This is a genomic window from Tardiphaga sp. (assembly GCF_028290495.1).
GTDB lineage: Bacteria > Pseudomonadota > Alphaproteobacteria > Rhizobiales > Xanthobacteraceae > Tardiphaga.
In genome coordinates this window covers 1-57324 of sequence record NZ_JAQGJT010000069.1, presented here as the reverse complement: position 1 = coordinate 57324, position 57324 = coordinate 1, and the positions used below count along the sequence as shown (strand labels likewise).

The window sequence follows — 57324 nt, the reverse complement described above, 5'->3', positions numbered from 1 at the left end:
GGCGCCAGCGTCGATACCGACCCATCCATCAGACCCGCAAGCCCTGGCTGCACCCAGGTTAGAATGAACTGGCGTTTAGCCTTGTCATCCTCCTCATGCCCTGCTTCGCCGCCAAGCGTCGCTTCTTTTAATTCCTCTGCTCGATGTTCGTGTTTGCGTTCTGCAGCGGCAAGATCCCCGAGCAGCTTGCGTGTGTCGGGATCGCTGCTGGCTTGAGCTGCGCGAACGTAGAACTGTGCCGCGTCATCCTCCATACACTCCGCCTCAGCCCGGATGCGCGCGAGACCGAGGTTCTGGACCAGCCAGATGGGACGACGGGAGTAATAGCCGGCCACATGCTCGCGTCGTATCAGCGGGATGACCTTGCCGAAGCGGCGCTGGAACATATCGATCAGCAATTGGCGATGGCCGTCTTCTTCGGCTGCCATCTCGTCGAACATCGTGGATGTCGCGGGATATGCTTCGCGCAACTGCTCGGCATAGGTCGCGTAGATCCGCGCGTCATCCTCCTCGGACGAGATCGCGAGGGCCAAAACCTCCGCCTCTGAAAGGTCGGAAAAGCGTCGCCTGGACGGAAGGCCGAATAACATGGGCATCTCTTTAGAATAATTCTAAAGAGTTATTAGGGGCATCTTTCTCCGGTTGCAAGTGGCTCCCGGCTTTTCGAGCGATGGGACAGGTTATCGTGTCGCGCGGCCCCTCATTCGACGCGGATTTTGTCCGCGCCACCTTCTCCCACAAGGGGAGAAGGCGAGAGAGACTCGCGATCTTCCGTATTACTTCTTCCCCAATCCGCAGGCCGGGTCCGGCGGGCCGAACGCATCCTCGCCGGAAATCTTCGCCAGGATCTTGTAGTAGTCCCACGGATATTTCGACTCTTCCGGCGATTTGACCTGCACCAGCATCAGGTCGTGCACCATCAGCCCGTCCTCGCGCAGTTTTCCGTTGCGGGCGAAGAAATCATCGATCGGTTTCTCGCGCATCTTCGCGGCCACCTTCAGCGGCTCGTCGGTGCCGGCGTCGCGGACCGCGTTGAGATAGGCGATCACCGAGGAATACACCCCGGCCTGCCACATCGTCGGCATTCGCTTCATCTTCTCGAAATAGCGCTTCGACCATTGGCGGGTCCGGTCGTCCATGTCCCAGTAGAACGCGGTGGTCAGCAGCAGGCCCTGCGCGTTTTGCAGGCCGAGCGAATCGATATCGGTGATCAGTGCCAGCAGCGCCGCCATCTGCTGGCCGCCCTTCAGGATGCCGAATTCGCCGGCGGTCTTGATCTCGTTGATGTTGTTCGGCGGGCCGCCGGCGATGCCGATGATCTTGGCCTTCGAGGCCTGCGCCTGCAGCAAGAAGGACGACATGTCGGAGGTGCCGAACGGCGGCCGTGCTGCGCCCAGCACTTTGCCGCCGGCCCTGCTGATGACGGCGGAGGCATCGCGCTCCAGCGCATGGCCGAACGCGATATCGTCGGTGATGAAGTACCAGCTGTCGCCGCCGCGCTTCACCACCTCCTGCGCCGTGCCGACGGCCAGCGCGCGGGTGTCGAACACCCACTGCATCGCATAGGGCGAGCAGAATTTTCCGTGGAAGTCCGCGGCGCCCGTGGAATGGACGATGAGCAGTTTCTTGCGGTCGTTGGCGACGTTCTGCACAGCCAGGCCCACGGCCGAGACCGGCACGTCGACGATTAGGTCGACCTGGTCGATATCGTACCAGCGGCGCGCCAAAGCGGCGCCGACGTCCGGCTTGATCTGGTGATCGCCGACGATGATCGAGATCGGCTTGCCGAGCACGCTGCCGCCAAAATCCTCCACCGCCATCTGCGCCGCGGTGACCGAGCCCTGGCCCGACGGCGTCGAAGACGGACCGGTCATGTCGGTGAGCACGCCGATCCTGACGACGTCGTCGGAGAGCTGTGCGGAAGCGGCGGACGAAAACAATGCGAGTGCGAAGATGCTGACAACGGACAGTCTTGTGACGTACATGAAGTCGCCTCCCGAAACCGCGGCGCTTCGGCCGCTTGATGCAAGGGAGCTTAGGTCAGGCCCTGTCGTCGATCAACGCCAGCCGTTCGGCCTCGGCGATATCTTCCATCGTATTGGTATTGAAGAACGGATCGAGCGGCGCAGCCGGCCACTCCACCGTTGCCAATGGGTAGCGTCCGGTGAAGCGGCCGACCTTGCGGATGTCCTCGGCCACCAGCGCGTGGCGCAGTTCGTCGCGCAGGCGCACATCCCACAACCCGATCACCGGATGCGACTGTCCCGCGGAAGCAGCCACTGCGAGCTGCGCGCCTTCTTTGCAGCGGGCTTGATGCAGCTGTTTCACCAGATCGCGCGGCAGGAACGGGCAGTCGCCGGCGGCGCTCAGCATCCACTGAACGTCGGGCCGGTTCGTCGCCGTCCAGTCGAGCGCCGCCAGAATGCCGGCGAGGGGCCCTGGGAAATCTGCCACGCTGTCGGCGATCACCGGCAGTCCGAAGCCGTCGAAGCGCGCGGCGTCGCCATTGGCGTTGAGGATCAAGCCGTCGCATTGCGGCGCGAGGCGGTCGATGACGCGCTGCAACAGGCTGCGTCCGCCGATCTCGCGCATCGGCTTGTCGCCGCCGCCCATGCGGCGGGCGAGGCCGCCGGCAAGGATCACGGCGGGGGTAGGGATGTCACAGCGGGTCATGCAAACTGCATATGACATTCTACCGTGGGCGGCTATAACGCCACCGCACGGCGGCCCCCAAAACGACTGCGAGATGACCATCACGATCCTCGATCTCACCGGCCTGAAATGCCCGCTCCCGGCGCTGCTGACGCGCAAGGCGATGCAGCGGCTGTTGCCCGGCGATCGCCTTGAAGTGCACTGCACCGATCCGATGGCCGTGATCGATATTCCCGCGATGGTGCAGCAGAGCGGCGATCGTCTCGACAGTTCTACGCGTCGCGACGCGCTGATCATTTTTACGATCGAGAAGTGCAATGGGGCGATAGAAATTCAGAATTGAAATTGCTGCGATGCAGAGGAACCCGTTGAAAGAATTCACGGAGCCAGACTTTTTTACTATCGACTCGCGCGCACCGTTCTGGCCCTGTCCGGTTGGAATGGCGACGTAGCCGAATGCGTTTCGGAGCGTCGTCGGGGAATGCAATCACGATCAATGTAGATCGCAAGCTGCCAACAAAGGCGGCTGCATGGGGAGGTTTCATGACATCCATTGGTAGCATCGGCAATGTGCCCGGCACGCGGCCCGGCATCTTCGAACGCGAACGCATTATTGCGACCGCCGGTTTCAACCGCTGGCTGGTCCCGCCCGCCGCGCTCTGCATCCATCTGTGCATCGGCATGGCCTACGGCTTCAGCGTTTTCTGGCTTCCGCTGTCACGCGCCATCGGCGGCAACGCGCCGAAGGTCTGTGCCGATATGAGCCTGATGACCGAGTTGTTCACAACCACTTGCGATTGGCGGGTGGCGAGCCTCGGCTGGATGTTCACGCTGTTTTTCGTGCTGCTCGGCGTCTCCGCGGCGATCTGGGGCGGCTGGCTTGAGCGCGTAGGGCCGCGCAAGGCCGGCTTTGTTTCGGCACTGTGCTGGTGCGGTGGTCTCGTGCTCGGTGCCATCGGTATCTACACCCATCAATTGTGGCTGCTATGGATCGGGTCCGGTGTGATCGGCGGCATCGGGCTCGGCCTCGGCTATATCTCGCCGGTATCTACACTGGTGAAATGGTTCCCGGATCGCCGGGGCATGGCAACCGGCATGGCGATCATGGGCTTCGGCGGCGGCGCGATGATCGGTGCACCGCTCGCCAACATGCTGCTGACCTACTTCAAGACCCCGACCAGTGTCGGTGTCTGGCAGACCTTCCTCGCAATGGGCTTGATCTATTTCGTGTTCATGACCATCGGCGCGTTCTCCTACCGCATCACGCCGCCGAACTGGCGTCCTGAAGGCTGGACCCCGCCGGTGAAGGCCGATGCGATGATCACCACGGGCCATGTGCATCTCGACAATGCGCACAAGACCAAGCAGTTCTGGCTGATCTGGGGCGTGCTCTGCCTCAACGTTTCCGCCGGAATCGGCGTCATCGGCATGGCGTCGCCGATGCTGCAGGAGATTTTCGCCGGCAACCTGATCGGGCTGCCCGGCGTGCCGTTCGCCTCGCTGACGCCGGAGCAGAAGACCGCCATCGCGGCGATCGCCGCCGGCTTCACCGGCCTGATCTCACTGTTCAACATCGGCGGCCGGTTCTTCTGGGCCTCGCTGTCGGACAAGATCGGCCGCAAGAACACTTACTACACCTTCTTCCTTCTCGGCATCGTGCTGTACGCGTTCGCGCCGACCTTCGCCGCGATGGGCAGCAAGGCGCTGTTCGTCGCCGCGTTCTGCATCATCCTGTCGATGTATGGCGGCGGCTTTGCGACCATCCCGGCCTATCTCGCGGATATCTTCGGCACCCAGTTCGTCGGCGCGATCCACGGCCGGCTGCTGACGGCATGGGCGACCGCGGGCATCATCGGCCCGGTGGTCGTGAACTACATCCGTGAGTTCCAGATCGCCGCCGGCGTTCCGCAGGCACGGGTCTACGACTTCACGATGTACATCCTCGCCGGCATGCTGGTGGTCGGCCTGATCTGCAACTTCCTGGTTCGGCCGCTGGCGGCGCACTGGTTCATGAAGCCGGAAGAAGTCGCGGCCTTGCAGGCCAAGGGCGCGGCGGCCGCCAATGTCGGCGGCGGTTCGTACGGCATCGGCAAGGGCGGCCTCGACGCAAGGACCGCGGCCTTCTGGGCCTTCGTCGGCATCCCGCTGGCGTGGGGCATCTGGATCACGCTGCAGAACGCGGTCCGGATTTTCTGATTTCTGATGAATGGCCGGGAGGGACGCACGTCCCTCCCGGCTTTTTTATGCCGCGCCTATAAAACCGGTCCGACACTCCGTCTCGATTTCATATGCCGTTCTCCGCATCTTCCCTTCAACGTCGCGCGCTGGCCCGGCGGATATGGAAGACGGACAACGACCATGTTTTTTTCACGCGAAAACGAGCTTCATGATCTCGCAGGTGACGACGCCTACCGCTCCTGGCTGATCAGCCGCAACCAGGCGCCGATCGTCCATCATTCCGGCGAGATGCACTGGAAGCGGCTGCAGATTCTGGCGCGCCATGCCGTCCGCCACGTCAAGGGTTTCTTCGCCGCCATCCGCGTGGCTCTGGTGGCTGACAAGATGCGCCGCGCGCAGCGCCACCTTGAGCCCCACGGCATCCGTGTGCCGAAATCCCGCATCAACGATCGGAGGGCCACATGAGCCACGATCGCTCGGCCGCGATGTTCGCGCGGGTCAGTTCCTACGGCAAATACGCCGCGGTATTTCTGAAGCATCTGCGCGGCCTGTGGGATGCGCCGGTCAGCTATCGTCGCGAGGCGCATTACATGCGCGGGCCCGGCCCGAAATGGCGGGAGAAGCAGGCCGGCGCAAAGGCCGCGAGAAATGGCATGGCCGATCGCTAGGCCATCTGCACTAAGGCCCTAATGCCGCCGCCATCGCTTCCGCGATGGCGGTTTTTTCAGGTCTCGCCAATGCCACGATCGGCAGCCGCACACGGGGCAAGCACAGATCGCGCAGGCTGAGCGCGTATTTCAGCGACGCCGGCGTCGCATCCTGCGCCAGCACGGTGGCAAGTGGTGCGATCCTGTCCATCAGGTGGGTGGCGTAGACCGCTCCTTGCTGTCGGCCCGTCTGATACAGTTCGTGCATCAGGCCGGGCGTGATGCTGGCGATCGAGCAGATGCTGCCGTCGCCTGCGTAGAACAGGAACGCCATGGTCGTGGCGTTGTGGCCCGACAGCAGCCGAAAGCCGCGCGGCAGGCCACCGCGCAGCCGCAGCGGGCGGGTGATGTCGCCGCTGCCGTCGCACAGGCCGATGAATTGCGCGGACTCCGCAAGCTGCAACAACGTCTCGTCCGCGAGCGGCCGCATCGTGCGGCAGGGTGCATCGTGTACGATGATCGGCAGCGACGTGGCTGCCGCAACAGCGCGGAAATGCGCTGCGATGCCGGCCTGGGTCGGCCTGTTGTAATACGGCACGACGGAGAGGATGGCGTCGGCGCCCGCAGCTTCGACGTTTTGCGTCAGCGTGATGGCGTGAGCAGTGGCGTTCGAGCCGGCGCCGGCGATCACCTTGACGCGGCCGCGCGCCGTTGCCACGGCGGTCCGGACCAGGGCGTCGTGTTCGTCGATGGTCAGCGTGGGGAGTTCGCCCATGGTCTCGCCGACCAGCAGTGCGCTGACGTCGGCTTCCACCTGCTGTTCGCAGAGACGAGCGAAGGCGATGAGGTCGATGCCGTCGTGCTCGTCGAACGGTGTCGGCAGGTCGGCGATGACGCCGGCCAGCCACGGATAGTCCAATGCGGAGGTCATGGGAAATGGCTCAGGCCGCGTGCGCGGTGGTCTCGGCGGGCACCGCGGCGAGCGCCATGACAGCGGCTGATGGCTGTGCCGCCATATCCAGCTCAAGCAGGCAGCCGATGGCGATGATGGCTTCGGGATGTTGGCCGTTCTCGAACAAAGCGTAGCGCACGGCGGCGGCGCGGTGGGTGAACAGGCCGCCATAGAGGCCATTCTGCTCCTGCACGACCCACTGGCCGCGGCTGTTGCGGCCTATCAGAACAAGGGACGTGCGACATGAGGGAGGTTCGGCGATTTCCACTTGAAGTCTCCTGGGGAGGGTAGTCGGGGGATGAAGTCGCCGGTGCTCAGGCGAAGTTGTCGCACAGCACCGGCTGGAATTCGGCGTCACCGAGAGGCGACGCCGGGGCGGAGGTGAGGTGCGACGGCGCGAGGTCGGCGGTGGCCGCGAGCAAGGCGCTGACGATCGCCAGCGCCATGCACGGATGGTGCGCTTCGGTTGGCGTATCCAACCATTCCGGCATGGCGGAGCGGCTGGAGAGCGCGCAATACCATTCGCCGTCGTCATAAACGAGGCGGCGTACCCGCCAGTTCGGCAGTTGCAGCGCCACCAGCGCCAATGCGGCGTCGTTCCAGGCCCTTGCTGCGATCAGCACTTTCAACCTGGTCACGGCGACTACCTGATGCATCGGCTCACCGCCTTCACAGGCGGTCGCGAGCAATTCGGTGAACAATGCCGTAGTCGGGGTGGTGCTGGCGGCGAACGCCGGCTCGGCGGTGACGTCCTCTAAGGTGCGAAAGACTTGCATGGCCTGTCTCGTCTGTCAGCGGTCCCAACAGCGACCGCGCCCCACAAGATGGACCGGTGGCCATTTGAAAACGAGACGTGTCGGGGGGCCGAGATATAGGGACGGCATAAAGACCCGCGACGTCCAGACAGGAACGATCATCCGCTGCCAAGATTATTTCCGGTCAATCATGGAGGTATCATCAATGGCAAAGTATTCGAAAAAGGCCTCGGCGAACGTCGAGCGCTCGATGAAGAAGCGCAAGGCCGGCACGCTGAAGAGCGGGAAATCCGGCAAGACGGTGAAGAGCCGCAAGCAGGCGATCGCGATCGGCCTGTCGGAAGCCCGTGCCGAAGGCAAGAAGGTGCCAAAGAAGAAATCAGCCAGGAAGGTCGTGAAGAAAGCGGCCAAGATAATAGCCAAGAAAACAACCAGGAAAACCGCGGCAAGGAAAACCGCGGCGAAAAAGAAATCCAGTAAGAAATAACTGCGCTCGATCTCGCAACGGGTCGTCCCTGCACTCTCGCGGGGATGACTTCCCGGTTGGTATCAACGGCTTTCTAACGATCAGCCGGCCTTGCGCTGGCGCGCCGGCGAGCGGTGCACGGCCTTCTTGGCGGGACGACGCGCGGGGCGCGCTGCGGTTGCCCTCTTGGCCGTGGCCGAAGCTTTCGCCGGGGCTGCAGCCTTGCCACCCTTCAGGCTCTGCTTGAGCGCGTCCATCAGGCTGATCACATTGTCGGGGCGGTCTTCCTTCTCCGCCGTCTTCACCGGCTTGCCGGACACCTTGCTCGCGACCAGTTTCTTCAGCGCGGTCTCATAGTGGTCCTCGAATTTCGAGGGATCGAAATGCGCAGCCTTGCTGTCGAGGATGTGGACCGCAAGGTCGATCATGTCCTTTGAGATCTTCGGGTTCTTGATGTCGTCGAAATAGTCTTCCTCGTCGCGCACCTCGTAGGGGTAACGCAACGTGGTGCCGATCAGGCCCTGGCCCAGCGGCTCGATGGCAATGATGTGCTCGCGATTGGTCAGCACGATGCGCGCCAATGCCACGCGATCCTTGTCCTTCATGGCGTCGCGGATCACCGCGAAGGCTTCCATGCCGGCCTTGCCGTCGGGGGCGATGTAATAGGGATTGTTGAGATAGCGTTTATCGATCTCGTCCCGCGGCACGAAGCTGTCGATATCGATCGTGTGGTTGCTCTCGATCTGCACCTCGTCGAGGTCTTCCTTGGCGATCTCGATATATTCGCCCTTGGCTACCTCGTAGCCGCGGCCCTTTTGTTCTTTCTCGACGACGTCGCCGGTCTCGGCGTCGATCATCTGCTGCTTCAGGCGGTTGCCGGTTTGTGTGTTGATCATGTGGAAGCGGGTTTTCTCGACCGTGGTCGAGGCCGGATAGAGCGCGACGGGGCAAGTGACGAGCGAGAGTTTAAGGGAGCCTTTCCAGTAGGCGCGGGGCGGGGCCATGCTACGTCCTCCAACTCAGGTACTGAATGTGGCCCACGACGCAGCAAAGCCTTGCGCAGGCGGGATAGTCTGGGAACTTCAACGGCAATTGCTGGTTTTGGTTCCGGGCCGGAACACTTGGCCGGGTAGTGTCAGCGGGGTATTTCCGTGGTCGACAAACAGCTTTCTTTGTACCGCAAGAAGCGCGACTTCGGGCAGACGCAGGAGCCCTCCGGCGACGCCGCGGTGGCGCGCTCGAAGCGGCGGCGTTTTGTGATCCAGAAGCATGATGCGACCAGGCTGCATTACGACCTCCGGCTGGAATGGGGCGGCGTGTTCAAGTCCTGGGCGGTGACGCGCGGGCCGTCGCTCGATCCCGCCGACAAGCGGCTGGCCGTCGAGGTCGAAGACCATCCGCTGGATTACGGCGACTTCGAGGGCACCATCCCCCGGGGGCAATATGGCGGCGGCACGGTGCAGTTGTGGGACCGCGGCTACTGGGAATCCGACAATCCCGAACAGGGCTTCAAGAAGGGCGACCTGAAATTCACACTGGAAGGCGACAAGCTGCACGGCGGCTTCGTGCTGGTGCGGATGAAGCACGACCGCAATGGCGGCAAGCGCACCAACTGGCTGCTGATCAAGCACCGCGACGAGTTCGTCAAAGAGGGGAAGGACAACAAGGTCCTTGATGCGGATGCGTCCGTGGCTTCCGGGCGGTCGATGGCCGACATCGCCGCCGGTAGGGGGAAAGCGCCCAAGCCGTTCATGACCGGCAAGTCTGCCAGGACCAAAGCCGATGCCGTCTGGGATTCCAGCCAAGGCCCGGCGGCGGACGAGCGTGCCGGCAAGACGGTGAAAACCGCAGCGGTGAAAACCGTAGCGGAGAAGGCCAGCGCGAAGTCGCCAAAGCCGAAGAAGGTCACCGCGATGCCGGGCTTCGTCGCCCCGCAGCTTTGCATCTCCGTGGAGCGGCCGCCTTCCGCCGCCGGCTGGGTGCATGAGATCAAGTTCGACGGCTACCGCATGCAGCTCCGCACCGAAGACGGTGTGGCTACGCTGAAGACCCGCAAGGGGCTGGACTGGACCGCTAGATTCCAGGCCATCGCCGACGAGGCCGCCGGGCTGCCGGATGCGATCATCGACGGCGAGATCGTGGGGCTGGATTCCCGGGGCGCGCCGGATTTCGCGGCGCTCCAGGCGGCGCTGTCCGACGGCAGAACCGACACGCTGATCTTCTTCGTGTTCGACCTGTTGTTCGCCGATGGCGAGGATCTGCGCAAGTTGTCGCTCGATCAGCGCAAGGCGCGGTTGAAGAACTTGCTCGAGTCCAGCAGCGGCAAACGCAAGCAGGGCCTGATCCGCTACGTCGATCATTTCGAGACCGGCGGCGACGCCATCCTGCAATCAGCGTGCAGATTGTCGCTGGAAGGCATCGTCTCCAAGAAACTGTCATCGACCTACGTGTCCGGCCGATCCGATAACTGGTCCAAGGCGAAGTGCCGCGCCGGTCATGAGGTCGTGATCGGGGCGTGGAAGGGCAACGCCGGAAAATTCCGCTCGCTGATGGTGGGCGTGCACCGCGGCGATCACCTGGCCTATGTCGGCGTGGTCGGTACCGGCTTCGGCCAGGTCAAGGTGAAGGCGATCATGCCGGCGCTGAGGAAGGCGGCGGCCAACACCAGCCCGTTCGGTGGTAAGCAGACGCCGCCGGGCGGCCGCGAGGTGCACTGGCTCAAACCTGAACTGGTGGCGGAGATCGAGTTCGCCGGCTTCACCGGCGCCGGCCTGGTGCGGCAGGCCTCGTTCAAGGGGGTGCGGCAGGACAAGCCGGCCGCGGAGGTCGAGGCCGAAACGCCGAAGAAGACTGAACTCGCCGAGCCCAAGCCGCGCGCGAAAAAGGCCGCACCTTCGAAGAAAGCGCCGGCCAGGGCCACGCCCGCGAAACCATCGAGCAACTCGGCGACTGTGATGGGCGTGGCGATCTCCAAGCCCGACAAGGAGCTGTGGCCAGACGCCTTTGACGGCAAGCCGGTGACGAAGCGCGACCTCGCCGAATATTTCGAGGCGGTCGGCGGCTGGATGATCGGTCATCTCAAGGGGCGGCCGTGTTCGATCATACGCGCGCCGGATGGCATCAAGGGCCATCAGATGTTCTTCCAGCGCCACGCGATGCCGGGGACCTCGAACCTGCTGGAGCTCGTGAAAGTCTCCGGCGACCGCAAACCCTATCTGCAGATCGACCGCGTCGAAGGCCTGGCGGCGGTGGCGCAGATCGGCGGGCTGGAATTGCATCCGTGGAATTGCGCGCCGGACCTGCCTGAAGTGCCGGGCCGGCTGGTATTCGATCTCGATCCCGCCCCCGATGTTGAATTCTCAGTGGTGATGGACGCCGCGCGCGAAATGCGCGAGCGGCTGACGGCGCTTGGTCTGGAGTGCTTCTGCAAGACAACCGGCGGCAAGGGCCTGCATGTGGTGACGCCGCTGGCCTATGGCGCAAAAGACAGGGTGGACTGGAAGGTCGCAAAGGCCTTTGCGCAGGGCGTCTGCCAGCAGATGGTCGATGACGATCCGGATCGCTACCTGATCAACATGTCGAAGAAGCTGCGCGGTGGAAAAATCTTCCTCGATTATCTGCGCAACGACCGCATGTCGACCGCGGTCGCCGTGCTGTCGCCCCGCGCCCGCGACGGCGCCACGGTGTCGATGCCGCTGAGCTGGGCGCAGTTGCGTAGCGATCTCGACCCGCGGAAATTCACCATACGCAGCGTGCCGGCGTTGCTGAAGAAGACCAAAGCGTGGGGCGGCTATGACGAGGCCGCAAGGCCGTTGAAGCCGGCGATCAAGAAACCGGGGAAGTAGCTTCCACATAAACTGCTGTCATCGCCCGGCTTGACCGGGCGACCCAGTACACGTCGGCCTTTGCTTTGAACATTCGTCTTGCGTGTACTGGATCACCCGCCTGCGCGGGTGATGACACCGAGCGGGTGGACTGACTCGCGTCGCGAAGCCTGCTTGCACTCACCACATAAAACCGCGCGGCCCGTTTCCGGACCGCGCGGTGCAGACAAAGGATCAAAGCTTACAGTTTGCCGAGCAGCAACAGGATCAGCAAGATCACCACGATCAGGCCGAGACCGCCGCCGCCGTAATAGCCGGTGCCATAGAACGGACCGCCGCCGATGCCGGAAAAGCCGCCGAGCAAGGCGATGACGAGAATGATAAGAATGATTGTTCCGAGTGACATGGACTTCTCCTCAGCCTGGCAGGCGGCACGAACTCGTCTGCCTTCATGCGACAAAAACGCGCTGTTGCGACTAAAGTTCCATCGGCGAAACCTGAGCCGCGCCAAGGGCTTTTTTCGGCACCACGCGCGCTTACATGCGTTGCGTAGGATCGCGCTGTTTTCGAGGAATGTCCGATGTCCGCACCGCTTGTCGTTTCCATCCCGCACCGCCTTGGCCGCGAGGAAGCCTGCCGTCGCCTCAAGACCGGCCTGACCAAGGCCGCCACCAGCGTGCCGGTGCTCAAGGTCGATGAGGAACGTTGGGAAGGCGATCGCATGATCTTTCGCGTCCGCGCGATGGGGCAGGTCGCTTCCGGCCATGTCGATGTCGCCGAGGATCACGTCACTGTCGAAGTGACGCTGCCGTGGCTGCTGCAACGTTTTGCCGAAGTGGCGCAGGCCGCGATCAAGTCGCGCGGCAATCTATTGCTCACGAAGAAGGGCTGATTGCTGCTGTGCGTCATCGGTAACTGCACTGCGGAATGAGATTTTCGTGAGCCAACTATCAACCAGTTGCAAACAATTTGGTGCGAACTTTTTGACAGGTGCGGAAGAAGGGAACCGAACTTCGCGAGTCGGCACGACATCCGCCTGGCCGCCCGGCCGTCGATCCCGGGCGGCCTTTTTGTGGATCGTTGCAGTCGCGTTTAACGCCGGCGCGAAGCCGCGGCAGGCGCGCGGGCTTTCACGACCGCGACCGGCATGCCTTTCAACAACCCGGCGACGCTGAGGCCGGCGTCGCTGTTCTCCATTCCCTTGATCGCATAGCCCGGTGCCGGCACGTTGGCGTCGATGGCATCATTGGCGGGCCAGGTGCGGCCGCCTTGCGTCAACGCGCCGAACGAGCGGCCGACCACCACTATGGCGGCCTCGCGATGGCGGCGGCGCGCAAAGGCGATGACGTGGCCGGCATGCGGCCCCGTTACTTCCAGCGGCACGTAGTCACCAAGCGTGAACACGTCGGCCATCTCGGAGCGCAGCCGGATCAGTTCGCGCGTCCAGGCCAGCTTGATGTGGCCGTTGTCCCAATACTGCGCCAGTGCGGCCCAGTCGGGCTGCTGGAGCTTGGCCAGAATGGCGGCACGCTGCCTGAAGTTGACCGGGCGGCGGTTGTCGGGATCGACCAGCGAGAAATCCCAGAGCTCGGTGCCCTGGTAGAAGTCCGGCACGCCGGGCATTGTCGCCTTCAGCGTGATCTGGCTCAGCGAATTCAATGCGCCGAGCAGCGACGTGCGCTTCGCGAAGGTCTCCAGCGCTTCCAGGAATTCGCGGGATTGCGTGGGATCGAGGATGCGTTCGAGAAACAGCTGCAATCCCTTCTCGTAGGCGTCGTTGGGATTGAGCCAGCTGGTTTCCTGCTTGCCCTCGCGCGCCGCTTTCAGCGCGTAGGCCTGCATGCGCTCCAGGAACGTGCCGTCGCGCTTTTCCAGCGGCCACGCGCCGAGCAGTGTCTGATACAACATATATTCGAACGATGCCGAGGGCGCGCGCATCTCACCGTCAACAACCAGATGCGGCGCGTTCAGAACCTTCCAGCGGCTGACTGCACTGGCCCACTCGCCGGGCATTTCAGCCAGCGCCAGTTGTCGCGCGCGGGCGTCCTCGCCGCGCTTGGTGTCATGCGTCGCGGTCGCCGTCATGCCGTGCGGCCACTCTTTCGCGCGCGTCGCCATCATAGCGTGGAAATCGCCAAGCGGCATCGCCTTTGCCGCTGGATCGCTGCCGACTTCGTTGAGCGCCAGCAGGCGATGGTAGCGATAGAACGCGGTGTCTTCGAGCGATTTGGCCATCGTCGGCCCGGTGAACTGCTGCACCTTCAGTGCGAAGCGGCGCACCCGCGGCTTGCTGTGAGTGACGCGGCCGGGCTTTAACAGATCGAGCGTCAGCGCGTCGCGCAGGAAGTCGAACAGGCCCTCGTCAGCGCCGAACCAGTCGGCGCGCGCCTTCTCGATGGTGGTCGAGATCAGCTCGCGGTCGAGCGCCGAGGGGCCTGCGGCGGTGAGATAGGTGCGGTAGACCGGGAAGTGCAGCACGTAGAGCTCGAATGCCTGCCGCAGCGTGTCGGCGGAGAAGTCGCGGGTCGAATAATGCCCGCCGGCGATCCGCGCCAGCAGGCGCGTCAGCACGGTGAATTCGCTCAGCAGTAGCGTTTCCAGCACGCGCAGCTTGGATTCGCGCAGCAGCGGCGCAAATTTCGGCGAGGTATTGCTGACCTGTCGCCAGATCTCGTCGAGCGGCTCCAGCCCCTTCTCATCTACCAGCACCTGGGTGATGGCGTTGAGCCATTCGTAGCCGGTGGTGCCGTGCACGCCGGCGAGCTGCACCAGTTTTTCGTTCTCGCCGAGGATCTTCTCGATCAACACGTAGAGCGGCTTTGACTTGTCGACCTGTGCGTCGCGGATCAGCCGTCGCAGTCGCTGGAAATACTGCGCGGGGTCGCGCAGCCCGTCGATATGATCGAGCCGCAGGCCTTGCAACTTGTCTTCCGCGATCAGACGCTTCACCAGCGTGTGGATTGCATAGAAAGTACCGGCATCCTCTACGCGCAGCCCGGCCAGCGCGTTGACGTCGAAGAAGCGGCGATAGTTGATCTCGCTGGAGGCCAGTCGCCACTGGCCGAGCTTGTAGTGCTGGCGCTCCAGCAGATTGTGCAACGTCTGGATTTGCACGGGGCGGTCCGGGCCGGCAAGGTAGGCGTCGAGGCCGCGCTCGATCAGTTCGGCGCCGCCGGGAACGGCAGCGAGTTCCTGCTTGAAGCCCGGCGCTTCCGCGAGGTTCGGATGCCGCAACCCCTTGTAGCGTGAGGCGAGGTCGAGGATCGCCCGGCCGGCCGGCGTCTCCGCTGCATCGGCCTCCTTGATGACGGCACGCAGGATCTCGCTGTAGCGCTCCGGCGCGATCGGCAGGCGGTGCTCGAAATACCACGCCGAGAAGCTGCCTTCGGTCGCGTCGAATTTCAGTTCGATCTCGCCGCTGTCGAGTGCCTGTCCGTAGGAGCTGCCGATGATCGGCAGCAGTACGCCGCCGCGGGCGCGGTAGGGCAGGGTGTCCCAGTCGATGTCGAAAGAGACGGCATGCGGCGAGGCCTCGCCCCATTCCAGTACGCTCAGCCACCACGGATTATCGGCGAAATGCACGCCGACATGGTTCGGCACGAAATCCAGGATGAGTCCGATATCGTTCTTCTTCAGTTCGGCGCTGAGGCGCTCGAAGCCTTCCTCGCCGCCGAGTTCGGGATTGAACCGGGTGTGATCGACGATGTCATAGCCATGCGTGCTGCCGGCGCGCGCTTTCAGAAACGGTGAGGCGTAGAGATGCGTGATGCCCAGTGATTTCAGGTAAGGCACGATCGCCGCGGCGTGGTCGAAGGTGAACGCGCCGGTCAGCTGGATGCGGTAGGTGGCAATCGGGATAGCGGCACTCATGATGCCTCGTCTATTCGCCAGTGCACCGACCACGGTACCACGACGTTGGCGACGTCGCTGCCCCATAGCTTGGTGCCGGGCCAGGGCTGGTGCTCCCCGGCGATTGCGCGGTCGGAGAGATTGGCCAGCAGATGCAGCGTAGCGCCGTCCCCCATCCTCCAGTGTGCTTTCAGGATGCCGTTGTCGGCGGCCTGGGCATCGCCGAAGCGCGTGCCCTTGAGCCGCGGCATGATGTGATGCCGGCGCAAAGCCAGAAGTTCGCGCACCAGCGCCAGCCGTCGCTGGCCGGCGGCTTCGTCGAGGTCTCTCCAGTCGAGCACGGCAGAGCGGAACGTCGACTCGTCGAGCGGGTCGGGAATGTTGTTGCCGTATTTCTCGTAAGCGCCGGCGAATTCCCTCTTGCGGCCCTGACGAACCGCTTCGGCGAGGTCGCCCTTGAAGTCGCAGAAGAACGGGAACGGCGTCTTCGCGCCCCATTCATCACCTTGGAACAGCATCGGCACCATCGGCGCCAGCAGCGTGATCGCAAGCGCTGCCTCGATCGCCTTTGGCTTGGCGATAGCCTCGAGGCGGTCGCCAAGCGCGCGGTTGCCGATCTGGTCGTGGTTCTGCAGGAAGTTGACGAAACCGGACGGCTCCAGTTCTCCGCTCGGCTCGCCGCGCGGGGCGCCATCGCGATGCGCCGAAGGCTCGCCCTGATAGGCGAAGCCGGAGGACAGCGTGCGCACCACGTGGTCGATCGGGCGAGGCGCGTAGTCGCTGTAATAGCCGTTGTCTTCGTCGGTCAGCAGCACGTGCCAGGCGTGGTGATAGTCGTCGTTCCACTGCGCGCGAAACTTGCCACACGGCGGATTGGTGGCAGGGTCGAGCAGCGACGCTTTATTGTCGTCGTTCTCCAGCACCAGGTGAATCCAGCGGCCGGTCTCCGAGGCCAGCTTGCCGACCTCGCAGCTGAGTTCGTGCAGCATCGGGATTTCGCCCTGTTCGGGAATCGTGTGCACGGCATCGAGCCGCAGTCCGTCGAAGCGATAGTCGCGCAGCCACGACACCGCATTCTCGATCGCAAAAGCACGGACCTGCGGAAGCTGGTAGTTGATCGCCGCGCCCCACGGCGTATGGGCTTCGCCGAAGAACTCCGGCGCGTAGCTGCCGAGGTAATTCCCCTCCGGGCCGAAGTGGTTGTAGACGACATCGAGGAACACCATAAGGCCGCGCAGATGCGCCTCGTCGATCAGCGTCTTGAGATCCTCGGGGCGGCCGAACATGCCATCCGGCGCATACCACAGCACGCCGTCATAGCCCCAGTTGCGTCGGCCGGCAAAATCCGCCAGCGGCATCATTTCCAGCGCGGTGATCCCGGTGGCAACCAGATGGTCAAGCCTCTCGATCATCGCAAGGTAGGTGCCTTCCGGCGTGAAGCTGCCGACATGGGTCTCGATCAGCACGGTCTCTTCCCAGGGCCGGCCCCGCCAGCCGGTGGCCTTCCACGGAAAAGAAGAGTGGTCGATCACCTCGCTGGGGCCAGCGATGTCCTGTGGCTGGAACGAGGAGGCGGGGTCCGGCACGTTGTCGGCGCCGTCGATATGGAAACGGTAGGTGGCGCCGGCCGTGACGCCGGGCACTTCGGCCGAGAACCAGCCGTCGTCACTGCGCACAAGCGGATAAAATTTGTCGAGCAACACATCGACGCGCTTTGCAGCCGGCGCCCACAGCCGGAACACTGCGCCGGTCGGGGTGAGGCGCGGCCCGAACGCTCGCTCATTCATGAAACAGAACCGGCAAAGGCGAGAACAGAACGCGGCGGCGCGTCGACGTCGCTGCCGGAAGGCAGGATCGCGATCGACAGGCTGTCGTCGGCGGTGTTGAGCACCTGCCGCCAGTGCTTGTACTCGGCCACCTTCGGCAGTTTGAAGGGGATGCCCTCGGGCGCCGAATTCAGCACGATGAAGATCGGGTTCTGGGTGTCCTCGCAGGGGCTGAGCACATAAGCGAGGAAGCGGCCGTCGGGGAACGCCCAGTCCTGTTCGGACATCTCGTCGGCGGCGGGCGTCAGCCACAGCACGCCGTAGCTGCCGTCGGCGCGGCGGCCGTCGAGCCATTTTTGCGCGCGGATCTGCGGAAAGCGTTGCCGCAGTTGCGCCATGTAGCCGATGAAATCGGTGAGGTCATCTTCCTTGCGGCCGAGATTTTCCCAGCCGACCCAGCCGATCTCGTTGTCCTGGCAGTAGGCGTTGTTGTTGCCGTCCTGGGTGTTGCCGACCTCGTCGCCGGCGAGCAGCAGCGGCACGCCCTGCGCTAGCATGAGGCAGGCCAGCTGGTTCTTGCGCAACTGCCGGCGCAGCGCCTGCAGCGCCGGATCGTCGGTCGGACCCTCGACGCCGAAGTTGTTGCTGAGGTTGTCGCTGGAGCCGTCGCGGTTGTCCTCGCCATTGGCCTCGTTGTGCTTCTCGTTGTAGGCGAACAGGTCGGCCAGCGTGAAGCCGTCATGCACGGTGACGTGGTTGATGCCGGCGCGCTGCTTGCGGCCATCATGGTTGAACACGTCGGAGGAGCCGGTCATGCGACCGGAGACCTCGCCGATCAGGCTGCCCTCGCCACTCCAGTAACGCCGCATCGCGCTGCGGTACTTGTCGTTCCATTCCGACCATTGCGACGGAAACGCGCCGACCTGATAACCGCCCATGCCGAGATCCCACGGCTCGGCGATCAGCTTGACTGTGGCCAGCACGGGGTCCTGTCGAACCGCGGTGAGGAAGGCGCTGTTGCGATCGAAGCCGTTGGGGTTGCGCGCCAGTTCGGTGGCGAGGTCGAAACGGAAGCCATCGACGTGGCAGACCTCGACCCAGTAACGCAGCGAGTCCATCACCATCTGCAGCACGCGCGGATGCGTCAGGTTGACCGAACTGCCGCATCCCGTGAAGTCGTCGTAGAAACGCTTGTTGTCCGGCATCAGCCAGTAATAGGAGGAATTGTCGATGCCGCGATAACTCAGCGTCGGGCCGAGATGGTTGCCTTCGGCGGTGTGGTTGTAGACTACGTCGAGAATGACCTCGATGCCGGCATCGTGCAGCCGGGCCACGGTGGTGCGGAACGCATCGAGCGGATTGTCCGCGCCGTAGCGCGCTTCCGGTGCAAAGAATGACAGCGAATTGTAGCCCCAGTAATTGGCGAGCCGGAGCTCCACCAGCCGGCGGTCATCGACGAAGCTCTGCACCGGAAGCAATTCGATCGCGGTGACGCCGAGCCGCTTGAGGTGGTCGATCATCGCCGGCGAGGATAGGCCGCGATAGGTGCCGCGGATGCCCGGCGGCACGTCCTTGCGGCCCATCGTCAATCCCTTGACGTGGGCCTCGTAGATGATGGTGTCTTCCCACGCCACGCTCGGCCGGGATTCCTTGCGGCCCCAGTTGAACGTCTCGTCAATGACGACGGCCTTCGGCATGCCGCGGGCATTATCGCGGCGGTCGAAGGAAAGGTCCTCGCGTGCGCTGCCGGTTCGGTAGCCGAAATGCGCATCGCTCCACACCAGCCGCCCGGCCATCTTCTTGGCATAGGGGTCGAGCAGCAGCTTGTGTGCATTGAAACGATGGCCGTGCTCCGGCTCATATGGTCCGTGCACGCGGTAGCCATAGAGCTGGCCCGGCGAGACGTCTGCGAGGTAGCCGTGCCAGACATCCTCGTTGCGCTCGGGTAGTTCGACGCGCTCCAGCTCGCGGCGGCCCTGGCTGTCGAACAGGCAAAGCTCGACCTTCTGGGCGGTCGCCGAAAACAGGGCGAAATTGGTTCCCCTGCCGTCCCAGCTGGCGCCGAGCCGAGAGTGTGTGCCGGTGGTGACACGCATGTCTAGAATTCCGGTACGAGAAAGATAGCGGCCAGCGGCGGCAGAGTGAGGCTCAGCTCCGGTACCAGCCCGGCGGTCCGCACCTCACCAGCATTGCCGACATTGCTGCCGCCGTAAATCCCGGCATCGGAGTTCAGCACCTCCCTCCATTTGCAGGGGAACGGCACCCGGACCTTGTAGTCGCGATAGACGTTGGGCGAAAAATTCACCACCACAAGGCATTGCGCGCGGGGATTGGCGCCCTTGCGCAGCCACGCGAAAACGTTGCTGGCGGCGTCTTCCGTAATGACCCACTCGAAGCCGGCGGGGTCGCAATCCAGCTCGTGCAGCGCCGGCTGGTTGCGGTAAAGCTCATTGAGATCGCGCACCAGCGACTGGATGCCCTTGTGCTTGTCCTGCTCCAGCAGGTGCCAGTCCAGCGAACGGTCGTGATTCCACTCACGTTCCTGGGCGAATTCGCAACCCATGAACATCAGCTTCTTGCCGGGGTGGCCGAACATGAAAGCGTAATACGCCCGCAGATTGGCAAAACGCTGCCAGTCGTCGCCGGGCATCCGGCCGATCAGCGACTTCTTGCCGTGCACGACTTCGTCATGGGACAGCGGCAGCACGAAATTTTCCGAGAACGCATATTGCAGGCCGAACAGGATCGAGCCGTGGTGATATTTGCGATGGATCGGATCCTGGCTGATGTAGTTCAGCGTGTCGTGCATCCAGCCCATGTTCCACTTGTAGCCGAAGCCGAGCCCGCCAAATTCGACCGGGCGCGACACCTGCGGCCAGGCGGTGGATTCTTCCGCTGCCGTCATGGCGTTGGGGAATTTGGCGTAGACCTCGGTGTTGAAGCGGCGCAGAAACGCGACGGCCTCGAGATTTTCACGGCCGCCAAACTTGTTGGGAATCCAGGCGCCGGCCTCCCGGCTGTAGTCGAGATACAGCATCGAGGCCACGGCATCGACGCGCAGCCCGTCGATGTTGTAACGCTCCAGCCAGAACAGCGCGTTCGACACCAGGAAATTGACCACTTCGGTGCGACCGTAATTGTAGATCAGCGTGCCCCAGTCCATGTGCCGGCCCTGCAAGGGATTGGCATGTTCATAGAGCGCGGTGCCGTCGAACACGCCGAGGCCGTGCGGATCATCCGGGAAATGGCCGGGCACCCAGTCGAGCAGCACGGCGAGGCCGTCGGCGTGGCATGCATCGATCAGCGCGGCAAAGTCTTCCGGCGTGCCAAAGCGGCTGGTCGGCGCGAACATGCCGGTCGGCTGATAACCCCATGAGCCGTCGAACGGATGCTCGTTGACCGGCAGGAATTCGACATGGGTGAAGCCGAGCTCGCGGGCATAGCGCGGCAACGTTTCCGCCAGCTCGCGGTAAGTCAGCCAGGCATTGTCGTCGCCCTTGCGGCGCCACGAGCCCAGATGCACTTCATAGATCGACATCGGCTTGTTGAGCGCGTTGATGCCGGCTGGCGCGGATCGCGGATGCGGCACCTTGGTCTCGTCCAGCACGATCGACGCGGTCGAGGGACGCAGTTCCGCCTCGAACGCCATCGGGTCGGATTTCAGCGCCAGTTGCTGGCCTTGCGGGCCGGTGATGGCGAATTTGTAATGGTCGCCGGCAGTCGCGGCCGGGACGAACAGCTCCCAGTAGCCGTTGCCGCGCACGCGCATTGGATGCCGGCGCGGGTTCCAGAAATTGAAGTCGCCGACCACGCTGACGCGCTGTGCATTCGGCGCGAACACGACGAAGCCGACGCCCTTGACGCCTTCCAGCGTCATCGGGTGCGCGCCGAGCTTGTCGTACAGTCGCTGATGCGTGCCTTCACCGAGCAGATAGAGGTCGAATTCGGTCAGGATCGCCGGGAAGCGATAGGGGTCATCGAGATCGACGGTGCGGTCGCCATATCTGGCGCGCAACTGGTATCTGGTCGAGCCATTGGCCAGCGGGCCGACGAACAGGCCGGCTTCGTGGACACGTTCCAGCGTGGTCGCCGCGCCATGATCGTCGATCGCATCGACATTGGTCGCCTCAGGCAGGAAGGCGCGCACGATCATGCGGTCGTCCTCCTTGTGGGGGCCGAGATAGTGGAACGGATCGGAGTGGCGACCTTCGACGATCGCATAAGCCTCTTCGGGTAGCTTGATCATGTAACGTCCTCAGAGTGCTGATTCAGTATACGCAACGTGCCGGCTAGCGGAACGCGTAGCCAGTCCGGCCGGTGCGCAAGTTCGTATTCGATCTCGTAGAACGCTTTTTCCAGCAGGAAAAAGTTCATCATGCCTTCGGCCTTGGCGGGATCGGCGGGCCACAGCCGCGGATCGGTCAAGGTATCGCGATAGGCACCAACGAATGCCGTCGTTGCCCGTTCCCGCCAACCGTCGAGCGCCGCGGCCAATCTGCCGGTTTCGTCCGGGGCGACCTTGAGCGCGCGTTCTAGCGCCGCCGTCACCGAATAGTCGATCGAGCGGATCAGGCCCGCGACGTCGCGCGCCGCCGGCGCCTTGCGGCGACGCTCGGCGATCGGACGGCGCGGTTCGCCCTCGAAATCGATGACGAAGATGTCGTCCTTGACGATCAGCATCTGGCCCAGATGGAAGTCGCCGTGATGGCGGATCTTCAGCCCGTCGATGTCATCCGGCAGAAAAGCTGCCAGACGCTCGCGCAAGCCGGTACGCAGCGCCAGCATCTGGTCGATCATCTCCCGGTCGGACTCTTTCGCGCCGGCGCGGCGCTGCTGCATGTCGTCGAAGGCGATCTCGGCGCGCGCCATGATCTCCTCGATCCATAGCTGCACATCCTCCGGCGCATTTGGCTCGGGCGCAAATCCCTCGACGTTGTCGCAGCTGGCCAGCGCCATGTGCATCTCGGCGACCCGGCGGCCGGTTTGCACCATGTAACGCAGATACGGCACCTGCTCGTCGCTCTGGGCAAGTTCGTCGCCGTTGGCGAGCATCTTCTGCTCGTCAACGAAGCGGTCGAGATAGGCCGAGGTGACCGTCCACGCGTCGCCCTGATTCTGCACGAACGCGTGAATGATAGCGATCGCGCTTGGCTGGTCGCCTTCGATCAGTTCGACGCTGCCGAGCAGCGCCGGGGTGTTGGCATAGCCGGCGACGTCGGTGAGGAAGCGGCCGACCTCGATCTCCGGATTGATGCCGGTTTGCAACTTGCGGTACAGCTTCACGACATAATCGTTGTCCACCAGCGCCGTCGAGTTGGATTGTTCGGTCTCGACCGCGCGGATGCTGAGCGGCTGGCGGAACGGCCGCTCCGTCAGCTTGGTGGTCGGCCTGAACTCCAGGCGTGCGCTGCCGTCCTCGTTCTCGACAGTCAGCGCGCGGTGCAGGTTGTGCAGCAACAGGGCGATGAAAATCTGGTCGGTGGCGACATCCAGCAGCGTGCCTTCGCGGGCGCCCTGGCGGACCGCCGCGAAGGCGCGCGGATTGTAACGTTCGCGATCAAAGCGCACCCATTCGATCTGCATCGGCAACACGTATCGCGTCGGTACGCCGCGCTGCGTGGTTTCGAAAAATGCCAGCCACGGCCGGTTGTCGCCGATGTCGCAGAACGGCACCGCCGAGGTCAGCGTTGCCTTGATCGCCTTGGCGGAGCGCTCCGGGAACCAGCGCGTGCGCGCCAGATGGGCGGGTAATACGTCGTTCTCGAATACGCCGCGGGTGCGTTCGAGCGACATCCAGGTGGCGCCGAGCGGCACCACCAGCGTCTCGAATTCCGGCACCACGGCGGGCTGGGTGTGTTCGGAAACGTCGCGCTCTTCCAGCATGAACCAGTAGAAGCCGTAGGGCGCCATGGTGAGCATGTAGGGCAGCTCGCCGATCGGCGGGAATTTGTTGCGGCCGAGCATTTCGCGCGGCACGCGCTCCTTCCACGGCGACAGATCAAGTTCGGTCGCTTGCGCCGTGCGCGACAGGTTGGCGACGCACAGGATGACCTCGTCGCCAAACTGCCGGACGTAGCTCAGCACCGAGCGGTTGGTCGGGCGGATGAAGGTCATGGTGCCGCGGCCAAAGGCCAGCGTTGACTTGCGCACTGCCATCAGCCGCCGCGTCGCGGAAAGCTGCGACGACAGCGAGCGCGACTGCGCCTCGACGTTGACGGACTCGTAGCCGTAGACGGGATCCATGATGGTTGGGGCATAGAGCCGCGCGGGGTCGGCGCGGGAGAAGCCGCCGTTGCGGTCCGGGCTCCACTGCATCGGCGTGCGCACGCCGTTGCGGTCGCCGAGATAGATGTTGTCGCCCATGCCGATCTCGTCGCCGTAATAGATCACGGGCGTGCCGGGGAATGACATCAGCAGCGAATTCATCAGCTCGATCTTGCGGCGGTCGTTGTCCATCAGCGGCGCGAGGCGGCGGCGGATACCGACGTTGATGCGGGCGCGCGGATCGTTGGCGTAGGTCGACCACAGGTAATCGCGCTCGACGTCGGTGACCATTTCCAGCGTCAGCTCGTCATGGTTGCGCAGGAACATGGCCCACTGGCAGTCTGCCGGAATGTCCGGCGTCTGACGCAGGATGTCGGTGATCGGGAAGCGGTCTTCCTGCGCGATCGCCATGTAGATGCGCGGCATCAGCGGGAAATGATACGCCATGTGGCATTCGTCGCTGTCGCCGAAGTATTCCTGCACGTCTTCCGGCCACTGGTTGGCCTCGGCGAGCAGCAGCTTGCCCGGCGCGTAGGCGTCGAGTTCGGCGCGCAGGTGCTTGATGACCTTGTGGGTCTCGGGCAGGTTCTCGTTGTTGGTGCCGTCGCGCTCGACCAGATAGGGGATCGCGTCGAGACGGAAGCCGTCGACGCCGGCGTCGAGCCATCGCTTCATCACCTGCACGACGGCGGAAACGACGCGCGGATTGTCGAAGTTCAGGTCCGGCTGATGCGAGAAGAAGCGGTGCCAGTAATAGGCTTTCGCTTCCGGGTCCCAGGTCCAGTTCGATTTTTCGGTGTCTGTGAAGATGATCCGGGTGCCATCGTACTTCTTGTCGCTGTCGCTCCAGACATACCAGTCGCGGGCGCTGGAGCCGGCGGGGCTGCGCCGCGCGCGTTTGAACCAGTCGTGCTGGTCCGAGGTGTGATTGATGACCAGCTCTGTGATGACGCGCAGGCCGCGCCGCTTGGCTTCGGTGATGAAGCGGCGAAAATCCTTCATGGTGCCGAAATCGGGATGGATCGAACCGTAATCGGCGATGTCATAGCCGTCGTCGCGGCCCGGCGACGGGTAGAACGGCATCAGCCACAGAGCGGTGACGCCCAGCTCCTGCAGGTAATCGAGCTTTTCGGTGAGGCCGGCGAAGTCGCCAATGCCATCATTGTTGCTGTCTGCGAAAGCCTTCACATGCAGCTGGTAGATAATCGCGTCCTTGTACCACAGGTGATCATCCTTGGCGCCCGGCGTTAAAGTCGAGTCGGTCTTGGTCATCACGTTCATGTCGGGCGCTTTCAGGCGAGGCAGCGGAAGAAGATGGCGGGGTCGCGCATGGGATCGATGCGGATACGAAGGCCGCCCCACTCGATGGGATGGCGCTCCCCGGTCACGATATTCTCGACCGCCGCGATGTCGCGGCGCTCGCCATCGACCATGACCTGGCTGTTGATCGGCAGCCAGACCTCGTGGACGTCGCGCGACAGCGAGATTGCGCCGGCCACCAGGTTGCTGTGATCGACCGACTCCTTGACGAAGCCGATGACGTTGACGTCATCCACCGCGAGGAAACGCAGGTTACTGGTCTGCTGCAGCGCCTTGTTGGCGCGGCGGGCCATGTTGAGTTCGCGGATATACGGCTTGATGTTGCCGGGCGCGTCCCAGTCGCGGGTCTTGATCTCGTATTTCTCCGAATTCAGGTATTCTTCCTTGCCCGCAATAGCCTCGTGTTCGATCAGTTCGAAGCCGTTGTAGATGCCATAGGTCGATGACAGCGAAGCGGCCAGCGCGACGCGCGCCTTGAACACCCACGCCTCGCCGGACTGCAGGTGATATGGCAGGATGTCCGGCGTGTTGACGAAGAAGTTCGGGCGATAGAAGTCGCGCTCCGGATAGCCGCACAGCTCGTTGAGATACTGCTCGATCTCCCACTTCTCGGTTCGCCACGTGAAATACGTGTACGATTGCGAGAAGCCGAGCTTGGCCAGCCCCTTCATCAGCTTCGGTTTGGTGAACGCCTCGGCCAGGAACAGCGCGTCGGGGTGCTTGATCTGGACTTCGTGGATCATCCACTCCCAGAAACGCAACGGCTTGGTATGTGGATTGTCGATGCGAAAAATCTTCACGCCGTGATCGGCCCAGAACAGGATCACGTCGCGCAGCGCATTCCACAGCGATCCCGCGTCGTCGCAGGTGAAGTCGGGATTGTGGATGTCCTCGTAGCGCTTCGGCGGATTCTCGGCATATTTCATCGTGCCGTCGGGCCGGCGCTTGAACCAGTCCGGATGCTCGGTGATCCACGGATGATCCGGCGAGCACTGCACGGCGACGTCGATCGCCACTTCCATGTCGAGCGTCGTGCATGCCGCGATGAAGGCTTGAAAGTCGTCCATCGTGCCGAGTTCGGGATGGATGGCGTCGTGGCCGCCCTCCACGCCGCCGATGGCGTAGGGGCTACCGACATCGCCGGGCGCGGCGGTCAGCGCATTGTTCTTGCCCTTGCGGTTGGTCACGCCGATCGGATGGATCGGCGTGAAATAGACCACGTCAAAACCCATCGCAGCGACGTCCGGCAGCCGCGCGATGCAGTCGCGGAAGGTGCCGTGCTGGCCCTCGACCTGGCTCTGGCTGCGCGGCACCATCTCGTACCACGCGCCGTTGCGCGCACGCTCGCGGTCGATCATCAGCGGCAGCAATGGCGAGCGCGTGAGATCCGGGCGCGACTGCGCCTCGCCCATCGCGTTGCGCAGTACGGGCGCGAGCAGCGGCGCGGTATCGCCGGTCTGCAAATAGTTCTCGCATTGCTGCACGATCACAGCCGAGGCTTCCGGCCCGCCGGACTGCGCCTTGGTCATCAGGCCTGCGCCTTCTAGCGCATCCAGCGTGACGTCCTGGCCGGCCTTCAGCTTCAGCTCGAAACCGTGGCGCCAGGTGGAGAATTCGTCGGTCCAGGCCTCGACGGCATAGACGTGGCGGCCGATGGCATCCGGAGTGAACGAGCCGCCCCAGCGGTCATTGATCTCCAGCGTCATGGGCGTGCGATTCCAGTTGCGGTCCTGCTCGCGGCGCCAGACGATGGCGGCGGCGATGATCTCATGGCCGTCGCGGTACAGGTCGGCAGACACCTCGATTGGTTCGCCGGCGATCCGCTTGATGGGAAAGCGGCCGCCGTCGATGATCGGATAAATGTTTTCGATATGGAAGGCGCCGCCGGCTGCGACGCCTTCGACGATCTGGGTGGTTTTGTTCACGGTGAGGCCATCGACATGAGGATGTCGTCCCAATTCGAGTTGCGGAATAGAGACGGGGCGATCATATACAAAGCCTCGTGACAGGCGTTAGTTCCATCGGGAACCGAGCTTAGGCAGAAGCGTTGAAAAATCGCTATCCTCTTCCTTAAATTCACAAATTTCGCGACGATCCGTCATTGTTGCGTTGCAAAGAATGTGCCCGAATGGACGTCTTCACCAAAGCCGAAGAACTTGGGATTCAGACTGGTTTTCACGACGGGCAGGGGCACTGGCACACCACCGATGCCGCGGCCCTGAAGATCATCCTTGATGCCATTCCGGCACGCACCCGGCATCGCTTCATCTCGGGCACCGTCGTGGTGCGCGCGGGGCAGGCCGAGCGGACCTACCTGACGGAGGCCGCCCGCTTCCCGCTGAAGTGGGAGATTGTGGACGGGGCCAGGGTCCTCGCCGAAGGCGAGACCGGGGACCGCAGTATCCTGTGGCCGCTCGACCTGCCGATCGGTGTCTGGCGATTGCGGTTAACCGACGCATCGCTGTTTTCTGAGGAAGCCGCCTTGATCGTCACGCCCGCCAAGGCATTTCCCGGCGCGTTCGACCGTTCCTGGATCCTTGCCGTCCAACTCTACGGCCTGCGTTCCGAGCGCAACTGGGGTATGGGCGATTTCACCGACCTGCAGACCCTGATCGCGATGGCCGCCGACATCGGCGCCGCCGGCATAGGCCTCAACCCGCTGCACGCTCTGTTCGACGACCGGCCGGCCGAATGCAGCCCGTATTCGCCGAACAGTCGGCTTTTTCTCAACCCGCTGTATATCGACGTCGAGGTGCTGCCGGAATTCGTCGCCAGTAATAACGGCGATAGGCTGGCCGGGCTGCGCGCCAGCCGGTTCGTTGACTATGTCGAAGTCGCTGCCGCCAAGACGGCTGCGTTGCGCGCAGCCTTCGAGATCTTCAACGCCGATCCGGCTTCCACGCGCCAGATCGCTTTCGCGGCGTTTCGTGCCGAGCGCGCGCCGCTGCTGACGCGCTTTGCCTGTTTCGAGATGCTGCGGCACAAACTCCAGACGGCGTGGTGGGACTGGCCGGCGGAATTCCAGCACCCCGATGATGAACAATGTGCCCGTTTGCGCGCGGGGCACGACGCCAAAGAAGTCGCCTTCATCGAATACGTGCAATGGAATGCCGATCTCCAGCTCAAGGCATGCCATGAGTTGACGGCCAAGCTCGGCATGAAGGTCGGGCTGTATCTCGACGTCGCCGTCGGCGTGCAGAGCGGCGGCTTCGATGCCTGGAATGAACAGGTTGCTGTCTCGCGCCACCTGTCGATCGGCGCGCCGCCGGATGCGTTGCAGCCCGCCGGCCAGAACTGGGGCCTGGCCGGCTTCAACGGGGCGGGACTGGAGACGACGTCGTTTGCGCCCTACAAGGCGATGTTGCGCGCGTCGATGCGCTATGCCGGCGCGGTCCGGCTCGATCACGTGCTCGGTCTCAACCGTCTTTACGTCGTGCCGCACGACTACGCCGCCGACAACGGTGCCTATGTGAAGATGCCGCTGCAGGCGCTGCTGGCGGTGACGGCGCAGGAAAGCGTCGCCAATAATTGTGTGGTGATCGGCGAGGACCTGGGCACCGTGCCGGACGGTTTTCGCGACGAACTCGGCGGCTGGGGCATCTGGTCGTATCTGGTGATGATGTTCGAGCGCGACGACCGTGGCGCGTTCCGCGATGTCGACCAATATGCCACCAATGCGTTGGTGACCTTCAATACCCACGATCTGCCGACGCTGGCCGGCTGGCGCAGCTATGCCGATCTGGTCATGAAGCGCGGGCTCGGCATCGACCCCGGCGAAAGCGACGACGCCCGGCGTTACGCCATCGAGAAGCTCGGCGACGCGCTGCGCCAGCATGGTATCGAGAACGCCGACCTCTACGGCGTGCTCCGGTTCCTGTCGCTGACATCGACGCGGATGCTGGCCGTCGCGATGGAGGACCTGCTCGGCGTCATCGACCAGCCCAACATTCCCGGCACCATCGACGAGCACCCGAACTGGCGGCAGCGCCTGCCGGTCACGGTGGAAGCAATCGCCGATGCGATCGATGTCAATGCGTTGCGGGACGCAACCGGCGATCGTTCGCCGCAGGTCGCCTGAGTTGCCGGGCCGCATCGAGGACTACGCGCTGATCGGCGATTGCGAAACCGCCGCGCTGGTGAGCCGCAACGGTTCGATCGACTGGCTGTGCTGGCCGGCCTTCGATTCCGACGCCTGCTTCAGCGCGATGCTCGGTGACAAAAAGCACGGCCACTGGCAGATCGCTCCGCTGGCCGAGCTCGTAAACTGCACGCGGCGCTATCGCGGCGACACGCTGATCCTGGAAACCACCTTCGAGACCGCCGACGGCGCCGTCACGCTGATCGACTTCATGCCGCCGCGCGGCGCCGCTTCGGACATCGTTCGCATCGTTCGCGGGGACACGGGCCGCGTCAAGCTGCGGATGGATCTGGTGGAACGCTTCGGTTTCGGCGTCAACATTCCCTGGGTCAAGCGACAGGACGACGGCGCGCTGCTCGGCATCTGCGGGCCCGACATGGCGGTGCTGCGCACGCCGGTCGAGACCCACGGCGAGGATCTCACCACGGTCGCCGAATTCGAGGTAGGGGCCGGCGAGTCCGTGCCGTTCGTGCTGACCTATGGCCCTTCGCACCTGAAGGTGCCAGCGCCCATTAATGCAGACGATGCGCTAAAGGATACCGAGGCGTTCTGGCTGGATTGGAGCGGCCGCTGCACCTGTCACGGCGAAAGCCGCGATCTGGTGATGCGCTCGCTGATCACGCTGAAGGCGCTGACCTATGCGCCGTCCGGCGGCATCGTCGCAGCCCCCACCACATCGCTGCCGGAAAAACTCGGCGGCACCAGGAACTGGGACTACCGCTACTGCTGGCTGCGCGACGCCACCTTCACGCTGCTGGCGCTGATGAATTCGGGTTACACCGAGGAAGCTTCGGCCTGGCACAACTGGTTGCTGCGCGCGGCGGCGGGGTCGCCGGCCGAGGTGCAGATCATGTACGGCATCATGGGGCAGCGCCGCCTGCTGGAATGGGAGGCGGACTGGCTGCCGGGCTATGAGGGCGCGCAGCCGGTGCGCATCGGCAATGCCGCGCACGCGCAATTGCAGCTCGACGTTTATGGCGAACTCATCGATGCCTTCCACCAGTCGCGCATCGCGAAGCTGCAGCTCGACGGCGGTACCTGGGCGATTGAGCTCAAGGTGCTGGAGCATCTGGCCAGCGTCTGGGAGCAGCCCGACCACGGCATCTGGGAGATCCGCGGCGACGGCCAGCATTATGTGTTCTCGAAGGTGATGTGCTGGGTCGCATTCGACAAGGGCATCAAGAGCGCGGAGACATTCGGCCTTGAGGGCCCGCTGGATGACTGGCGCCGCTTGCGCGACACCATCCACCGCGACATCTGCGAGAAGGGCTTTGATCGCAGCCAGAACACCTTCGTGAAATTTTACGGCGCCGATACGCTGGACGCCAGCAACCTGCTGCTGCCGTCGGTCGGTTTTCTGCCGGCGTCCGACCCGCGCATTCAGGGCACCATCGCCGCCACCGAACGCCATTTGCTGCGCGACGGTTTCGTGCTGCGCCACGACCCGCGCGAGGTGTCTGGCGAGAAGCAGCCGATCGAAGGCGCCTTCCTGGCCTGCAGCCTGTGGCTGGCGGATGCCTATATCCTGGCTGGCGCGATCGCCAAGGCGCAAGATTTGTTCGACCGCGTCGTCGGCATCGCCAATGATGTCGGGTTGCTGGCGGAGGAATATGACTCCATCGCGAAGCGCCAGACCGGCAATTTTCCGCAGGCGCTGACGCATATCGCGCTGGTCAACACCGCGCACAATCTCGGCGGCGCGAAGCGGGACGCGGAGAAGAAGATGCAGCGGGCGGAGTAACGGCGCCTAGATTGCTGCATTCCGTCGCAGGATCATCTCCACCGCGCCGGCAAATCCGTCTTCCTCATTCGAGGTCGTGACGTCCGTCGCCTGCGCCTTGACGTCGTCCGTCGCATTGCCCATCGCGATCGACATGCCGGACACCTTGAACATCGGAAGATCGTTCTGCATGTCGCCGACGGTGGCGATGGCATCGGTGGTAATGCCGAGGCGCTGCGCCATTGCGGTCACGAAGGTGCCCTTGTTCTGCCCGGGCGGGGTGATGTCGAGATAGTAGTGCTGCGAACGCACCGCGACGGCGCTGTCGCCGAGCGCCTGCTGCATAGCGACTTCACAGCGCTCCAGCAGGGCAAAGTCCTTGCTGGCGCCGACGATCTTGCAGGCTTTGGCGAGATACGGCGCGAAGTCAGCGACCACGACCGGATCGTGCTGGATGGTATCCTGTTCGTGCGGGACATATTTGCCGTCGTCGCGCTTGATCAGCCATTCGTCGTTGGTGAACATCCAGACATCGACGCCGTATTGGTCCAACACTTCGATAGCGCGCTGCGCGGCCGCCTGCGGAATCAGATGCTGCGTAATGGCCTTCAACTGGCCATCGACCATCGAACTGCCGTTGAAAGGGCCAATCGGCAGGGTGATGCCGAGCGGTTCGATCAGGAAGCGCATACCGACCGGCGGGCGGCTCGACGTGATGGTGAAGCCGATGCCGGCGTCGTGCAGCTTCTGCACGGCTGCCCGGACCTTGTCGGTCAACCGTTTGTCCTTTGTCACCATCGTTCCATCGACATCGGAGACAACGAGCGCGATACGGGTCATGAAATCGTCCTGTTCTGAATTTGTCCGACGATAGCATCGATGATCGCCTCGACCGAAGCGTCGATCGATACCACGATCGGTCGTTCGTCCGGCCCCGGCGGTTCCAGCGTGGCGAACTGGCTGTCGAGCAAGCTGGTCGGCATGAAATGATCCTTGCGCGCAGTCATGCGGCTCTCGATCAATTCCCGACTGCCGTCGAGATAGACGATGCGAACGTCGTCGCGGCCATGCACCAGTACGTCGCGATAGGCGCGCTTCAGCGCGGAGCAGGCAACGACCAGACGGCCGCCAGAGTCAGAAACCTTGTCGATGGCGTCGGCGATCGCCTGCAGCCATGGCCAGCGGTCGTCGTCGGTCAAGGGCTGGCCGGCGCTCATCCTGGCGACGTTGGCCGCGGGATGAAAGCCGTCGCCGTCCGCGAAATCCCAACCGATCCGTTCGGCGAGCCTGGCGGCGACCGTGCTCTTGCCGGAGCCGGAGACGCCCATCACGATCAGTGCGCAGAGCGGGCTTGTGTCAGCCACGGTGATCTTCCGGCATCGCGTCGCGGTCGCATAGCCAGACGGTTTCGCCCTGATAGGAGCGTGCGCGGTTGGCCGGCAGGTCCGTGCCCTCCAGCACGCGCGACATGATCGCGCGCTTGTCGGCGCCGCCAACTTCAAACAGCATCTCGCGGCACGATCCCAGCGTCGGCAGCGTCAGCGACACCCGCGGCACGAACGGCTCGACATGCGCTTCGGACACGCCGACTACCCATTGGTCGGTGACCTCGACTGCCGGATAGGAGGGAAACAGCGAGGCGATATGGCCGTCGGGGCCGACGCCGAGCAGTACCAGATCGAACAGCGGCTGCGGTGGATCGAATTCAAGGGCGCCGTAGAAGCGCTGCAGTTCTTCCTCGTACAGCCGCGCGGCCTCATAGGGGCTGTGCGCTTCGGTATCGATCGGATGGATGTTGGCCGCAGGTGCGCAGCGATCGAGGAAGATGCCGCGCGCCATGCTCATATTGTGCAGGGGATTGCCGGGCTTCACGAAACGGTCGTCGCCGATGAACCAGTGAACCCGGTCCCACGGTATGCGACCCTGATAGGGTTCCTGGCCGAGCAGCTCATAAAGCCGCCTGGGGCTGGAGCCGCCGGTCAGGCAGATCGCGATGCGACCGGGATTGTCCGCGATCCGTGCCATCACGCGATCGGCAGCCGCGAATGCGAGCGCCGTCGCATCGGCCACCACAACGAATTTGCGGCCGAGCGCCACCATCTAACCCAGCTTCCGCCAGCTACGGCCGTCGCGGGCCATCAGTTCATCGGCCTCGACCGGGCCCTCGCTGCCGGCCCGGTAGCTCTTCAACCCGCTGGAGCCGGCATTTTTCCACGCATCCAGGAACGGCTCGACGGCGCACCAGCCGGCTTCGACGCTGTCGGCGCGTTGGAACAGGATGTTGTCGCCGATCATGCAGTCGTAGATCAGCGTCTCATAGCCGGTCGACGGCTGGGCCTTGAAGTAGTCCTTGTAACGAAACTTCATCTCGACGCCGTCGATCTTGATCGCCGGGCCGGGGACTTTGGTGTTGAACTGCAGCGCGATGCCCTCGTTCGGCTCGACGCCGATGACGAGGTAGTTGTGCGACAGCGCCTCCACCGGCGTGCCCTGAAACATGGCAAACGGCGCCTGTTTGAACTTGATCGCAACCTCGGTACGCTTGGTCGCCAGCGCCTTGCCGGTGCGCAGATAGAACGGCACTCCGGCCCAGCGCCAGTTGTCGATGATCAGCTTGAGCGCCGCATAGGTCTCTGTCGTGCTGCCGTTGGCGACGTCCTTGGTCTTGTGATAGTCCTCGATCACGGTGTCATCGACGGTGCCGCCGATATACTGGCCGCGCACAGAATTGTGCAGCGCCTCGGCCTCGCTCTGCAACTGGATTGCCGCCAGCACATTTGCCTTTTCGGCGCGCACCGAATGGGCGTCGAAACGGGTCGGCGGCTCCATCGCCACCAGCGACAGCAACTGGAACAGATGGTTCGGCACCATGTCACGCAGCGCGCCGGTGGCGTCGTAGAAACTGCCGCGATGACCGACACCGAGTTTCTCGTCGACGGTGATCTGCACGTGGTCGATATGGTTGCGATTCCATATCGGCTCGAACATGCCGTTGGCAAAGCGCAGCACCAGGATATTCTGCACCGTCTCCTTGCCGAGATAATGGTCGATCCGATAGATCTGGTGCTCGGTTAGGATCTCGAGCAGATCGGCATTCAGCTTCTTTGCCGATTCCAGATCGGTGCCGAATGGCTTTTCCACCACCAGACGCCGCCACGAGCCGTTTTCCTGCAGCATGCCGGTGCGGCCGAGCTCACGCGCGATGGGCGCGAAACCGTCAGGCGGGGTCGCCAGATAGAACAGCCGGTTGCCGCCGGTTTGGCGGCGTTCTTCCAGCGCGTCGAGCTGTTCGCGCATCCGGTCGAAGGATGCCGGGTCCTCCGGATCGGCCTCGATGCTGGTGACGCATTCCAGCAGCTGCCGGGCAATGGCGTCATCGATCGGGCGGGTCGCGAATTTCTTCAGGCCCGCCAGAAGGCCTTCGCGCAGTTCATCGGCCGAGGTCGCCTTGCGGGCAATGCCGACCACGCAGAATTTTTCCGGCAGCAGATTGGAGGCGGCGAGATTGTACAGCGCCGGCATCACCAGCCGATGGGCGAGGTCGCCGGTGACGCCGAAGATGACGAAGGAGCAGGGATCGGGCTTCCGTGTGTTGTTCTGGGCGTCTGTCACGTTGGCTATGCCTTCGGCTTGACGATGTCGGGGGCATTCTGTGCGACCGGGTGCGGATGCTGGTCCGGCTCCTTGTGGCCGCCGAAGCCGGCGCGCATCGCCGACAGGATTTTCTCGGCGAAGGTGTGTTCCTTGCGCGAGCGGAAGCGCGCGAACAGCGCCGCCGTCAGCACTTCGGCCGGCACCGATTCATCGATCGCCGCATTCACCGTCCAGCGGCCTTCGCCGGAATCCTCGACATAGCCTGAATAGGTGTCGAGCGTTTCGTTCTTCGCCAGCGCGGAAGAGGTAAGGTCGAGCAGCCATGACGGGATCACGCTGCCGCGACGCCACACTTCGGCAATGTCCGGCAGGTTGAGGGTGAAGCGATGAGCTTCGGGAAGGACGTCGAGATCGGCATTCTTGAGAATGTCGAAGCCCTCGGCATAGGCCTGCATCAGCCCGTATTCGATGCCATTGTGGACCATCTTGACAAAGTGGCCGGCGCCGACCGGGCCGGCATGGATGTAGCCCTGCTCGATGCGCGGATCGCGGCCGTCGCGGCCCGGCGTCAGCGGAATGTCGCCGATCCCCGGCGCCAGCGTGGCGAAGATCGGATCGAGCCGGTCGACGATCTTCTTGTCGCCGCCGATCATCATGCAGTAGCCGCGCTCAAAGCCCCACACGCCGCCGGAAGTGCCGACATCGATATAATGCAGGCCCTTTTCCTTCAGTGCCTTGCCGCGGCGAACGTCGTCCTGCCAGAACGTGTTGCCGCCATCGATAATGATGTCGTCGGGCTCCAGCAGCCTGGTCAGCGCGTCGATCGTGGCCTCGGTGATCTTGCCGGCCGGCAGCATCACCCATACCGCGCGGGGCTTCGCCAGCTTGCCGACGAACTCCTCCAGTGAGGCGCCGCCGACGGCGTTCTCGGCGACCAGCGCCGCTACAGCCTTGGGGTCCTTGTCATAGACAACGGCGGTATGGCCGTTCTTCATCAGGCGGCGGACAATATTGCCGCCCATCCGGCCGAGGCCGATCATCCCGAGCTGCATGTGGACATCCTTGTTGACTACGCATGGTCTGATCCGAAAACCGGTACCCGCTTTTCGGGATCATGCATTGTTCTATTGAAGCGCGGCGATGATGGCCTTGTCGAGTTGGGCAAGTCCGGCAGCAAGATCGCCCTTAAGGTGGACGCGCAGCGCACGGCGACCGCGCTCGGTCAGCACGCCGAAATCGCCACGCGCCTGTGCCGCCTTGATGACGCCGAATGAAGCCTTCTGGCCGGGCACCGCGAGATCGCCAGCGTCGTCCGCGGTGATCTGCAGGAACACGCCACTGGCCGGCCCGCCCTTGTAGGCCTGTCCGGTGGAATGCAGGAAGCGCGGCCCGAATTCGGCGCAGGTCGCGACATGCTTGTTGTCGCGCACCGCCATCCGCATTTTCTGCAGAGTGTCGATATGGCTGCCGTCGCGCTCGATATAAGCGAGCAGCGCGACGTAGTCGCCGGCATTGGCGCGACCGAGATGCGCCTTGATCCAGGAGTTCAGGTCGCCATCGGCGCCGGCCTTGCGCAGCGCGCCGGCATTGTTCTCGTCGGTGTACAGTTCGACGTCGCCGAGCGTGGCCGCCGGCGTCTCGGCGGGCAGCGATCCGCTCTTCTCGAAGGCGGCGGTGAGGTCGCGCGTTTTGATCTTGGCGTCCTCGACGTCGGGCTGGTTGAACGGGTTGATGCCGAGGACCGAGCCGGCGACGGCGGTCGCGATCTCGAGGCGAAAGAACTCCTGCCCGATATGGTCGATCGACTTCAGCGCGATGCGCACGACCGGATGACCGGCCGCCTCCAGCGCATCAAGTTTGCCGTCATGCGCGGCATCGTTCTCGCCCTCGGTGCGCAGATCAATGAAGAAGCGATCCTTGCCGTAGACATCGGGCGCGCCCAGCGTCTCGCCGTCGACCGGAACCAGACCCTTACCGTCCTTGCCGGTGGATTCGGCGATCAGCTGTTCGGCCCAGGCGCCGAATTCGGCGATCTTGTCCGACGACAGGATGGTGACCTTGTCGCGTCCCTCAAGCCCCGCTGCGCCCATCGCGAGGCCGAGCTGCACGCCGGGGTTTTCCGACGGCGGCACGTCAGGTCCGCAGGACAACACCATCGAATGTGTCAGTTCGAGTAGTCTCTTCACATCGATCCCGGCGGCCACCGCCGGCACGATGCCGAAAGGCGACAACACGGAATAGCGTCCGCCGATGGTGGGATCGCCGTGGAAGATTCGCGCGAACTTCTGCGATGTCGCGACCTTCTCCAGCGACGAGCCGGGATCGGTCACGGCAACAAAGTGTTCGCCGGCCTTGTCGGCGCCGACCGCCTTGGTCACTTCCGCGAAGAAGTAGTCCTTCATCACGTTGGGTTCGGTGGTGCCGCCGGATTTGCTGGAGACGATGAACAGCGTCTTCGCCATGTTCACCGCCGCGCCCATCGCACGAACCTGCGCGGGGTCGGTGGAGTCGAGCACGCGCAGCTTCGGGAAGCCCGCGGCTTGCGCGAAGGTCTGCGCCAGCACGTCGGGCCCGAGGCTGGAGCCGCCCATGCCGAGCACGACGGCATCGCTGAAGCCCTGCGCCTTCACCCATTTCGCGAACCTGGCATAGTCGGAGAGCTTGGCCTTTTCGGCACTGACGCTGTTGAGCCAGCCCAGCCACTTGTCTTCATCGGCGCCGGTCCAGACGGACTTGTCCCTGTGCCACAGCCTGCGAATCCTAGCGGATGCGCGCCATTCCTCGGTACTGGTCTTCACGGCGTCGGCCAACCTCTTGGCAAGCCCTAGCTTCTGCGCATCGATGTTGCCGGCCAGCGCGGCTGCGCGCTTGTGGGCGACCGCGCCGTAGAGCTTGTCGGCGGCGTCGGCGAACTGCTTGACGCCGTCCGCCACGAGATCGGTGGTAATCTTGTCGAGCGAGATGCCGGCCTTGTCGAGATCCGCCAGCACCTGTCGCGCGGCCCCGACGTTTTCTTCAAGGCTGTCGCGCAACAGCCCGTGGTCGCGGAAGGCGTCCAGCGTGGCGGGCGGCACGGTGTTGACGGTGTTCGGCCCGATCAACTCCTCGACATACAGCGTGTCGCGGTATTCCTTGCTCTTGGTGCCGGTCGAGGCCCACAGCAGCCGCTGCGGCTTGGCCCCCTTTGCGGCCAGTTTGTCCCAGCGCGCGCCGGAAAACAGCTTCTTGTAATCCTGGTAGGCCAGCTTGGCGTTGGCGATCGCGACCTTGCCCTTCAAGGCGGCAAGCCGTGCCTTTTCGCTGGGATCATTGGCCTTGGCGATCTTGTCGTCGAGTTGCTTGTCGACCTGCGCATCGATGCGGCTGACGAAGAAGCTGGCGACGCTGGCAATATGTGAGGGATCACCGCCGCCGGCCACATGATGTTCAAGCCCGGCGAGATACGCCTCGGCGACCTCGCGATAGGTCTGCTGCGCGAACAGGAGCGTAACGTTGATGCTGATGCCTTCGCCGATCAGTTGGCGGATCGCGGGCAGGCCCTCGGCGGTCGCCGGCACCTTGACCATCAGGTTCGGCCGCGCGACGTTCTTCCAGAGACGCTGCGCCTCGGTGATCGTGCCCGTGGTGTCGAGCGCCAGATAGGGCGACACCTCCAGGCTGACGAAGCCGTCGGTGCCCTTGAGGCTGTCATAGACTGGCTTCAGCACATCGGCGGCGTGCTGGATATCCTCGATGGCGAGATGCTCGAACAGCTCGGCTGGTGCCTTGTCGCCGGACTTCAACGCCTCGCCGATCGGCGCATCATATTCGTCCGAACTGCCGATCGCCTTTTCAAAGATCGAGGGGTTCGAAGTGACGCCTTTCACGGCGTCGGTGTCGATCAGCTTCTTGAGGTCGCCCTTGGCGACGAAACCACGAGCCAAAAAGTCCAGCCAAACGGCCTGGCCATGCGATTCAAGTGCTTTGACAGGATTCATGATGCCTTGTTCTGTTCGATATGATCATGGCGCCAGCGGCGGTCTGACATGGCGGTCTTTCTGGTTCCAATGATCGCCCCAAAACCCTACGCGTGGCAAGGTAAACGGTTCCATTTTTGCCGAGGCAGCCGGATCGCAATTGCGTGTTAACGATGATCGACGGCAGCGCTGTGACGGCTGAATAAAATTGCGCCGGAATTGCGCCCATGGCTGCGGCGGTGGCCCGTGAAAACAAGCGAGGTATGGGACGATCCAGGGTGGCCCGTGCGGGCATTTCACCTTGGTCGCGGCAAATACCGGATGCGTTCAACCGGCTCGAATGTCAGGACGGTCCGTTACAAATCTGCTTTCGCCAGATCCCACATCAGACGATAGATGCCGCTGGAAATCAGCGTTGCCGAGGAAGCGGCGACGGCGGCGTCGAAGCGGCCGTGCATCACGCTGGCGACCGCCTCGGCATCGGTGCCGTCGATCATCACGTACCAGTCGCGCGCGGCCGGGTTAGGCGCGGCGGGATCGTCGGTGAGCGGCTTCGACAGACGAGGGTCGCTTTCCATCAGATGCAGGGAGATGATGCCGTCGAGTGTGCCGGGATCGAGCAGGGCCTTGATGCCGGCGCGCAGCGCGTCGGCGTTATCCTGTGGCGGCCGGATACGCACCAGCCCGAGCACGGCGCCGCGGCCCTGGCCGCGGCTTGCGGTGATGCGCGCCACCGAGCGCAGCATGTTCTGGAAGCGGCCGATATTGGTTTTCGACCAGACGGTCTGGCTCGCCAGCGCCGTGCGATAGGCGTCGCTGTCGAGCACGTCGAATGTTTTTGTCGAATACAGCCCGAGATATTTCGGGCAGTTTGGGGAGGCTGCGACGGCGACGTAGCGCCGAGCCTCCATGAAGCCTTCGATGGCGACGCGCTCGGCGAGATGTTCGCGGTCATACCACGCATTGAATTCATGCTCATGGGCAGCGTCGATATCCATCGACGTCATCAGCATGCCCGTTCCGGCGATCGGCATTTATGGATCCTGTTTCAGTTTCGAGGCGAGGTCGGCGATCGCCTTCATCACGGCGTCGCGGACGCCGGGATCGTACAACGAGTGCCCGGCGCCTTCGACGATACGGACTTCTGCATTCTGCCAGGCGGCGGCGAGTGCATGTGAGGTCGAGGGCGGACACAGGAAATCGAAACGTCCCTGCACGATGATCCCTGGAATGTCTCTTAGCGTGGCGGATTCCGCCAGCAATTGTCCCGGCCGCATGAAACAGGCGTGCTGGAAGTAGTGCGCCTCCATGAACGGCGTCGCGGGCAGCGACCGGGTGGTGTCCGTCAGTGCCGGCATATCGAGCCGCGTGCGCTTTGGAGCGTGCTCCGACAAAATGCTCTCGGTGCCGCCCCAGGCGCGCGCGGCCGGCGTGTGGATCGCGGCGTCGGCGTCGAGAATCCGGCGATAGTAGTTCGGCAGCGGCGCGCCGCGTTCATCTGCGGGGAGGGCGGCGAGAAAGTCTTTGTACAAATCGGGATAATGCCGCGGCAGCACGTCGAGAAACGCGCCGTCGAGTTCTTCCTTTGTGCCGAGAAACGTTGCGCGCAACACGATGCCGGTGACGCGCTTTGGATGCGCCTGCGCATAGGCCAGCGCCAGCGTCGCGCCCCATGAGCCGCCGACCACCAGCCATTTCGCGAAGCCGAATTTTTCGCGGATGGTCTCCATGTCGGCGATCAGATGCGTAGTCGTATTGGCCTCGCGAAACCCCTTCGGCGTGCTGCGGCCGGCGCCGCGCTGGTCGAACAGCACGGTGTGAAAACGCTGCGGATCGAACAGCCGGCGATGGTCCGGCTGGCAGCCGCTGCCGGGCCCGCCGTGCAGATAGAGCGCGGGGATGCCATCGGCGCGCCCGACGCTCTCTACATAGATCTCGTGGCCGTTGCCGACATCGAGATGTTCAGACGTCAGCGGTGCGAAGGGATCGACCTGGCCCGCGGCCCGGCCGGCGTCGGCATCAGCCATGGTCGGTTTCCAGCGTACCGCCGGCAAAGTTGCGATACAGGAAGCGGCTCGTGCCTTCCGCGGATTCGGTTTCGGCCATCTTGAAGATTTCCTCGTGCCGCGGCGACAGCGTGCAGGCGGGGTCGGTATTACCCGCACTGCCGGTCAGCGCAAAGGCCTGACAGCGGCAGCCGCCGAAGTCGATCTCCTTGAACGCGCAACTCGCGCACGGCTCGGGCATCCAGCCGGTGCCGCGATAGCGGTTGAAGGCCTCGCTGTTCTGCCAGATCCAGGCGATCGAATGGTTCGAGCGCACCGACAGGAATTCCATGCCGGTGATGGTCTCGGCCGCATGGCACGGCAGGATCTTGCCGGCCGGCGAGATGTTGAAGAACTGCCGGCCCCAGCCGCCCATGCACTTCTTCGGCCGCAGCGCGTAATAATCCGGCACCACATAGTCGATGTCGAGAATGCCCTTCAGGCGCACCGTAGCGTCCTCGACGATGCGGCTGGTCTCCTCGATCTGCTCGATCGTCGGCATCAGGGCGGCGCGATTCTTCAGCGCCCAGCCGTAATACTGCACGTTGGCGACTTCTAGCCGGTCGGCGTCGAGATCGACCGCCATCTGGATGATATCCGCAAGCTGGTGCAGGTTCTGCCGGTGCATCACGGCATTCACCGTCAGCGGCATGTCCAGCTCTCGCGTCCAGCGGGCGACTTCGAGCTTCCTAGCGTGGCCGTTCTTGTAGCCGCCAACGCGGTCGGCCACCACCGGCTCGTTGCCCTGGAAACTGATCTGCACATGGCACAGTCCGGCATCGGCCAGCGCGGAAAGCTTGTCGCGCGTCAGCAGCACGGCTGAGGTGATCAGGTTGGAATACAGCCCGACATCAGTGGCGTGCTGCACCAGTTCGACGAGGTCTTTTCGTGCGGTCGGTTCGCCGCCCGAGAAATGGATTTGCAGCACGCCGATCTCGGCGAGTTCGGACAAAACCTTCTTCCACTCGGCGGTGGTCAGCTCGTTGCTGCTGCGCTCAAGCTCTACGGGGTTCGAGCAATACGGGCATTGCAGCGGGCAGCGATGCGTGAGCTCGGCCAGCACCGCCAGAGGAATGCCAAACGTCTCCGCCGTCGAGCGGGTCTTTTCCAGGATCGCCAGGCCGTCGCCGGGATCGGCGGCGTAGACCGGGCTGGCATCAGTGAGAGTCGGGCTCATCCCGTTTTCTCCCGCGCTTGGGTCAGGAATCCCTTGTCGGCCAAATTCTGCAGCATCGCGATCACGTCGGCGCCGATGTCTGCGCGGGGTGCCGCGTATTTCGCCGCCATCAGGTCGATGATGTCGGCGACGCTGCGGGCGCCGTCGCATAGTTGCAGGATCTCCACCGCGATCTCGTCCGGCGCCAGCACGCGCTCCGGCGCCAGGATCACCCAGACTTGCCGGCTCTCGTCGAATTTCAACCGGGCATGGCGCGGCAGCACCGGCCGGCTGGCCTCCTCGACACTCAGGCGTCGGCTGCGCGGTTCTGCCATCGGTTTGCCTCAGGCGTCAGCGGGCACGAAAGCGCCCGGGGGCACGTGGCCGTTGACGTAAGCATGGTACAAAGCATCGAGCTGCACCCACAGCACGTTGGTCTTGAAGATCAGCGCGTTGCAGACAGCTTCGCGCTCGGCCGGTGTATTGGCGTGCTTGCGGACGTAGTCGAGTGCAAAATTGGCGTCGCGCGGCGCGTGGGTCAGGCGGCGGCTGAAATAGCTCATGATGTCCGGGTTCACGAAATCATAGTGCTTCAGCATCCCCGCGATGCGTTCTTCGTGCAGGTTCGGCGCGAACAATTCGGTGAGCGACGAGGCGATCGCCTCCAGCGGACTCTTGTCGCGGACGAAATGCACATAGGCATCGACTGCAAAGCGCGTCGCCGGCAGGATGCCTTCGCCGGATTCGACATAGCCACTGTCGAGGCCAAGGCCCTCGGTCAGCTTCAGCCAGCGCTCGATGCCGCCTTCGGTGCCGACGTTGCCGTCATGGTCCTCGATGCGGTGCCGCCATTCGATCCGCACATCGCGGTCGCGGAAGCGCGAGATCACGACGGCATCCTTGATCGGGATCGAGCTCTGATAGTAGTAGCGGTTCAGCGCCCAGGCCTGCACCTGACCCTTGTTGAGTTTGCCGCCATGCAACAAATGGTGGAACGGATGCAGGCTGTGATAGCGGGTTGCGCCGATGTGTCGCAGCGTCGCTTCCAGCTGCTCGGCGCTGTCGAGCGGCGTGCTGGATACCAGTGAGAAGGCGGTGAGGGCGTTCACGGCGTGATCTCCATGCCATCGTGGCCGATCTGCCAGCCGGCCTTTTGCAACGTGGCGCGCTCCGGTGAATCGGGTAGCAGCGCCGGGTTTGAATTGTTGATGTGCAGAAAAACCTTTTGCGCAATTTCGCAGTCGGCCAGCATGGCGAGCGCGCCGTCGTCACCGGACATCGACAGGTGGCCCATGCGTTGCCCGGTCTTCACGCCCAGGCCTGCCTCGATCAACTCGTCGTCGCGCCACACCGTGCCGTCGAACAGCACCAGCGGCGCCCCGTGCAGCCGCTGCTTCAGTTCCGGCGTAACGCGCGCGCAGGCCGCGATGAAATAGAAATGTTGCCCGCTGGCCTTGTCCTCGATGCGCAGTCCGAGCGTGTCGCCGTCGTCGCTATTGCCCGCGCCGGCCGGATGGTCATGTCCTTCGAGATACCACGCGCTCTTGCCGGGAACGACGAAGGGTAGCACTTCAATCCCCGACGGCGCGCCGTCCGGCAAGGTCGGTTCAAAGCTCTGATCGACGGCAATGGCTTCGCGGCGCACGTTTTTCTCGCTGAGCACGTTGAAGATGCTGTTGCTTTTCAGGATCGCCAGCACGCGCTGGTGGGCATACAGGATAAATGGCGAGCCCTCGCGCATCGACAAGAGCCCGGCGACGGCATCGACTTCGCCATTGGTCAGGATCACGCCGGCAATTGGCGTATGGCGGAGATGGCCGGCCTTGGGATGCAGCTGCGGCGTGTCGATCAACTGCTGGCGCAGCTCGGGCGCGGCATTGATCAGGAACCAGTTGCTGTTATCGATGCTGATCGCGATCGAGGCCTGGCTGCTTTGCAATCCCGGCTGTTCGCGCGCGGCGCGACAAATCCGGCAGCCGCAATTCCATTGCGGAACGCCGCCGCCCGCCGCGGCCCCAAGAACGATAACACGCAACATGACATCGCTCCTGAACCGCAACCTAATGGGGCGCCATCATGCGATGAAGGCGCCCCGATGGTCAGGTCTTACTTGCGCGCAGCGCAGGCGTACATGTTGATTTCCATGCCCACCGGCACTTCGACGATTTTCGGTGCTTTCCATGCCATCTTGGGTCTCCGGGTACGTGCAGCAACAACGCTGCACGGACTAAGTGTAATACCTGCTCAATGGTTCGCCAACAGTCTCGTGAATACAATTCTGAGTATTAGTGCGATGCAACATAAAGGCGCATTGCAGCATTGTAACGATGTCCGCGTTACACATATAGCCAAAGCCGCGCCGTTTCTTGTTCAACCGATTGTCGGGAATTCCGCTATGCCACGCTATTTTTTCCACACCCGAATGGGCGACGATCTCGTCACCGATCCCGACGGCGAGGAGTTGCGTGACCCCGATCACGCCTGGGAGGTGGCGCGTGCGATGATCACGCAGTTGCTGCACACCGAGGAAACCCAGCCCGGCGTGCTGTCGGCGGTCTTGGAAGTGACCGATTCGGACGGCGAAATCGTGCTGGAATTCCCGTTCAGCGAGGCGCTGATCGAGACGCAGGACATGAACGCGACGCGGCACTGATTTTCAGCAGCCCACGCGGGGATTGCGGAGCAGCCGGAAATATTGAAACTGCGACCGGGCAAGCTCCATGGCGGCAGTCAGTTGCTGCCGCCACAAGAGGGCTTCCGCAAAGGGGAGAGTTTCATGACCGTTTACGTGTCTGCGCGTCAGGCCTTGCTGGCCGGCGTTTTCATTGGTGCCTTCACACTCAACGCCGTCGCACAGCAGCCCGCGACTGCCCCGACTGACACTGCACCTGCCGCTTCGCCCGCGCCCGCCGCATCTGCGCCCGCCGCACCTGCGCCGGCCGCGGCGCCTGCACTTGCACCGGCTCCCGTTGCCGCCGCTGCACCGGCTTTGCCGCCGGGGTCACCGCTGATCGGCCGCCCGGACGGGGCCGCCGCCGCCAAGCTGGCGCCGGTCGCGCCGCCGCCAATCGCCGCCGCCGCGGACAAGTTGCCGCTCGCGAAACTGAAACTGCCGCCGGGCTTCAACATCGAGGTCTATGCCGCCGGCATGGCCAATGCGCGCTCGATGCGCGAGGGCGACAAGGGTACTGTGTTCGTCGGCTCCCGCCTCGTCGACAAGGTCTATGCGGTGATCAACAAGGACGGCAAGCGCTCGGTCAAAGTGCTGGCTTCCGGCCTGTACCGCCCCAACGGCCTCGCTTTCAAGGACGGCACGCTGTACATCGCCGAACTGTCGAAAATCTCCAAGATCGACAAGGTCGAGGACAATCTCGACAATCCGCCGAAGCCGACCGTGATCTACGACAAGCTGCCGAAGGACGAGGCGCACGGCTGGAAGTTCATCGGCATCGGCCCCGACAACAAGCTCTACGTGCCGGTCGGCCAGCCCGGCAACAGCGTGCTGCATGACGAGGAACACGGCCAGATCCGCCGCATGAACCTCGACGGTTCGGGCGCCGAAGTGGTGGTGCGCGGCATGCGCAACACCGTCGGCTTCGACTGGAATCCCGAAAACAAGCAGATGTACTTCACCGACAACGGCCGCGACTGGGTTTCGGAGACCGTGCCGGAGGACGAACTCAACCGCGTCAGCAAGGACGGCGAGAATTTCGGCGCGCCGTATTGCCTGCAGGGCAATATTCTCGATCCGGAATTCGGCTGGGGCAAGTCCTGCGCCGACTACACCGCTCCGGTCGGCCTGCTCGGCGCCCACACCGCTTCGCTCGGCATGCGCTTCTACAACGGCAAGATGTTTCCAGCCGCCTACAAGAACGCGATCTTCATCGCGCGCCACGGCTCCTGGAACAAGTCGCAGAAGCTCGGCGGTGACGTCATTGTCGCCAAGCTGAACAAGGACGGCACGGTGAAATCGACCGAGCCGTTCCTGACCGGCTTCCTCAACGACAACACCTATTCGGGCCGCCCCGTTGACGTGCTGCCGATGAAGGACGGATCGCTGCTGGTGTCCGATGACTGGAATGGCGCGATCTATCGCATCACCTACGGCAAGCAGAAGGTCGCCGGGAAGTAAGTAAACGTTACCCGCCGTCATTCCGGGGCAGACCGAACCGCGCAGCGGATCGGTCTGCCCCGGAATCAAGCAGTGATTGGTCATCTCGAGGTTCCGGGTTCGCGAACGACGCCGTTCGGCGTCGCTTCGCACCCCGGAATGACGGGAGCCGGCATAAAGAAAGAACTCCCTCGATGCGCCTGCCGTTTGCCATGGCGATACTTCTCCTCGCGACGTCTCCGCTATCCGCCGAAACCGTCGCCGAGCGCGCTGTGCCGTGTCTTGCCTGTCACGGCGAGAAGGGCACGTCGGAGATGGAGAACACGCCGTCGCTCGGCGCGCAGCAGCCGGCCTATGCGTTGATCCAGCTATTCATGTTTCGCGAGAAGCTGCGCGCGTTCGAGCCGATGAACGAGATGGCCAAGGATCTCACCGACGACGACCTGCGGACGTTTTCGGATTTCCTCGCCACGCTGCCGAAGCCAGCGTTGCCTGCGGAGACCGGCGATCCCGCGCGTATGGCCGCGGCGAAGGCGCTGACCGCGCAGTTTCGCTGCGATTCCTGCCACAACCCCGATTTTTCCGGCCGCGACAGCATCCCGCGCATCGCCAACCAGCGCGAGGACTACCTCGCCAAGACGTTGCGCGAATACAAGGACAACTCCCGTCACGGTTATGATGCCACCATGGCCGACGTGATGCAGTCGGTCACCGACGCGCAGATCGGCGAACTCGCGTATTTTCTGGCGAGGGTGCGATAGGCACCTCTCAACTGTCATTTCGGAGCACGCGCGCATCGTTGCGCGCGTGAACCCGGAATGACGAGTTTGATGCAAAGACGCGCGCGCCATTGGCCTTCTCGCTCCGGCTGCGATAACAAGCGGCAGCGAATGGAGTGATGCATGAACGATCTCTGGCGTTTATCGGCTACCGACCTTGCGGCGTTGATCCGCGACCGCAAAGTCTCGGCGAAGGAAGCCGCATCCGCGGGCCTAGCGCGGTTGGACGCGGTCAATCCAGCGATCAATGCGGTGGTCGAACATCGGCCCGAGGACGTGCTGGCGCAGGCCGACATGGTCGATACAGCGCTCGCGCGCGGCGACGCGGTCGGACCGCTCGCCGGCGTGCCGGTGACCGTCAAGGTCAATATCGATTACGCCGGCTATGCCACCACCAACGGCGTCAATATCCAGCGCAATGTTCTGCCGACCAGCAACAGCCCGGTGATCGACAACCTGCGCAAGGCGGGCGCGGTGATTCTCGGCCGCACCAATTGCCCGGCCTTCTCCTATCGCTGGTTCACGACCAATCTTTTGTATGGCGACACCAAGAACCCGCGCGATCCCGGCATCACCCCGGGTGGATCGTCCGGTGGCGCTGCGTCCTCCGTTGCGGCCGGCATCGGCCATATCGCGCATGGCACCGATATCGCCGGCTCGATCCGCTACCCCGCTTATGCCTGCGGCGTGCACGGGCTGCGCCCGACGCTCGGCCGCATCGCCGCCTATAATGCCGCGCTTCCCGAACGCATCATCTCCGGCCAGATCACCGCAATGTCCGGCCCGCTGGCGCGCACCATCGCCGATGTGCGGCTCGGCCTTGAGGTGATGTCGCAGCCCGACGCGCGCGACCCCTGGTGGGTGCCGGCGCCGCTGGAAGGCCCCAGGATGCCGAAGCGCGCCGCGATGTGTCTGCGGCCCGACGGACTGGAGATCTCCGCCGATGTCGAAGCCGCCGTGCGCGACGCCGGCAAGCGGCTGGAGCGGGCAGGGTGGATCGTCGAGGAAGTCGACAACACGCCGGCGCTGAGAGAGGCCGCGGCGTTGCAGACGCAGATCTGGTTCGGCGACGGTTATCAGGGGATGCTGGACGCGGCCGAGCGCGAGGGCGATCCCGGCGCTCTGGCCTGCCTGCGCGGTATCGCGCCGAAACTCGAAGGCTTCGAGAACGGTGGGCTTTCGCGCGCGCTGGTGCGGCGCTCGACCTTCGTGCGCGACTGGCAGTTGTTCCTGCAGGATTACGCGGTCGTGCTGATGCCGGTGTCCGGCGAATTGCCGTTCCCCGACAATCTCGATCTCAAGGATCAGGATTCCTTCGAGCGCGTCTGGCGGGCCCAGACGCCACAGATCGGGATTCCCTTCATGGGTCTGCCGGCATTGTCGGTCGCCACCGGCCTGGTCGGCGGCGTGCCGACCGGCGTGCAGATCGTCGCCGGTCGCTACCGCGAGGACCTCTGTCTGCTGGCGGGCGAGGCGATCGAGGCGGGCGGTACGCCGGTATCGCCGATCGATCCGGTCACGGTTTGAGCGAGGACCGCAGCGATGGTGAGCATCTACGGCTTTTCCGCCAAAACCCTGGCCGGCCACGACGTCTCGCTGAAGCAGTTCGAGGGCGAGGTGCTGTTGATCGTCAATACCGCCAGCGCCTGCGGATTCACGCCGCAATACAAGGGCCTCCAGCACATTCACGAAGCCTATGCGGCGCGGGGATTTGCGGTATTGGGCTTCCCCTGCAACCAGTTCGGCGGTCAGGAGCCCGGCGAATCCCGGGAGATCGAGACCTTCTGCGAGACCCAATACGGCGTCAGTTTCCCGATGTTCGAGAAGATCGACGTCAACGGAACCAACGCCCATCCATTGTATAATTTCCTGAAATCTGAAAAGTCAGGGCTGCTCGGCTCGGCGATCAAGTGGAATTTCACCAAATTCCTGATCGATCGTTCCGGCCAGGTCGTCGGCCGCTTCGCGCCCACGACCACACCTGAATCGCTTAAAGAAAAAATCGAGGCGCTGCTATGACCGATACCCCCATCCCGACCACCGAATTGCCCGATCGCCTGTCCACCGATCCGAGCAGCCCGTTCTACAATGCCGAGGTGTTGCAGCGCGATGTGGGCATCCGCTTCAAGGGCGTCGAGAAGACCAACGTCGAGGAATATTGCGTCAGCGAGAACTGGGTGAAGGTGCCCGCGGGCGCCGCCCGTGACCGTTTCGGCAACCCGCTGATGATCAAGCTGACAGGCGCCGTCGAGCCGTATTTCCGCGATCAGGCGTAACGAAAAAACTGTCATTCCGGGATGTGGCTGACGGCGAAGCCGGATGGCGCAGGCCCGGAATCCCGAGATGTTTTGAACATGTCGGGGTTCCGGGTTCGGTCGCAGCGGTCGCTGCTCGCGCCCCGGAATGACAGCCAAAACCGGCTGGCTAGCAAAAGGGCGGTCGCCGCATAAATTTGAAGCTTAAAGTAATTGCGGTTTGCCGCTATGCTGCGCTACCAATCTGGATGGACCGCGTATTGCCGTCGTGATTGCTAGGCGTTCATGGCCAACGAAGGACCGGGGATGAAGGTGGCGACACTGCGTTCGAACGTTCAAGCCGGGTCAGAACCGGCGCCGGGCGTTGCGCCGGCCGCGGCGATGATCCACATCGATCACGTCTCGCAACGCTTCCAGACCTCCGGCCGGCAAAGCCATCTGGCACTGTCGGATATCAATCTGACGATCGACGAGGGCGCCTTCGTCTCGATTCTCGGCCCCTCGGGCTGCGGCAAGTCGACACTGCTCTACATCGTCGGTGGCTTCGTGCCGCCGAGCGAGGGCGTGGCGCGCGTCAAGGGCAGAGCCATCACCGGACCCGGCCCTGACCGCGGCCCCGTGTTTCAGGAGTTCGCGCTTTTCCCGTGGAAAAACGTGCTCGGCAACGTGATGTACGGCCTGCGCCAGCAGGGTGTGAAGAAGGTTGAAGCTGAAGCCCGCGGCCGCAAGCTGCTCGAAATGGTCGGGCTCAAGGGCTACGAGAATTTCTATCCGAAGGAATTATCCGGCGGCATGAAGCAGCGCGTCGCGATCGCGCGCACTCTGGCTTACAATCCCGCCGTGCTGCTGATGGACGAGCCGTTCGGCGCGCTCGATGCGCATACCCGCACGCGCTTGCAGAACGACCTGCTCAACATCTGGGAGCGCGACCGCAAGACGGTCTTGTTCGTCACGCATTCGGTCGAAGAGGCCGTGTTCCTGTCCGACAAGGTCGTGGTGATGACGCGCTCGCCGGGCAGCATCAAGGTCGTCGTCGACATCGACCTGCCGCGACCACGCAAACGCGCCGAACTGTTGCTCGATCCGCGCTACCAGAAATACGTTGTCGATATCGAGAAACTGATCGACGACACCGGCGAAGACGAGATCCACGCATGATCTCTCCTGGCGCGGTTCTCTCCAAATCGGCGCCGCTGCTGGCCTGCATTGGGCTACTTTGTGCATGGCAGGCGGCGTCGCTGATGCTCAACACCGACAGCTTTCCGACCGCGTGGGAATCGCTGCGCGCGGTGCCGGCGATTCTCACCGACAAGGAATCGCTGGTGAATATCGGCGCGTCGTTGCGCCGCATGGTCATCGGTTTCGGCCTCGCGGTGCTGTTTGCGATTCCGCTGGGGCTGATGATGGGCCGCGTCAAGGCTGTCGCCTCGTTCTTCAACCCGCTCTTGATGGTGATCTATCCGGTGCCGAAGGCCGCCTTGATGCCGATCATCATGCTGTGGCTCGGCGTTGGGGATGTCTCCAAGACGCTGGTGATCTTCCTCGGTGTCAGCCTGCCGATCATCTATCACTCCTTTCAGGGCAGCAAAGCCGTCGAAGAGAAGATGCTGTGGTCGGCTGCCGCGATGGGCATGTCCGCGCCGCTGCGGATGTGGCGCGTCGTGCTGCCGGCGGCGCTGCCGGAAATCCTCACCGGCTGCCGCACCGGACTGGTGCTGGCGCTGATCACCATGGTGACGTCGGAAATGATCGCGCGGCAATCGGGCGCCGGCAACATCCTGTTCAATGCGCTCGACATGGCGCAGTACGACACCACTTTCGCGATGATCATGATCATCGGCGCGATGGGCATCACGCTGGACGCGGCGTTCGAGAAGATACGCGGCCGGCTGGTGCGCTGGTCGAAGCCGCAGCACGACCTGCCTTTGAGCTTCTCATGAACCCGGTCCTTGCCAAGGTGCTGCTCGGCATCACCCCGATCGCGCTGCTGATCCTCGGCTGGCAATTTCTCGTCTCGTTCGGCTACGCGCCGGTCACGCTGCTGCCGCCGCCCGGCGCGGTGTTCCTGCGCCTCGCGCAGCAATTGCTGACCAGCGATTTCCTGCACGAGATTGCCGCGACGCTGGTACGGTTGTTCGCCGGCTTTGCGATCGCGGTGGTGCTCGGCGTCACCATCGGTCTGGCTGCAGCGGTCAGCCCGGCGATCAACGCGGTGGTAAAGCCTCTGGTGCGCGTGCTGGCGCCGGTGCCGAAGGTCGCGCTGTATCCCGCGCTGCTGCTGATCCTCGGCTTCGACCACGCCTCGAAAATCACGCTGGTTGCGGCTGATGCTCTGTTTCCAATCCTGCTCTCGACCTATTACGGCGCGTCGATGGTCGAGCAAAAACTGATCTGGTCGGCGATGGCGGCGGGCACGCCGCGGTCGCAGATCCTGTTCAAGGTGGTGCTGCCCGCCGCGATGCCCTCGATCCTCACCGGCTGCCGGATCGGCCTGGTGATCTCCTGCATCGTGGTGTTTCTGGCCGAGATGATCACCTCGACCGATGGCCTCGGCCACATGCTGGTGCAGGCCGCGCGCACCTTCCAGACCGTCGATATGTTCGTGCCGCTGATCACAATCTCGCTGCTGGGATTGATTTTGAACAGCCTGCTGCACGGGCTGCGGACGTATCTGCTGCGGGGTTTTCCGGAGGTGTGATCTAAAGGGTCATGCAAGCTTTATTGGTCATCTGACGGAACGGCCCCTCCACGTCATGGCCGGGCCTGTCCCGGTCATCCACGAATTTCAGATAATCGATTCCCAAAGATCATCCCAATTCGGATTGCTCGCGAGGATGAGGCGCACTTTCCACGTCCGGCTCCAGTGCTTGATATTGTGTTCACGCTGAATTGCCGTTCGGATGTCATCGTAGATTTCGTAATAGACCAGCCGCTTCAACCCGTAGCGCTTTGTGAACCCGTCAGCAGCGCTCGTGCGGTGCTCGTAGATGCGGCGCACGAGATCGCTCGTCACCCCGACATACAGGATGCCGTTCGGGCGGTTCGTCAGGAAATATACATATCTCCTCCGCATGCCCCGATTATGCAGATCGTGGATGGCCGGGACAAGCCCGGCCAAGACGTGGAGGGGCCGGGGCGTCTCACGGTTTCCCGGGGGTGCGGCGGCGTAACTACCCGAGCCGCATATCCAGCAGGCGTCTTCCGCCTTCAGCCTTGAGCAGCTTCTTCACCGCGCTGGACGCCGCGATCTCGTAGTGATCGGCATAGGCTTCGTGATTCTTCTCGATGTCGTCGAGACGGTACAGGTAGTTCACCATCAGGCCGGCGGATTCGCGCAGGCCCTTGGGCGAGACGTCGCCGAGCCAGTCGATGCGCTCCAGCCGGGCGCCGTTGCCGAGGTGGAAGCGCGCGACGGAATCCACCGGGCCGCCGCGCGGCAATTTGGCCTTGAGGAAATATTGCGCGGCAAGCGGCTCGAGCACCGCGCGCAATTGCGCAGCGAGCGGCGCGTCGTTGATCCATTCCGCATTGTCGAGATGAGCCAGCAACGTGCGTTCTTCTTCGGTGACCGGCAGGTCGGGCGCGCGCTGCAGCCATTTCATGAAGCCGGGTACCGGCGACAGCGTCACGAAAGTGTCGAGCTTCGGCAGTTCGCGGCGCAGTTCCTCGACCACCTGCTTGATCAGGAAGTTGCCGAACGAAATGCCGGCGAGCCCACGCTGGCAATTCGAGATCGAGTAAAACACCGCGGTGCGTGCGCGCTCGATCGCCACCGGCTGGCGGTCCTCGGCGAGCAGTGGCGCGATCGCGCCGGGGATGGTCTCGGTCAAAGCCACTTCGACGAAGATCAGCGGTTCATCGACCAGTGCCGGATGAAAGAACGCGTAACAGCGCCGGTCGACCGGATCGATGCGGCGGCGCAAATCGTTCCAGTCGTGGATTTCGTGGACGGCCTCGTATTTGATGACCTTTTCCAGAATGATGGCGGGTGTCGACCAGTCAATCCTGCGCAGCACCAGAAACCCCCTGTTGAACCACGATGCCAAAAGATGCACGACGTCGCGATCGACGGCGGCGAGGTCCTTGTGCGCGCGCTTGAGGTCGAGCAGGTCGGCGCGCATGTTGACCAGTTCGCCGGTGGCGCCGGGCGCACGGTTGAGCCGGCGGAACAGTTCCTGTCGCTGCGGCTCCGACGCGAAATGCAGTTCGCCGGCGCCTTCGCCAGTTGGCTTGGCGCGCCAGGCGACGATCGCCTTTTCCAGTTTTTCCGTGTCCGGACCGTATTTGCTCGCCAGCGTCTCGAAGAAGGTCAGACGGCCGGCGTCATCGAGCTGGTGGTAGCGGTCGAATACGCCGCGCGCGATCGCGGTGCCCGAGGCTTCGCCGCGGCCGGACAATAGTTCGGCGCAAAGCTCGATAAGATCGGAGGCGTTCTGTTTCGCATCGACCGAAGCCGGTCCCAGCCGCAGCAGATTGCGGCCGCGCTCGGAGATCGAGGCGAGAAGGTCGGAGAAGAAGTCGTTGCTCATGGTCGATCAATTCCTGGCAGTGCAGCCTAGTTCAGTCCCTCTCATATATCGCATTGCGGTCGATATTGCGCGGTCATTTGAAGCATGAAACAATTGTGAGTGGGTGGCATGTCGGCAAGACAATTGCATGGCGATGGTCTGACGATCCGGAAACAGGGAACTTCAAGATGAAGCGGACTGCACTAAAACGTAACGTTGTCGCGGCATTGACGTTGGGCACGTTGCTCAGCGCCAGCGCGGCCTTTGCCCAGCAGACCATCAAGGTCGGCTGGACGATCCCCGCGGAAGAATCCAAGTACTGGATGATGAAGCGGCCGCAGGAGTTTCCGGATATAGGCAAGGCCTACAACATTGAATGGGTGCAGTTTCAGGGCACCGCGCCGATGACGCAGGCGCTGGCCGCTGGCGCGCTGGATTGCGCCACGCAGTCGCCGCTGGCGCTGGCGCAGGGCGCCGTCAATGGCGGGCTGAAGGCCTACATTGTCGCACAGCACGTCTCGGAAAAGCCGGGCAGCTTCTCGGTGTACTGGGCCGTCAAGGACGACTCGCCGATCAATACGATTGCCGATCTCAAGGGCAAGACGCTGTCGATCAATACGCTTGGTTCCGGCATCTACGGGCCGATGGCGATCCTGCTGAAGCGGGCCGGGCTTGATGCCGCCAAGGACGTCAAGATGGTCGAAGTCGGCTTCGCGCTGTCGGAAGAGGCGCTGCGCTCCGGCCGCGTCGATTCCGCGGTCATGAACCAGCCGTTCGCCGCGCGCATGGAAGCCAAGGGTGGCACGCGGAAGCTGTTCTCGCTGTCGGAACAGCAGCCCAACATCGTGCACATTCTGGAAGCCTGCCGCGCCGACTTCATCGAAAAAAGCCCGGATCTGGCCAAGCTCTATGTCAAGGATCTGACGCTCGGCATGCAGAAGGCTCTGGCCAACCGCGAAGAGACGCTGAAAGTCGTCAACGAAGTCATGAAGGCGCCGATCCCGGTGCTGGAGACCTATCTGCTCAAGGAAAACGACTTCGCCCGCGACCCCGGAGCCGCGCCGAACTTCACCGCGATCCAGCAGATGCTCGACGTCTATGTCGAGACCGGCATGCTGTCGAAGAAGATCGACGTTGCCACCTGGAAGCACCCGACGATCGTCGCGCCGCTCAAGTAAAGCTGCTTCGATAAATACACTACGACGTCATGGCCGGGCTTGTCCCGGCCATTCACGTTTCGGGCGTAGGGTAAGACGTGGATGCCCGGCACGCGGTCGGGCATGACGGGAGAGTTGGAACTACTCTTCCGCCCCATCCGTCATGCGGCTGTCGATCAACAGATCCAGCGCATGTTTGATCGTGGCGCGGTCGCTGTCGCTGAACTGTTTCAGCAGCTCCGCCTCGTGCTTCATCGCCGCGGCCAGAACCGGTTTGACGCGGCTGCGGCCTTTGGCCGTCAGGTGCAGCGTGACGCGGCGGCGATCGTCCGACGCGTTCTGCCGCTTCAGAAGCCCGTCGCGCTCCATGCGATCGAGCACTTTGGTCAGGCCGGGCTGCTTCATCAGCGCCATCGCCGCGAGTTCACCGACCGACAGCCCCTCGACATCCATCAGGCACGCCAGCACGCGCCATTCCGGCACGGTGAGATCCCATTGTTTCAACCGGGCGTGGAATTCGCTGGAGACGTTGAAACTCGCGCGCGCCAGCAAATAGGACAGATAGTTGCGGGCAAAACTGCCCGATGCCAGCGGCGGCGCGCGGCGCAGAGCATTGTCGATGCGGCGCAATTCGCCGGAATGAAACACCAGCGGATCGTGATTGCGCTCGACGAAGCGCACGACTTCGCCGACCAGAATGGTGTGATCGCCGCCGGGATAACGCGCCCAGGTCTTGCACTCGAAGATCGGTGCCAACCCATCGATCAGCGGCGCGCCGGTGACGCCCGGCACGTGTTTGATATCGGCGAATTTGTCGGAGCCGCGGCGCCCGAAGCGCATCGCCAGTTCGCCGTGATCGGCGCCGAGAAAATGGATCGCGAAGCTGTCCGCATCGACGAACGGATCGTGGCTCGGCGATGACTTGGCGACGCTCCACAATACCAAAGGCGGATCGAGCGAGACGGACGAAAACGAATTAGCGGTCATGCCGACCGGATGGTCGCCGTTCATCGCTGTCACGACCGTGACGCCGGTCGGAAACTGGCCGAGCGCCTGTCGGAACGGCACCGGACTGACGGCCTGTGCGGCAGTTTCGACCTTGTCATCCGCCATGTCGTTCGCCTGCCATACGCGGACGACGCGCAAGCCTCGCGCTGTCCTTTAACATTAAAAATATGCCTTTTCATGTAACACGGCGCGCCCTATCATCCAATGATAATCGCTGTAAACACAGGAGAAAGCGCATGCTGGCAGATCGCATCGAGGCGAAATGGATCGACGCGTTCTGCGAGATTTTTGAGCGTTGCGCGGTCAAGCCAGGCGATACCGCGGCGATCCTGTCCGAGACGCAATCGCGCGCGCTGAATGTTCACATTGCTGAACTGGCCCTGCTGCGGATGGGCGCACGGCCGTTCCACGTCGTCATGCCCACGCCGCGCAACAAGCAGGTCGTTCCGATCCGCTCGACCGGCGCATCGGAGGCGATAGGCCAACTCGGGCCGGTGGTATCGGCGTTGCAGCAGGCCGGCTTCGTGGTCGACTGTACCATCGAAGGCCTGATGCACGCCAAGGAGACGCCGGAAATTCTCAAGGCCGGCGCGCGGATTCTGGTGATCTCCAACGAGCATCCGGAAGCGCTGGAGCGCATGGTGCCAGACACGGCGCTGGAGAAGCGCGTTCGCGCCGCGGCCAAGATGCTGCGCGGGACAAAACATATGAAGGTGACGTCGGCGGCGGGCACCGATCTCGATGTGAACATGGAAGGCGCGGCCACGGTCGGCGTCTGGGGCTGGACCGACAAGCCCGGCACGCTGGCGCATTGGCCGGGCGGGCTGGTGGTGAGCTTTCCGAAAAGCAAATCCGTCAACGGCACGCTGGTGATGGCGGCAGGCGATATCAACCTCACCTTCAAGCGCTATCTCACCTCAGAGGTCCGGCTGACGCTGACCGACGATTACGTCACCGAACTTGCGGGCGAGGGACCCGACGCCGAATTGATGCGCCGCTATCTCGCGGCGTGGGGCGACCGCGAGGCCTATGCGGTATCGCATGTCGGCTTCGGCATGAACCCGTACGCCCGCTACGAGGCGCTTTCGATGTACGACCAGCGCGACACCAACGGCACCGAACTGCGCGCGGTCGCCGGCAATTTCCTGTTCTCCACCGGCGCCAACGAATTCGCCGGCCGCTACACCGCGGGGCATTTCGACCTGCCGGTGATGGGCACCACCATCGAACTCGACGGCACGGCCGTGGTGCGCGACGGCGTGCTGCAGGACGTGTTCGGGTGAGGTTTTGTTGTAGCCCGGATGAGCGCTTGCGATATCCGGGGAGCGTCCACGCATGAGACGTCCCGGATATCGCAAGAGCTCATCCGGGCTACGCCTCTAGTCGCGATCCAGCACCGGCTTCCGCGCCAGCCCAAAATGGCGGAGCAGCTCCACCAGCGCCGCAAGGCGCGCCTCGCGCCAGGCGTCGATATCCTTGCCGGCATAGTCGAGGAAACCGGCGCCGGTGCGCATGCCGATGCGGCCTTCCTGCATATTGCGCGAAATCACCTCGGGCGCGCGATAGCGGTCGCTCTGCAGCGCGCCTTCCAGATAGCGGCTGGCATAATAGAGGATATCGCCGCCGCCCCAGTCGATGAATTCCAGAAGCCCCATGGTCGCATAGCGGAAACCAAAACCGTATTTGATGGCCTTGTCGATATCCTCCGCGGTCGCGACGCCTTCCTCCACCATCCGCGCCGCCTCATTCATGGCCAGTGCCTGGATCCGTGGCACGATGTAGCCGGGCGTCGCCGCACACACCACCGGCACCTTGCCGATGTCTTCCAGCAACACCTTGACGCGCGCGGTGACCGCGGGATCGGTAGCGGCGCCGGGCGACAGTTCGACCAGGGGGATCAGATAGGCCGGGTTGAGCCAGTGCACATTGAGGAATCGTGCCGGGTTCTCTACCGCGCCGGAGAGATCATCGACCAAAATTGTCGAGGTGGTCGAGGCGATAATCGTCTCGGGATCGACAAGTTTCGAAGCCGCTGCCAGCACCTCGCGCTTGAGGTCGACCACCTCAGGGACACCCTCGAATACGATCGCGGTGCCCGCGAGCCCAGCGGCGTTATCCTTTGCAGGAACCACAGATACGCGGGTAATGATCGTATCGGCATCGCGTTGGGTCAGCAGGCCGAACCGCGCCAGGCTCTCCAGCGTCTTGCCGATTTCGCCGAGCG

At 63.4% G+C, this 57324-nt stretch carries 51 protein-coding genes (1 of these 51 only partly in view); 20 read left to right on the top strand and 31 right to left on the bottom strand.

Annotated elements, in window-relative coordinates; genetic code table 11:
* From mbfA to mobA, 3 genes are all read right to left on the bottom strand, one after another.
* Positions 1–590, bottom strand: partial view of an iron exporter MbfA gene (mbfA, locus tag JWQ24_RS12960; protein WP_299808322.1) — the 5' portion only. 388 nt of this gene lie to the left of the window's left edge; 590 of the gene's 978 nt are visible here — the first part of the coding sequence; the start codon lies at positions 588–590; its stop codon lies off the left edge, out of view.
* A 186-nt stretch (positions 591–776) separates the two neighbouring features.
* The gene (locus tag JWQ24_RS12955; RefSeq protein ID WP_299808319.1) at positions 777–1985 is read right to left on the bottom strand and encodes an ABC transporter substrate-binding protein; all 1209 of its coding nucleotides are present in this window, start codon (positions 1983–1985) and stop codon (positions 777–779) included.
* 55 nt (positions 1986–2040) lie between these two features.
* Positions 2041–2673 carry a molybdenum cofactor guanylyltransferase MobA gene (gene mobA, locus JWQ24_RS12950; RefSeq protein ID WP_299808317.1) on the bottom strand — a complete coding sequence of 211 codons (633 nt, stop codon included), beginning with the start codon at positions 2671–2673 and terminating at the stop codon, positions 2041–2043.
* Between the two features lie 73 nt (positions 2674–2746).
* Here mobA and JWQ24_RS12945 point away from each other — a divergent pair, with 73 nt between their 5' ends.
* The 4 genes from JWQ24_RS12945 to JWQ24_RS12930 all read left to right on the top strand — a co-directional run bounded on the left by JWQ24_RS12945 (position 2747) and on the right by JWQ24_RS12930 (position 5498).
* Entirely contained in the window at positions 2747–2995 is a 249-nt protein-coding gene (locus JWQ24_RS12945; RefSeq protein WP_299808314.1) for a sulfurtransferase TusA family protein, read from the top strand.
* A 200-nt stretch (positions 2996–3195) separates the two neighbouring features.
* Positions 3196–4848, top strand: coding sequence for an OFA family MFS transporter (locus JWQ24_RS12940; RefSeq protein WP_299808311.1), 1653 nt, complete (start codon positions 3196–3198; stop codon positions 4846–4848).
* A 162-nt stretch (positions 4849–5010) separates the two neighbouring features.
* Complete coding sequence (locus JWQ24_RS12935; protein WP_299808309.1) at positions 5011–5295, top strand: hypothetical protein; 285 nt, start codon at positions 5011–5013, stop codon at positions 5293–5295.
* Positions 5292–5498, top strand: a complete 207-nt coding sequence (locus tag JWQ24_RS12930) for a hypothetical protein (RefSeq protein ID WP_299808306.1) — start codon at positions 5292–5294, stop codon at positions 5496–5498. Before JWQ24_RS12935 ends, JWQ24_RS12930 begins: the two co-directional genes overlap by 4 nt.
* Before the next feature lie 10 nt (positions 5499–5508).
* Here the strand turns inward: JWQ24_RS12930 and dapA are convergent, their stop codons facing one another.
* The 3 genes from dapA to JWQ24_RS12915 are packed head-to-tail and all read right to left on the bottom strand — an operon-like array spanning position 5509 to position 7205.
* The gene (dapA, locus tag JWQ24_RS12925) at positions 5509–6408 is read right to left on the bottom strand and encodes a 4-hydroxy-tetrahydrodipicolinate synthase (protein WP_299808303.1); all 900 of its coding nucleotides are present in this window, start codon (positions 6406–6408) and stop codon (positions 5509–5511) included.
* Positions 6409–6418: 10 nt separating this feature from the next.
* Positions 6419–6697: a hypothetical protein gene (locus tag JWQ24_RS12920; protein ID WP_299808300.1), complete on the bottom strand. Its 279-nt coding sequence runs from the start codon at positions 6695–6697 to the stop codon at positions 6419–6421.
* A gap of 46 nt (positions 6698–6743) precedes the next feature.
* Complete coding sequence (locus tag JWQ24_RS12915; protein WP_299808297.1) at positions 6744–7205, bottom strand: hypothetical protein; 462 nt, start codon at positions 7203–7205, stop codon at positions 6744–6746.
* 184 nt (positions 7206–7389) lie between these two features.
* Between JWQ24_RS12915 and JWQ24_RS12910 the strand changes: the two genes are divergently transcribed.
* Positions 7390–7671: a DUF6496 domain-containing protein gene (locus JWQ24_RS12910; protein WP_299808294.1), complete on the top strand. Its 282-nt coding sequence runs from the start codon at positions 7390–7392 to the stop codon at positions 7669–7671.
* An 80-nt stretch (positions 7672–7751) separates the two neighbouring features.
* Here the strand turns inward: JWQ24_RS12910 and JWQ24_RS12905 are convergent, their stop codons facing one another.
* Complete coding sequence (locus JWQ24_RS12905) at positions 7752–8654, bottom strand: Ku protein (protein WP_299808291.1); 903 nt, start codon at positions 8652–8654, stop codon at positions 7752–7754.
* Between the two features lie 147 nt (positions 8655–8801).
* Between JWQ24_RS12905 and ligD the strand changes: the two genes are divergently transcribed.
* Positions 8802–11495: a DNA ligase D gene (gene ligD / locus JWQ24_RS12900; RefSeq protein WP_299808288.1), complete on the top strand. Its 2694-nt coding sequence runs from the start codon at positions 8802–8804 to the stop codon at positions 11493–11495.
* Positions 11496–11715: 220 nt separating this feature from the next.
* Here ligD and JWQ24_RS12895 read toward each other — a convergent pair whose 3' ends face one another.
* Positions 11716–11880, bottom strand: coding sequence for a DUF3309 family protein (locus JWQ24_RS12895; protein WP_299808285.1), 165 nt, complete (start codon positions 11878–11880; stop codon positions 11716–11718).
* Between the two features lie 174 nt (positions 11881–12054).
* Here JWQ24_RS12895 and JWQ24_RS12890 point away from each other — a divergent pair, with 174 nt between their 5' ends.
* On the top strand, positions 12055–12366 hold the full coding sequence (locus JWQ24_RS12890; RefSeq protein ID WP_299808282.1) for a polyhydroxyalkanoic acid system family protein: 312 nt from the start codon (positions 12055–12057) through the stop codon (positions 12364–12366).
* A 200-nt stretch (positions 12367–12566) separates the two neighbouring features.
* Here the strand turns inward: JWQ24_RS12890 and treY are convergent, their stop codons facing one another.
* From treY to JWQ24_RS12860, 6 genes are read right to left on the bottom strand one after another with little or no spacing between them, the layout of a single operon-like run.
* Positions 12567–15344: a malto-oligosyltrehalose synthase gene (treY, locus tag JWQ24_RS12885; RefSeq protein ID WP_299808279.1), complete on the bottom strand. Its 2778-nt coding sequence runs from the start codon at positions 15342–15344 to the stop codon at positions 12567–12569.
* Positions 15341–17110 (bottom strand): malto-oligosyltrehalose trehalohydrolase, encoded by a 1770-nt coding sequence (treZ, locus tag JWQ24_RS12880; RefSeq protein ID WP_299808276.1) that lies wholly within the window; start codon positions 17108–17110, stop codon positions 15341–15343. The genes treY and treZ overlap by 4 nt, the downstream gene beginning before the upstream one ends.
* Positions 17107–19185: a glycogen debranching protein GlgX gene (gene glgX, locus JWQ24_RS12875; RefSeq protein ID WP_299808273.1), complete on the bottom strand. Its 2079-nt coding sequence runs from the start codon at positions 19183–19185 to the stop codon at positions 17107–17109. The genes treZ and glgX overlap by 4 nt, the downstream gene beginning before the upstream one ends.
* Before the next feature lie 2 nt (positions 19186–19187).
* Complete coding sequence (glgB, locus tag JWQ24_RS12870) at positions 19188–21335, bottom strand: 1,4-alpha-glucan branching protein GlgB (RefSeq protein WP_299808270.1); 2148 nt, start codon at positions 21333–21335, stop codon at positions 19188–19190.
* The gene (gene treS / locus JWQ24_RS12865; protein ID WP_299808267.1) at positions 21332–24634 is read right to left on the bottom strand and encodes a maltose alpha-D-glucosyltransferase; all 3303 of its coding nucleotides are present in this window, start codon (positions 24632–24634) and stop codon (positions 21332–21334) included. Before treS ends, glgB begins: the two co-directional genes overlap by 4 nt.
* 11 nt (positions 24635–24645) lie before the next feature.
* Entirely contained in the window at positions 24646–26598 is a 1953-nt protein-coding gene (locus JWQ24_RS12860) for an alpha-1,4-glucan--maltose-1-phosphate maltosyltransferase (protein WP_299808264.1), read from the bottom strand.
* 203 nt (positions 26599–26801) lie between these two features.
* On the opposite strand from JWQ24_RS12860, the gene malQ reads away from it, so the two are divergent.
* Positions 26802–28751: a 4-alpha-glucanotransferase gene (gene malQ / locus JWQ24_RS12855; RefSeq protein ID WP_299808261.1), complete on the top strand. Its 1950-nt coding sequence runs from the start codon at positions 26802–26804 to the stop codon at positions 28749–28751.
* Position 28752: 1 nt separating this feature from the next.
* Positions 28753–30552, top strand: coding sequence for a glycoside hydrolase family 15 protein (locus JWQ24_RS12850; RefSeq protein WP_299808258.1), 1800 nt, complete (start codon positions 28753–28755; stop codon positions 30550–30552).
* 6 nt (positions 30553–30558) lie between these two features.
* Here JWQ24_RS12850 and JWQ24_RS12845 read toward each other — a convergent pair whose 3' ends face one another.
* From JWQ24_RS12845 to pqqA, 13 genes are all read right to left on the bottom strand, one after another.
* A complete protein-coding gene (locus JWQ24_RS12845; protein WP_299808255.1) occupies positions 30559–31371 on the bottom strand; it encodes a Cof-type HAD-IIB family hydrolase in 813 nt (270 codons plus the stop codon).
* Positions 31368–31859 carry a gluconokinase gene (locus tag JWQ24_RS12840; protein WP_299808364.1) on the bottom strand — a complete coding sequence of 164 codons (492 nt, stop codon included), beginning with the start codon at positions 31857–31859 and terminating at the stop codon, positions 31368–31370. The genes JWQ24_RS12845 and JWQ24_RS12840 overlap by 4 nt, the downstream gene beginning before the upstream one ends.
* A gap of 28 nt (positions 31860–31887) precedes the next feature.
* Positions 31888–32631 carry a 6-phosphogluconolactonase gene (gene pgl / locus JWQ24_RS12835; protein ID WP_299808252.1) on the bottom strand — a complete coding sequence of 248 codons (744 nt, stop codon included), beginning with the start codon at positions 32629–32631 and terminating at the stop codon, positions 31888–31890.
* Positions 32632–34143: a glucose-6-phosphate dehydrogenase gene (gene zwf / locus JWQ24_RS12830; RefSeq protein WP_299808250.1), complete on the bottom strand. Its 1512-nt coding sequence runs from the start codon at positions 34141–34143 to the stop codon at positions 32632–32634.
* A 5-nt stretch (positions 34144–34148) separates the two neighbouring features.
* The gene (gnd, locus tag JWQ24_RS12825) at positions 34149–35177 is read right to left on the bottom strand and encodes a phosphogluconate dehydrogenase (NAD(+)-dependent, decarboxylating) (RefSeq protein ID WP_299808249.1); all 1029 of its coding nucleotides are present in this window, start codon (positions 35175–35177) and stop codon (positions 34149–34151) included.
* 72 nt (positions 35178–35249) lie between these two features.
* Positions 35250–38102, bottom strand: coding sequence for a bifunctional transaldolase/phosoglucose isomerase (locus JWQ24_RS12820; protein WP_299808247.1), 2853 nt, complete (start codon positions 38100–38102; stop codon positions 35250–35252).
* Positions 38103–38437: 335 nt separating this feature from the next.
* Complete coding sequence (locus JWQ24_RS12815; protein WP_299808245.1) at positions 38438–39115, bottom strand: DUF4286 family protein; 678 nt, start codon at positions 39113–39115, stop codon at positions 38438–38440.
* Positions 39116–40108, bottom strand: a complete 993-nt coding sequence (pip, locus tag JWQ24_RS12810; protein ID WP_299808242.1) for a prolyl aminopeptidase — start codon at positions 40106–40108, stop codon at positions 39116–39118. It abuts the gene before it with no gap.
* Positions 40101–41303, bottom strand: coding sequence for a pyrroloquinoline quinone biosynthesis protein PqqE (gene pqqE, locus JWQ24_RS12805; protein ID WP_299808239.1), 1203 nt, complete (start codon positions 41301–41303; stop codon positions 40101–40103). The genes pip and pqqE overlap by 8 nt, the downstream gene beginning before the upstream one ends.
* A complete protein-coding gene (gene pqqD, locus JWQ24_RS12800; RefSeq protein WP_299808236.1) occupies positions 41300–41617 on the bottom strand; it encodes a pyrroloquinoline quinone biosynthesis peptide chaperone PqqD in 318 nt (105 codons plus the stop codon). Before pqqD ends, pqqE begins: the two co-directional genes overlap by 4 nt.
* 9 nt (positions 41618–41626) lie before the next feature.
* The gene (gene pqqC, locus JWQ24_RS12795; RefSeq protein ID WP_299808233.1) at positions 41627–42391 is read right to left on the bottom strand and encodes a pyrroloquinoline-quinone synthase PqqC; all 765 of its coding nucleotides are present in this window, start codon (positions 42389–42391) and stop codon (positions 41627–41629) included.
* Complete coding sequence (pqqB, locus tag JWQ24_RS12790; protein ID WP_299808230.1) at positions 42388–43320, bottom strand: pyrroloquinoline quinone biosynthesis protein PqqB; 933 nt, start codon at positions 43318–43320, stop codon at positions 42388–42390. Before pqqB ends, pqqC begins: the two co-directional genes overlap by 4 nt.
* A gap of 68 nt (positions 43321–43388) precedes the next feature.
* Positions 43389–43469 (bottom strand): pyrroloquinoline quinone precursor peptide PqqA, encoded by an 81-nt coding sequence (gene pqqA, locus JWQ24_RS12785; RefSeq protein ID WP_012029362.1) that lies wholly within the window; start codon positions 43467–43469, stop codon positions 43389–43391.
* A gap of 208 nt (positions 43470–43677) precedes the next feature.
* On the opposite strand from pqqA, the gene JWQ24_RS12780 reads away from it, so the two are divergent.
* The 9 genes from JWQ24_RS12780 to JWQ24_RS12740 all read left to right on the top strand — a co-directional run bounded on the left by JWQ24_RS12780 (position 43678) and on the right by JWQ24_RS12740 (position 51125).
* Complete coding sequence (locus JWQ24_RS12780; RefSeq protein ID WP_299808227.1) at positions 43678–43935, top strand: hypothetical protein; 258 nt, start codon at positions 43678–43680, stop codon at positions 43933–43935.
* Between the two features lie 123 nt (positions 43936–44058).
* On the top strand, positions 44059–45414 hold the full coding sequence (locus tag JWQ24_RS12775; protein ID WP_299808224.1) for a PQQ-dependent sugar dehydrogenase: 1356 nt from the start codon (positions 44059–44061) through the stop codon (positions 45412–45414).
* Between the two features lie 191 nt (positions 45415–45605).
* The gene (locus JWQ24_RS12770; protein ID WP_299808221.1) at positions 45606–46154 is read left to right on the top strand and encodes a c-type cytochrome; all 549 of its coding nucleotides are present in this window, start codon (positions 45606–45608) and stop codon (positions 46152–46154) included.
* A gap of 141 nt (positions 46155–46295) precedes the next feature.
* A complete protein-coding gene (locus JWQ24_RS12765) occupies positions 46296–47699 on the top strand; it encodes an amidase family protein (RefSeq protein WP_299808218.1) in 1404 nt (467 codons plus the stop codon).
* A 15-nt stretch (positions 47700–47714) separates the two neighbouring features.
* Positions 47715–48191 carry a glutathione peroxidase gene (locus tag JWQ24_RS12760; RefSeq protein WP_299808215.1) on the top strand — a complete coding sequence of 159 codons (477 nt, stop codon included), beginning with the start codon at positions 47715–47717 and terminating at the stop codon, positions 48189–48191.
* A complete protein-coding gene (locus JWQ24_RS12755) occupies positions 48188–48448 on the top strand; it encodes a DUF3297 family protein (RefSeq protein WP_299808213.1) in 261 nt (86 codons plus the stop codon). Before JWQ24_RS12760 ends, JWQ24_RS12755 begins: the two co-directional genes overlap by 4 nt.
* A gap of 360 nt (positions 48449–48808) precedes the next feature.
* Positions 48809–49585: an ABC transporter ATP-binding protein gene (locus tag JWQ24_RS12750; RefSeq protein WP_299808360.1), complete on the top strand. Its 777-nt coding sequence runs from the start codon at positions 48809–48811 to the stop codon at positions 49583–49585.
* Positions 49582–50367, top strand: a complete 786-nt coding sequence (locus JWQ24_RS12745; protein WP_299808210.1) for an ABC transporter permease — start codon at positions 49582–49584, stop codon at positions 50365–50367. The genes JWQ24_RS12750 and JWQ24_RS12745 overlap by 4 nt, the downstream gene beginning before the upstream one ends.
* Positions 50364–51125, top strand: a complete 762-nt coding sequence (locus JWQ24_RS12740; protein ID WP_299808207.1) for an ABC transporter permease — start codon at positions 50364–50366, stop codon at positions 51123–51125. Before JWQ24_RS12745 ends, JWQ24_RS12740 begins: the two co-directional genes overlap by 4 nt.
* A gap of 87 nt (positions 51126–51212) precedes the next feature.
* On the opposite strand, the gene JWQ24_RS12735 is transcribed toward JWQ24_RS12740, so the two are convergent.
* Positions 51213–51545 carry a GIY-YIG nuclease family protein gene (locus tag JWQ24_RS12735; RefSeq protein WP_299808204.1) on the bottom strand — a complete coding sequence of 111 codons (333 nt, stop codon included), beginning with the start codon at positions 51543–51545 and terminating at the stop codon, positions 51213–51215.
* Between the two features lie 52 nt (positions 51546–51597).
* Positions 51598–52956: a malonyl-CoA decarboxylase gene (locus tag JWQ24_RS12730; protein WP_299808201.1), complete on the bottom strand. Its 1359-nt coding sequence runs from the start codon at positions 52954–52956 to the stop codon at positions 51598–51600.
* A gap of 167 nt (positions 52957–53123) precedes the next feature.
* On the opposite strand from JWQ24_RS12730, the gene JWQ24_RS12725 reads away from it, so the two are divergent.
* A complete protein-coding gene (locus JWQ24_RS12725) occupies positions 53124–54113 on the top strand; it encodes an ABC transporter substrate-binding protein (protein WP_299808198.1) in 990 nt (329 codons plus the stop codon).
* Positions 54114–54233: 120 nt separating this feature from the next.
* Here the strand turns inward: JWQ24_RS12725 and JWQ24_RS12720 are convergent, their stop codons facing one another.
* Entirely contained in the window at positions 54234–55205 is a 972-nt protein-coding gene (locus JWQ24_RS12720; RefSeq protein ID WP_299808195.1) for a flavin reductase, read from the bottom strand.
* Between the two features lie 131 nt (positions 55206–55336).
* On the opposite strand from JWQ24_RS12720, the gene JWQ24_RS12715 reads away from it, so the two are divergent.
* On the top strand, positions 55337–56383 hold the full coding sequence (locus tag JWQ24_RS12715; RefSeq protein ID WP_299808192.1) for a peptidase M29: 1047 nt from the start codon (positions 55337–55339) through the stop codon (positions 56381–56383).
* Between the two features lie 96 nt (positions 56384–56479).
* Here JWQ24_RS12715 and JWQ24_RS12710 read toward each other — a convergent pair.
* The coding region (locus JWQ24_RS12710) for a 3-hydroxybutyryl-CoA dehydrogenase (RefSeq protein WP_299808189.1) at positions 56480–57324 on the bottom strand (845 nt) is incomplete at its 5' end.

What these genes read in the sequence shown, in the direction of transcription:
- JWQ24_RS12955 (WP_299808319.1), bottom strand. Translation starts at nt 1,985, where the DNA reads ATGTACGTCACAAGACTGTCCGTTGTCAGCATCTTCGCACTCGCATTG.
- mobA (WP_299808317.1), bottom strand. Translation starts at nt 2,673, where the DNA reads ATGACCCGCTGTGACATCCCTACCCCCGCCGTGATCCTTGCCGGCGGC.
- JWQ24_RS12945 (WP_299808314.1), top strand. Translation starts at nt 2,747, where the DNA reads ATGACCATCACGATCCTCGATCTCACCGGCCTGAAATGCCCGCTCCCG.
- JWQ24_RS12940 (WP_299808311.1), top strand. Translation starts at nt 3,196, where the DNA reads ATGACATCCATTGGTAGCATCGGCAATGTGCCCGGCACGCGGCCCGGC.
- JWQ24_RS12935 (WP_299808309.1), top strand. Translation starts at nt 5,011, where the DNA reads ATGTTTTTTTCACGCGAAAACGAGCTTCATGATCTCGCAGGTGACGAC.
- JWQ24_RS12930 (WP_299808306.1), top strand. Translation starts at nt 5,292, where the DNA reads ATGAGCCACGATCGCTCGGCCGCGATGTTCGCGCGGGTCAGTTCCTAC.
- dapA (WP_299808303.1), bottom strand. Translation starts at nt 6,408, where the DNA reads ATGACCTCCGCATTGGACTATCCGTGGCTGGCCGGCGTCATCGCCGAC.
- JWQ24_RS12915 (WP_299808297.1), bottom strand. Translation starts at nt 7,205, where the DNA reads ATGCAAGTCTTTCGCACCTTAGAGGACGTCACCGCCGAGCCGGCGTTC.
- JWQ24_RS12910 (WP_299808294.1), top strand. Translation starts at nt 7,390, where the DNA reads ATGGCAAAGTATTCGAAAAAGGCCTCGGCGAACGTCGAGCGCTCGATG.
- JWQ24_RS12905 (WP_299808291.1), bottom strand. Translation starts at nt 8,654, where the DNA reads ATGGCCCCGCCCCGCGCCTACTGGAAAGGCTCCCTTAAACTCTCGCTC.
- JWQ24_RS12895 (WP_299808285.1), bottom strand. Translation starts at nt 11,880, where the DNA reads ATGTCACTCGGAACAATCATTCTTATCATTCTCGTCATCGCCTTGCTC.
- JWQ24_RS12890 (WP_299808282.1), top strand. Translation starts at nt 12,055, where the DNA reads ATGTCCGCACCGCTTGTCGTTTCCATCCCGCACCGCCTTGGCCGCGAG.
- treY (WP_299808279.1), bottom strand. Translation starts at nt 15,344, where the DNA reads ATGAGTGCCGCTATCCCGATTGCCACCTACCGCATCCAGCTGACCGGC.
- treZ (WP_299808276.1), bottom strand. Translation starts at nt 17,110, where the DNA reads ATGAATGAGCGAGCGTTCGGGCCGCGCCTCACCCCGACCGGCGCAGTG.
- glgX (WP_299808273.1), bottom strand. Translation starts at nt 19,185, where the DNA reads ATGCGTGTCACCACCGGCACACACTCTCGGCTCGGCGCCAGCTGGGAC.
- glgB (WP_299808270.1), bottom strand. Translation starts at nt 21,335, where the DNA reads ATGATCAAGCTACCCGAAGAGGCTTATGCGATCGTCGAAGGTCGCCAC.
- treS (WP_299808267.1), bottom strand. Translation starts at nt 24,634, where the DNA reads ATGAACGTGATGACCAAGACCGACTCGACTTTAACGCCGGGCGCCAAG.
- malQ (WP_299808261.1), top strand. Translation starts at nt 26,802, where the DNA reads ATGGACGTCTTCACCAAAGCCGAAGAACTTGGGATTCAGACTGGTTTT.
- JWQ24_RS12845 (WP_299808255.1), bottom strand. Translation starts at nt 31,371, where the DNA reads ATGACCCGTATCGCGCTCGTTGTCTCCGATGTCGATGGAACGATGGTG.
- JWQ24_RS12840 (WP_299808364.1), bottom strand. Translation starts at nt 31,859, where the DNA reads ATGGGCGTCTCCGGCTCCGGCAAGAGCACGGTCGCCGCCAGGCTCGCC.
- pgl (WP_299808252.1), bottom strand. Translation starts at nt 32,631, where the DNA reads ATGGTGGCGCTCGGCCGCAAATTCGTTGTGGTGGCCGATGCGACGGCG.
- gnd (WP_299808249.1), bottom strand. Translation starts at nt 35,177, where the DNA reads ATGCAGCTCGGGATGATCGGCCTCGGCCGGATGGGCGGCAATATTGTC.
- JWQ24_RS12820 (WP_299808247.1), bottom strand. Translation starts at nt 38,102, where the DNA reads ATGAATCCTGTCAAAGCACTTGAATCGCATGGCCAGGCCGTTTGGCTG.
- JWQ24_RS12815 (WP_299808245.1), bottom strand. Translation starts at nt 39,115, where the DNA reads ATGCCGATCGCCGGAACGGGCATGCTGATGACGTCGATGGATATCGAC.
- pip (WP_299808242.1), bottom strand. Translation starts at nt 40,108, where the DNA reads ATGGCTGATGCCGACGCCGGCCGGGCCGCGGGCCAGGTCGATCCCTTC.
- pqqE (WP_299808239.1), bottom strand. Translation starts at nt 41,303, where the DNA reads ATGAGCCCGACTCTCACTGATGCCAGCCCGGTCTACGCCGCCGATCCC.
- pqqD (WP_299808236.1), bottom strand. Translation starts at nt 41,617, where the DNA reads ATGGCAGAACCGCGCAGCCGACGCCTGAGTGTCGAGGAGGCCAGCCGG.
- pqqB (WP_299808230.1), bottom strand. Translation starts at nt 43,320, where the DNA reads ATGTTGCGTGTTATCGTTCTTGGGGCCGCGGCGGGCGGCGGCGTTCCG.
- pqqA (WP_012029362.1), bottom strand. Translation starts at nt 43,469, where the DNA reads ATGGCATGGAAAGCACCGAAAATCGTCGAAGTGCCGGTGGGCATGGAA.
- JWQ24_RS12780 (WP_299808227.1), top strand. Translation starts at nt 43,678, where the DNA reads ATGCCACGCTATTTTTTCCACACCCGAATGGGCGACGATCTCGTCACC.
- JWQ24_RS12775 (WP_299808224.1), top strand. Translation starts at nt 44,059, where the DNA reads ATGACCGTTTACGTGTCTGCGCGTCAGGCCTTGCTGGCCGGCGTTTTC.
- JWQ24_RS12770 (WP_299808221.1), top strand. Translation starts at nt 45,606, where the DNA reads ATGGCGATACTTCTCCTCGCGACGTCTCCGCTATCCGCCGAAACCGTC.
- JWQ24_RS12765 (WP_299808218.1), top strand. Translation starts at nt 46,296, where the DNA reads ATGAACGATCTCTGGCGTTTATCGGCTACCGACCTTGCGGCGTTGATC.
- JWQ24_RS12760 (WP_299808215.1), top strand. Translation starts at nt 47,715, where the DNA reads ATGGTGAGCATCTACGGCTTTTCCGCCAAAACCCTGGCCGGCCACGAC.
- JWQ24_RS12755 (WP_299808213.1), top strand. Translation starts at nt 48,188, where the DNA reads ATGACCGATACCCCCATCCCGACCACCGAATTGCCCGATCGCCTGTCC.
- JWQ24_RS12750 (WP_299808360.1), top strand. Translation starts at nt 48,809, where the DNA reads ATGATCCACATCGATCACGTCTCGCAACGCTTCCAGACCTCCGGCCGG.
- JWQ24_RS12745 (WP_299808210.1), top strand. Translation starts at nt 49,582, where the DNA reads ATGATCTCTCCTGGCGCGGTTCTCTCCAAATCGGCGCCGCTGCTGGCC.
- JWQ24_RS12740 (WP_299808207.1), top strand. Translation starts at nt 50,364, where the DNA reads ATGAACCCGGTCCTTGCCAAGGTGCTGCTCGGCATCACCCCGATCGCG.
- JWQ24_RS12730 (WP_299808201.1), bottom strand. Translation starts at nt 52,956, where the DNA reads ATGAGCAACGACTTCTTCTCCGACCTTCTCGCCTCGATCTCCGAGCGC.
- JWQ24_RS12725 (WP_299808198.1), top strand. Translation starts at nt 53,124, where the DNA reads ATGAAGCGGACTGCACTAAAACGTAACGTTGTCGCGGCATTGACGTTG.
- JWQ24_RS12720 (WP_299808195.1), bottom strand. Translation starts at nt 55,205, where the DNA reads ATGGCGGATGACAAGGTCGAAACTGCCGCACAGGCCGTCAGTCCGGTG.
- JWQ24_RS12715 (WP_299808192.1), top strand. Translation starts at nt 55,337, where the DNA reads ATGCTGGCAGATCGCATCGAGGCGAAATGGATCGACGCGTTCTGCGAG.